This window comes from Pseudescherichia sp., from assembly GCF_031987975.1.
In the GTDB taxonomy this organism is placed as follows: Bacteria; Pseudomonadota; Gammaproteobacteria; order Enterobacterales; family Enterobacteriaceae; genus Pseudescherichia.
On record NZ_DALZYX010000006.1, the window covers coordinates 1 to 57671 of the forward strand.

A 57671-nucleotide genomic window follows, 5' to 3' on the forward strand; every position below is an offset into this window, starting at 1 on the left:
TACTACCCCTTCGGCGGCACGGCGGTGTGGACCGCACGCAACGAGGTGGAGGCCGGCTACAAGACCGTGCGCTACTCGGGCAAGGAGCGGGACGGCTCCGGGCTGTACTACTACGGCCACCGCTACTACGCCCCGTGGCTCTGCCGCTGGGTGAGCGCCGACCCGGCGGGCGAGGTGGACGGGCTGAACCTGTTCCGGATGGTACGGAATAACCCGGTAACCTTTTTCGATGCTAAAGGCAATGAGACGACAAGCCATGCCTTGTTTCATGATGCTACGAAATTATCGAGTATTTCTATGCTTGGAAGCCATGATGCCGGGACATATGCCTTTAGTAGGCGAAGAAATGGCATATTGAGTAGCTTAGGTAGTCTCCTCCCTTGGGCATTCAAAACCCAGAATAAGACTCTGCTTGAGCAAGCTAAGGCGGGAGCCAGATATTTTGATATCAGAATTGCGTTACGAAAAGATGGCTCTTATGGCTTTTTCCATGGCCCAAGCGTAGCCGCTGGCGACGCCATTGCCGATATTCGAGCGCTGCTGGAGTATGCAAAAAATGATAAAGACAACTTTTATTTATTGAAAATAAGATTTCAGAGTGACAAACGTCCCGACAATATAAATAACACACCAGCGGATAACTTTTTACTTAGTGAGTTAGCGCCCTGCAGAGAAAATCTTATCCGTCCTGAAGATATTGCGCAAGATCCCTCTGATAATCCAGGACTAGGGGATGCTACTGTAAGCTTATTAAGCGAAGGTAAAAACATTGCGATCATGACAGATCACTATACAGGTGAGCATTCATCATGGAATTATAAAGAGCAAGTGCACACCAAATGGGCCAATAGGGCTGACGTAAAAAAAACGGGAGCATTTCTTGAAGGGTTTCATAACCAACCGGGACCGCAAAATAAAATAACAATAATACAGACCAACATGCCTGTGGCATCAATTAATAAAGGGTTAGTAACACGCGGCGTAGGCAATTACCTTTCAAGAGTTAAAGATCGTTTAGCGACATTTGTTGATAGAATCAATAGTCCTGGCGTCATTAGCGCAGACTATATTGGCAGTAAAAAAGGCGCAACAGCAGCATTTAACCGAAAAATTGAAAGAAATAATGAGCATCTCATCCAGATGCATACAAGATTGTAAGCTTTAAAATGCGTTAAGGCTTTCGAACATGCCTATAGACATATATATGACGTTATAAAAATAATAAAACAGCGAGTTATAAAACTCGCTGTTTTTCGTAGAGGTATAGATTTGGTCGGCACAAGTTACACTACAAATCCCATCATCATCCCGGTATCCTCATGCTCCAGCAGATGACAGTGCGCCATATAGGCGTGCTCCTTCGGCGCATCGTGATCGAACTTCACCAGCACTTCGCTGCGTGCTCCATGGACGTTTACCGTATCCTTCCAGCCTGCGCGATGCGCCGCCGGTGGCTTACCGTTCTCTGACAGAATGCGGAACTGCGTGCCGTGAATATGGAACGGGTGCTGCATCATGTCTCCTTCCCCTGAAATGACCCACCGCTCATACTGTCCTTTCCCGGCGGCAAACAGCGGGGTGTTCATATCAAAGGCTTTACCATTGATACGGTTAGCGCTGTGGAAGTCGAAATCGCCACCGTGGCTGCCGTGATCCCCATTCATGCCCATGTGTTTCATCATGCCGCCGTGATGCATCCCGGTCATCGCCTTGTCGCCGTACTTATCCTTCAGCGCCTGCATGCCCATCATGTCGAGCATCGGATCCATCGACAGGTGGAAGGTTCGCTGGGTTAAGCCCGTGAGGTCCGGCAGTGCCGGAACGTTAACCAGGGTATCGGGCAGCGTGCCGGAAGCGGTAACCCGCAGCGGCAGGATACGCAATACCGGGTGCGGCTGGTCAAACGGCGGCAGCGCCATCCCCATCTGGTTGACGGGCAGCGTAACCAGATCGACAGGCTTGCCGTCGCTTATATCGACCAGCACCTCAAAGCGCTCCCCGGTCAGCACCGGCAGCGCTGTTACCGCAACCGGCTCGGCGAGATGACCGCCATCGCTGGCGATAACGTACATTCGACGCCCGTCGCTGAGGGCAAAGTTAAGGGTACGCGCATTGCAGCCGTTAAGCAGGCGCAGGCGCAGCCAACCGCGGGGAGCCGCGTGCTGAGGGTAGATGACACCATTTGCCAGCAGCGTCTCACCAAACCAGCCTACTGCCGCGCTCATCACGTCCAGCTGATAATCGATCTGGCCATCGGCAGCCAGCCTTTTGTCCTGCACGATAACTGGAATGTCATCAATGCCCCACTGCTTGGGCAGACGCAGCATGCGGCTCTCGTTGTCCTCAATCAGCACCAGCCCCGCCAGCCCCATCGCCACCTGCCGGCCGGTTTTGCCATGCTGGTGCGGGTGGAACCAACAGGTCGCCGCTCGCTGAACGGGGGTAAAAGTCACCTCGCGCGCGCCACCTGCCGGGATGATCCCCTGCGGCCCGCCGTCCACCTCACCAGGCACCTCCAGCCCGTGCCAGTGGACGGTAGTCTCCTCCCGCAGTTGGTTGCGGATCTCCACCGTTACCGTTTTGTTCTGGCGCAGCTGAAGCGCAGGTCCCAACAGATTGCCGTTGTAGCCCCAGGTGGCGGCGGCTTTCTCGCCAAAGGTGGAGGAGCCAGCCTGTACGGTTAGCCTGATGCGATTCTGGGCGTCGGGGACGAGCAAATCGGGAACGGGCAGCGTCGCCTGCTGCCCCGACGCGGCCGCCCGTGCCCATGTCGGCAGCGCGCCGATAACCCCGAGCGCAGCGGAATATTTTAGAAAATCACGGCGTTGCATAGTCGAATCCTTATCGTCGGCAAACGGTATGCTGAGCTTAAACCCTGCCCCTGCGGCAAGGTCAAGCGAAAGGCGAATAATAAAGATCGTCGCCTTACCCACAAGTATGCTAACGTTTAATTTCCGTGATGTTTTGGTAGAAAGAATGAAGACGTTTTTCAGAACCGTTGTGTTCACCAGCCTGCTGGCGATGTCAGCAAATAGTTACGCGCTCAGCGAGTCTGAAGCGGAGGACATGGCCGATCTTACGGCAGTTTTCGTGTTTCTGAAAAATGACTGTGGTTACCAGAATTTACCGAATGGCCAGATCCGCCGGGCGCTGGTCTTCTTTGCCCAGCAGAACCAGTGGGATCTGAGCAACTACGACACCTTTGATATGAAATCCCTCGGCGAAGATAGCTATCGCGATCTTAGCGGCATCGGCATTCCGGTTGCTAAAAAATGCAAAGCGCTGGCCCGGGACTCCCTCAGCCTGCTGGCCTACGTCAAGTAAAGTAAACCCTCCTCCCCTGCTGAAGTTATAGCCGTGCATCAGCGGCTATAGTTAGCTATGATGTTGCGCCCATTTTGTGTGGATGTTAACGAAGGAGGATGCATGGCTGATACCCGCCCGTGGCATGAAACGCTGCATGACCAGTTTGGTCAGTACTTTACCGTTGATAACGTGCTCTACCACGAGAAGACCGATCACCAGGATCTGATCATCTTTGAGAACGCCGCCTTTGGCCGCGTAATGGCGCTGGACGGCGTTGTCCAAACCACCGAGCGTGACGAATTTATCTATCACGAAATGATGACCCACGTCCCGCTGCTGGCCCACGGCCAGGCGAAGCATGTTCTGATCATTGGCGGCGGCGATGGCGCAATGCTGCGCGAAGTGAGCCGACATAAAAATGTTGAAACCATCACCATGGTGGAGATCGACGAAGGGGTGGTTTCATTCTGTCGCCAGTATCTGCCGAATCATAATGCGGGCAGCTACGACGATCCGCGCTTTACGCTGGTAATTGACGACGGCGTCAACTTCGTCAACCAGACCGCGCAAACCTTTGACGTGATTATCTCCGACTGCACCGATCCGGTGGGACCGGGCGAGAGCCTGTTTACTTCGGACTTCTACGCCGGTTGCAAACGCTGTCTGAACCCGGGCGGGATCTTTGTCGCCCAGAACGGCGTCAGCTTCCTGCAGCAGGATGAAGCGGTAGGCAGCCACAAAAAGCTGAGCCACTACTTTAGCGACGTTAGCTTCTACCAGGCGGCAGTGCCTACCTACTACGGCGGCATCATGACCTTCGCCTGGGCGACGGACAACGAGATCCTGCGCAATCTCTCTACCGAGATTATTCAGGCCCGCTTCCACAACGCCGCCCTGACCTGCCGCTACTACAATCCGGCTATTCACACGGCGTCCTTCGCCCTGCCCCAATATCTGTTAGACGCGCTCTCCTCAGGAGGTGATGAAAATTGAAAAAGCTGAAACTGCATGGCTTTAACAACCTGACAAAAAGCCTGAGTTTTTGTATCTACGATATCTGTTATGCCAAAACCGCCGAAGAGCGTGACGGCTATATTGCCTATATCGACGAACTCTATAACGCCAACCGCCTGACGGAGATCCTGACGGAGACCTGCTCAATCATTGGCGCGAATATTCTCAACGTTGCCCGCCAGGACTACGAGCCACAGGGGGCCAGCGTGACCATTCTGGTGAGCGAAGAGCCGGTCGATCCAACGCTGATTGATAAAACCGCCCACCCCGGCCCGCTGCCGGAGACGGTGGTGGCCCACCTCGATAAGAGTCATATCTGCGTGCACACCTATCCGGAGAGCCACCCTGAAGGCGGCCTGTGCACCTTCCGCGCCGACATTGAGGTCTCTACCTGCGGCGTCATCTCCCCGCTCAAGGCGCTGAACTACCTGATCCACCAGCTTGAGTCGGATATCGTCACCGTTGACTACCGCGTGCGCGGCTTTACCCGCGACATCAATGGCATGAAGCATTTCATCGACCATGAGATCAACTCGATTCAGAACTTCCTCTCTGAGGATATGAAGGCGCTGTATGACATGGTGGACGTGAACGTTTATCAGGAGAACATCTTCCATACCAAGATGATGCTGAAAGAGTTCGACCTGAAGCACTATATGTTCCACACCCGCCCGGAAGATCTCACCGCCGAAGAGCGGGAAGCCATTACCGAATCGCTGTGGAAAGAGATGCGTGAGATCTACTACGCGCGCAATATTCCCGCCGTGTAATCGCTGCTGAAGTCGGAGCAGGGACGCTCCGACCGATCACTTTTGCTGAATAAATTTACGGTACGCCGTGACGACCTGGAGAAAATCCTCGACGCCGCACAGCGACAAGCTCTCTTCATCGTAGTAGCTCATTCCCTCTTCGATCTCATCCCCGGAAAACTCCAGCTGGTTGGCGCGGACGATAACCTCTTCTCCATCCATCCAGAGCGTATACTCATGGCCAATCCGCTGCCACTGGCGCTCGCTGCCCTTGACGGTTTTTGCCGCCTGCTCCACCTCATCCAGCAGGGCCAGGTTCTCTTTTACCTCTTCATTAAACCAGTGTCCGACCACCTCGTGGCCCATCGACATGCGCACTTTCACCTGGCCCGTGATGTCGCGTAAAAATTCGTAATCCATGTTTTTTTCCTCACATCCGCAATAGTGTAATTATCGCAGTCGCGAAGAAGAAAAACAGCGTAACGGGGAGCAGGATGAGAAATAAAAACATTGTGTATTGATACGGGAATGCGCTACGCAAATAAGTCAATCCTGCGTTCACTTATCAAGCAAAGGACGCTATCCTACAAGCATAACGAGTGCATACTATAAGTATGCGCTTTAGGTATGCGACAAAGAGGGCTTTACGATGAAACATCGCGTCAGCGTTACCGTAGACAAAGAGAGCTACCAGATCCTGAGCGCTGCTGGCGTTAATATCTCTGGCCTGGTTAACGAGGCACTAGGTCAGGAAGCTCGACGGATTAAAGCTGAAGAGTGGAAGAAAGATAACCGTGAAGGGATGGAAGAGGTCGCCAGGTTTATCGCGCAGCATGGTTCGTTCGCGGATGAAAACAGGAACTGGTGATCATGCAATTCGTGGTTTATCAGTATAAGCGCAAAAGCACTTACAAAATGTTTGTTGATGTACAGAGCGATATTGTCGAGACGCCGGGACGGCGAATGGTGATCCCGCTTATCGAAGCGCACTACTTTTCTGAGAAGGTTAATAAAAAGCTTTTCCCTCAAATGATTATTGATGAAAAGAGCTTTAGGCTGGTCACAACTGAACTATCAAGCGTCTCTACAGAGGTGATTGGCGAAGCTATTGCCGATACGAGCCACTACGCTAATGAGATAAAAAACGCCATCAATCTGATGTTCTGGGGAATTTAAAGGCCGGGTAAACTCGCCCGGCCTTTTTTACTTACACGGCGGTCTGGAAGATCACGCCGTCGGCTTTTTCGGTGTACTGACCGAGCTGGTCAAAGTTCAGATAGCGATAGGTATCTACCGCTGTCTTATCGACCTGCGCCATAAAGATCTGGTACTCGTCCGGGGTCGGCAGTTTACCCAGCAGCGAGGAGACCGCTGCCAGCTCCGCTGATGCCAGGAAGACATTCGCCCCGGTGCCCAGACGGTTCGGGAAGTTACGCGTCGAGGTTGACACTACCGTTGAACCATCGGCCACACGTGCCTGGTTACCCATGCACAGCGAGCAGCCTGGGATCTCAATACGCGCTCCGCTCTTACCGAAGACGCTATAGTATCCCTCTTCCGTCAGCTGGGCGGCATCCATACGGGTTGGCGGCGCGACCCACAGGCGGGTCGGCAGCTGGCCTTTATGGCTGTCCAGCAGCTTACCGGCGGCGCGGAAGTGACCGATGTTGGTCATGCACGAACCGATAAACACTTCGTCAATCTTCTCACCAGCCACATCAGAGAGCAGACGAGCATCATCCGGATCGTTCGGTGCGCAGAGGATTGGCTCTTTGATATCCGCCAGATCGATCTCGATCACCGCCGCGTACTCGGCGTCGGCATCGGCTTCCAGCAGCTGCGGATCCGCCAGCCACTTCTCCATGCCCTGGATACGGCGCTCAATGGTACGGCGATCGCCGTAACCTTCCGCAATCATCCACTTCAGCAGCACGATGTTAGAGGTCAGGTATTCGGTAATCGGTGCTTTATCCAGCTTGATGGTACAGCCAGCAGCAGAACGCTCAGCAGAGGCATCGGCCAGTTCAAAGGCCTGCTCTACTTTCAGCTCCGGCAGACCTTCGATCTCGAGGATACGGCCAGAGAAGATGTTTTTCTTACCTTTCTTCTCAACGGTCAGCAGGCCCTGGCGAATAGCGTACAGCGGGATAGCATGCACCAGGTCGCGCAGGGTTATGCCCGGCTGCATCGTGCCTTTGAAGCGCACCAGCACCGATTCCGGCATATCCAGCGGCATCACACCGGTCGCAGCGGCAAATGCCACCAGACCAGAGCCTGCCGGGAAGGAGATCCCTACCGGGAAGCGGGTGTGGGAGTCGCCGCCGGTGCCGACGGTGTCCGGCAGCAGCATACGGTTCAGCCACGAGTGAATGATGCCATCGCCCGGGCGCAGCGACACGCCGCCACGGTTCATAATGAAGTCTGGCAGCGTATGGTGCGTCGTCACGTCAACCGGCTTCGGATAGGCCGCCGTGTGGCAGAAGGACTGCATCACGAGGTCAGCAGAGAAGCCCAGGCAGGCCAGATCTTTCAGTTCGTCACGGGTCATTGGACCGGTGGTGTCCTGAGAGCCAACCGAAGTCATTTTCGGTTCGCAGTATTCGCCAGGACGAATACCGGTCACGCCACAGGCGCGGCCCACCATTTTTTGCGCCAGCGAGAAGCCCTTGTTGCTGGCCTCGACCGGTTTTGCGCTGCGGAAGACGTCGCTATGCGGCAGGCCGAGCGCTTCACGCGCCTTGGTGGTCAGGCCACGGCCGATAATCAGCGGAATACGGCCCCCGGCGCGCACTTCGTCGATCAGCACGTCGGTTTTCAGTTCAAAGGTAGCCAGCAGCTCGCCGGTTTCGTGGTTGCGCACTTCACCTTTGAATGGATAGACGTCAATCACGTCGCCCATGTTCAGGTTGTTCACGTCCACTTCAATCGGCAGCGCACCTGCGTCTTCCATGGTGTTGAAGAAGATTGGTGCAATCTTACCGCCCAGCACCAGACCACCGCCGCGCTTGTTCGGCACAAACGGAATGTCGTCACCCATAAACCACAGCACCGAGTTGGTGGCGGATTTACGTGAGGAGCCGGTACCGACCACGTCACCGACGTAGGCCAGCGGGAAGCCTTTTTTGTTCAGCTCTTCGATCTGTTTGATCGGGCCGACGGCTCCCGCAACGTCCGGCTCAATGCCTTCGCGGGCGTTTTTCAGCATCGCCAGAGCGTGCAGCGGGATATCCGGGCGTGACCAGGCATCCGGCGCCGGAGAGAGGTCATCGGTGTTGGTTTCACCGGTCACTTTGAAGACGGTAACGGTAATCTTTTCAGCCAGCGGCGGACGGCTCAGGAACCACTCCGCGTTGGCCCAGGAGAGCATCACCTGCTGGGCGTGCGCGTTGCCCGCTTTCGCTTTCTCTTCCACATCGTAGAAGTTATCGAACATCAGCAGCGTGTGGGAGAGCGCTTTCGCGGCAATCGGGGCCAGCGCGTCGTTGTCCAGAGCTTCAATGAGCGGATGGATGTTGTAACCACCCTGCATGGTACCAAGCAGCTCGACGGCTTTTTCCGCAGAGATCAGCGGCGAGGTGGTTTCACCTTTTACGATAGCAGCCAGGAAGCCCGCTTTAACATACGCGGCTTCATCAACGCCCGGCGGGACACGGTTGGACAGCAGATCTAACAGGAACTCTTCTTCACCCGCTGGCGGGGTTTTCAGCAGCTCGACCAGTGCGGCCATTTGGGTAGCATCTACAGGCTTGGGTACAATTCCCTGGGCGGCACGTTCGGCTACGTGCTTACGGTATTCTTCTAGCACGACGGTATTTCTCCTCGCTCTCATTGTCATAGTGCGGCAGGCGATCTCTTCGCGCTCCTGTGAAACAGTCGTTTGTAGGGTAATGCCCGATACCGCTTGGGCAGCATATCAGGATTTCAGAGGGGTGTTAATCTGTTTACAAAAAAGCAACATTAAATATTGGCTGAATCGTTAAGGTTCAACTAATGCCCTTTATCCATTCGCGATAAAGGGATTTTTAGCTGCCCTTTTAACCACTGTCTCTCCCCGCAACATTAATCAAAAAAGAAAACGGCTTCTCTCTCATACTCAAGTTATACCTGACCCTGCGATTTCTATGGAAATCGGGAGAGAGAAAATGACCCTGCCCTTTAAATATGCTGCGCTGGCCCTCGTGTGCAGTGCCGGGCTATTTGCTGCCTCGGGCGTACTGTATGTCAAAAGCCGCGTCCCTGAAGCGCCTGTCCAGACAGCGCCTGCCACACCTCCGCCCCAGACGGCTCCTGTAACCACACCGGCTGTGAAGCCCGCTTTTACTGCGGCGCAGATCGATCAGTGGGTGGCACCGGTGGCGCTCTACCCCGATCCGCTGCTCTCGCAGGTGCTGATGGCTGCTACCTATCCTGCTAACGTGGTGCAGGCCGTGCAGTGGTCGCGGGATAACCCCACCCTGCAGGGCGATGCGGCTATCCAGGCAGTCTCAGGTCAACCCTGGGATCCGAGCGTGAAATCGCTGGTCGCCTTTCCGCAGCTGATGGCGCTGATGGGTGAGAACCCGGAGTGGGTGCAGAACCTTGGCGATGCGTTCCTCGCCCAGCCGCAGGACGTGATGGACGCCGTACAGCGGCTGCGGCAGCTAGCCCAGCAGACCGGGGCGCTAAAATCGACGCCGCAGCAGACGGTGAGCAGCGCGCCGAAAAAAGCCGAAGCGCCCGCCGCCGTTCAGAGTAACGGCAGCGCATCTGCGCCTGCGCCGACGGTGATTAAAATTGAGCCTGCCGATCCGCAGGTGATTTACGTCCCCAATTACAACCCCGCTACGGTATACGGTAGCTGGCCGAACACGGCTTATCCACCTGTCTATCTGCCTCCACCTCCCGGCCAGCAGTTTGCCGAGAGCTTCGTTAAAGGCTTCGGCTATAGCCTGGGCGTCGCCACCACCTACGCTCTGTTTAGCAACATTGACTGGGATGATGACGATCATCACCACCACGATGACGATCATCATGACGGCGGCTATCACGGCAACGGCTATCAACACAACGGCGACAATATCAATATCAACGTCGATAACTTCAATCGCATCTCAGGACAGAATCTGAAAGAGCAGAGCATGACCTGGCAGCATAACCCAGCGTATCGCGACGGCGTCCCCTACCAGAACGGCGCGGTTGCCCAACGTTTTCATCCGACCAACGTCAGCGGCGGACTCAGCGCCACGCAGCAGCCGGCCGCCTCGCGGGACAGTCAGCGTCAGGCGGCAATGGTGCAGTTTGAGCAGCGCAGCCACGCACCTGCCAGCAGCGTGGCAGGTGTTTCCTCCCGTGACGCCCAACGTAAGGCCGCTTCGCAGCAGCTAAACCAGATTGCCCAGCGTAATAATTATCGCGGCTACGATAGCGACACGCCGCGTCCTGCCCAGAAAGCGAAACAGAGATCGACTAAAGAGAACATCCAGCCGAAGCAGAGGGTGACCAGAGAGATGCACCAGCGGACCGTTCCTGCCTCTCCACAGCGCGAGCAGCGTCTGGCGAGCAACCGCGCCAATGCCTTTAGCGGCAACGATAGCCGAGCGCCGTCCTGGCAGTCGCAGCAGCTGCGCGGCCAGCAGAGCCGTCACATCAACAGGGGTAACCTGGAGCAACGTGGTGCCGGGCGTGAAGGCCTGTCTGAACACCGCGAGTTTCGTCGTCGTTAACCGGAGCTGAAAATGAAAAAAATCCTGTTAAGCACCCTGCTTCTCTCGCTGCCGATGATGAGCTATGCCCAGCAGCTGTACTCCTCCCCGGACGAGGCGGCTAAAGCCTTTGCGGCGGCAGTGGCCGATCAAAACGAGGCTCAGCTTGCCGCCGTGCTGGGTGATGACTGGCGGCAGTTTCTCCCACAGAAGGAGGTCGATCCCGAGGCTATTGCCCGCTTTAACCGCGACTGGGCGGTAAAGCATGAGATCGTCGAGCAGGCTGATGTCGCCCATCTCAACGTTGGAGACAATGTCTGGCAGCTGCCGATCCCGATGGTCAAAATCGCCGGAGGCTGGCACTTTGATATGCCCGCCGCGCAGGAGGAGATCCTCACTCGCGCCATTGGCCGTAACGAGCTGTCAGCGATTGAAGCCATGCATGCCTACGTCAATGCCCAGTATGACTATCGCCTGCGCAAGCAGGTCTATGCTACGAAGCTAATCAGCAGCGAAGGTCAGCAGGACGGTCTCTACTGGCCGGTACAGCCCGGAGAAGCACCCAGCCCGTTAGGCCCGGCATTTAGCCCTGGCGAGCCGGGCATTGGCTATCACGGCTACCATTTTCGCATTATCCAGAGCGACAGCGCACAGGGTTTTGCTCTGCTGGCATGGCCGGTGGAGTGGGAGAAAACCGGGGTGATGAGCTTTATGGTGAGCCAGGACGATCGGGTTTATCAGGCTGATTTAGGCAAGGCGACGAGTGAGAAAGCGCAGGCGATCGATAAGTTTGCCGCCGAGGGTCAGTGGCAGCCCGTAGAGCCATAAAAAAGACCCGGCGCTGTCATGGCCGGGTTTGCTATTCTCAGCCCTGATGGGGCATGAGACCAGGATCGCCTTTCACCAGTGGCTTGCCGCTGTTCAGCACCGCCTCATCGGCCTGAATACTGCCGGAGTTCTTCGCCCACTCCCCTTCCCCCGTCTGGGTCACCTGCTGATGCTGAGCATTCAGGTTTTCGCCTGCCGCCGCAATGTGCGTGCTCTGCGTGCCTCCGCTGTTATCGGCCCAGGGAACAGAGGCATCGTCAGCCACTGCCACACCGGAAACCAGCGCCGTCGCTAAGGCGGCAGTTGTCCAAAATAATTTCATCATGTACTCCTTGTATTCGTTGCGAGGAGCCAGCGTAGAACAAATTAAATTTCCGGCGGGTGTCAAAATACGAAAGGATATTTCTTACAAAACAAGAGGTTTTCCTGCATTCACGCGGCTTATGCGATGCAGAAGAGGGATTGGACTAAATAAAATCTGGCTTTTCGTGCGCCCGATACACGCTTTGCAATTTTCAGACATAAAAAAAGCGGCTACCTGAGCCGCTTTAATCATACTGCTTCGAAGATTACTTCTTCTTCGCTTTCGCGTTCGGCAGGTCGGTGATGCTACCTTCGAACACTTCTGCCGCCAGACCCACGGATTCGTGCAGGGTCGGGTGCGCATGGATGGTGAGCGCGATATCTTCCGCGTCACAGCCCATTTCGATAGCCAGACCGATCTCACCCAGCAGCTCGCCGCCGTTAGTACCGACAATCGCGCCACCAATAACACGGTGCGTCTCTTTGTCGAAGATCAGCTTGGTCATACCGTCTGCGCAGTCGGAAGCGATAGCACGGCCAGAAGCAGCCCACGGGAAGGTGGCGGTTTCGTAGCTGATGCCTTTCTCTTTCGCTTCTTTCTCGGTCAGGCCAACCCAGGCAACTTCTGGCTCGGTGTAGGCGATAGACGGGATCACTTTCGGATCGAAGTAGTGTTTCATGCCAGCGATAACTTCAGCGGCAACGTGACCTTCGTGAACACCTTTGTGCGCCAGCATCGGCTGACCGACGATATCGCCGATAGCAAAGATGTGCGGTACGTTGGTGCGCAGCTGTTTGTCAACGCGGATGAAACCACGGTCGTCCACTTCCACGCCAGCTTTGCCTGCGTCGAGGTTTTTACCGTTCGGCACGCGGCCGATAGCCACCAGCACCGCGTCGTAACGCTGCGCTTCAGCCGGGGCTTTTTTGCCTTCCATGGAAACGTAGATGCCGTCTTCTTTCGCTTCAACGGCAGTCACTTTGGTTTCCAGCATCAGGTTGAACTTCTTGCTGATGCGCTTGGTGAAGACTTTAACGATATCTTTGTCAGCGGCCGGGATAACCTGGTCGAACATCTCAACCACGTCGATCTCTGAACCCAGCGCATGGTACACGGTACCCATTTCCAGACCGATGATGCCGCCGCCCATAACCAGCAGACGCTTCGGCACTTCTTTCAGCTCCAGCGCATCGGTGGAGTCCCATACGCGCGGATCTTCATGCGGAATGAACGGCAGTTCGATCGGACGGGAACCTGCTGCGATGATCGCGTTGTCGAAGTTGATCACGGTTTTACCGTTTTCGCCTTCTACTTCCAGGGTGTTCGCGCCGGTGAATTTGCCCAGGCCGTTAACAACTTTAACTTTACGGCCTTTTGCCATGCCAGCCAGACCGCCGGTCAGCTGGTTGATGACTTTCTCTTTCCAGGTACGGATCTTATCGATGTCGGTTTTCGGCTCGCCGAAAACGATGCCGTGCTCGGCCAGCGCTTTCGCTTCTTCGATCACTTTTGCAACGTGCAGCAGTGCCTTAGAAGGGATACAGCCGACGTTCAGGCAAACACCGCCGAGGGTGTTGTAACGCTCAACAATGACGGTTTCCAGACCTAAATCAGCGCAACGGAAGGCCGCAGAGTAACCTGCGGGGCCTGCCCCAAGTACCACGACCTGAGTTTTGATTTCAGTACTCATCATGACCTCTTAATTATTTCCGGCCGTACAAAGTGCTTTTGCTTTGCATCCGCCGGGACGTTCTATCCGTCCGCAGTTTACAAAATTGTTAACATTTTTGAAACAACAAACGGCAAACGAAGTGTCCTTTGTCCCAGCAACCTCAACAACATAATGAGATTACCAGAAAAAAGCCGACCGTCAGGCCGGCTTTTACGATTACATCACCAGACGGCGGATGTCAGACAGCATATTGTTGATGATGGTAATGAAACGCGCACCATCAGCACCGTCGATCACGCGGTGGTCGAAGGAGAGAGAGATCGGCATCATCAGACGCGGTACAAACTCTTTCCCGTTCCAGACCGGCTCCATCGCGGACTTGGAGACGCCCAGGATGGCCACTTCCGGCGCGTTAACGATCGGCGCGAAGTGGGTAGTACCCAGGCCGCCGATGCTGGAGATGGTGAAGCAGCCGCCCTGCATTTCGCCAGCGGTCAGCTTGCCATCACGCGCTTTCTTGGAGATCACGGTCAGCTCGCGAGACAGCTCGGTAACGCTCTTCTTGTTCACGTCTTTGAAGACCGGAACAACCAGACCGTTCGGGGTATCAACCGCAACGCCGATGTTGATGTATTTCTTCAGCGTCAGACGCTGTGCATCTTCGGACAGGGAGCTGTTGAAGCGTGGCATCTGCTCCAGGGCAGCGGCAACGGCCTTCATGATGAAGACAACCGGGGTGAATTTCACGTCCAGTTTACGCTTCTCAGCTTCGGCGTTCTGCTGTTTACGGAACGCTTCCAGGTCGGTGATGTCGGTTTTGTCGAAGTGGGTAACGTGCGGGATCATCACCCAGTTACGGCTCAGGTTCGCACCAGAGATCTTCTGGATACGGCCCAGCTCCACTTCTTCAACTTCACCAAACTTGCTGAAGTCCACTTTCGGCCACGGCAGCATGCCTGGCAGACCACCACCGGTAGCGGCAGCAGGTGCAGACTCAGCACGCTTAACGGCGTCTTTCACGTAAGCCTGAACGTCTTCGCGCAGGATACGGCCTTTACGACCGGTGCCTTTCACTTTCGCCAGGTTCACACCGAACTCGCGCGCCAGACGGCGGATCAGCGGGGTCGCGTGCACGTAAGCGTCGTTCTCAGCGAACTCAGACTTGCCTTCCGCTTTAGCAGTCGGAGCAGCAGCCGGTTTAGCAGCCTGAGCCGGTGCAGCAGCAGGTGCCGGAGCGGCAGCGGCCGGAGCAGCAGCAGGCGCAGCGCCTTCTACTTCGAAGACCATAATCAGGGAGCCGGTAGAGACTTTGTCGCCGGTGTTGATTTTGATCTCTTTGACGGTACCGGCGAACGGTGCCGGGACTTCCATAGAGGCCTTGTCGCCTTCTACGGTGATCAGTGACTGCTCAGCGGTAACTTTATCGCCGACTTTCACCATCACTTCAGTGACTTCAACTTCGTCACCGCCGATGTCCGGCACGTGAACTTCTTTCGCGCCAGCGGCAGCGGCTGGCGCAACGGCAGCCTGCTCTTTCACTTCCGGTTTAGCAGCGGCGGCAGCCGGGGCAGCGCCCGCGACGTCGAAGATCATGATCAGGGAGCCGGTAGAGACTTTGTCACCGGTGTTGATCTTGATCTCTTTAACGGTACCTTCGAACGGTGCCGGGACTTCCATAGAGGCTTTATCACCCTCTACGACAATCAGGGACTGCTCAGCGGTAACGGTATCGCCCACTTTCACCAGGATCTCGGTCACTTCAACTTCGTCACCGCCGATGTCCGGCACGTTCACTTCTTTCGCAGCGGCGGCGGCTGCTGGTGCAGCGGCGGCCGGAGCGGCTTCTTTCTTCTCTTCCTGCGCAGGTGCAGCAGCTGCTGCACCGTCGGCGGAATCGAAAATCATGATCAGTTTACCGGTCTCGGTTTTGTCGCCGACAGAGACTTTAATCTCTTTCACGACGCCAGCCTGCGGAGACGGAACTTCCATAGAGGCTTTATCGCCTTCTACCACGATCAGCGACTGTTCAGCTTCAACCTTGTCGCCCACGTTGACCAGAATCTCGGTGATCTCTACTTCGTCCGATCCGATGTCCGGTACATTGATTTCGATAGCCATTCTCTCTTTACCTCTTATGCCAGACGCGGGTTAACTTTATCTGCATCGATGTTGAATTTGGTGATGGCTTCCGCTACCACTTTCTTATCGATGTCGCCACGTTTAGCCAGTTCGCCCAGCGCTGCTACAACCACGTAAGATGCATCCACTTCGAAGTGGTGACGCAGGTTTTCACGGCTGTCAGAGCGACCGAAACCGTCGGTACCCAGTACGCGGTAATCATCAGCCGGTACATAAGTACGAACCTGCTCGGCGAACAGTTTCATATAGTCAGTGGACGCCACTGCCGGTGCATCGTTCATCACCTGAGCGATGTACGGCACGCGCGGGGTTTCCATCGGGTGCAGCATGTTCCAACGCTCACAGTCCTGACCGTCACGAGCAAGCTCGGTGAAGGAGGTTACGCTGTAAACATCAGAGCCGATGCCGTAGTCGTTGGCCAGGATCTGCGCTGCTTCACGAACGTGACGCAGGATAGAGCCGGAGCCCAGCAGCTGAACTTTACCTTTCGCGCCTTCAACGGTTTCGAGTTTATAGATACCTTTACGGATACCTTCCTCTGCACCCTGCGGCATAGCCGGCATGTGGTAGTTTTCGTTCAGCGTGGTGATGTAGTAGTAGATGTTCTCTTGCGCTTCGCCGTACATACGCTGCAGACCGTCATGCATGATGACAGCCACTTCGTAAGCGTAGGACGGATCGTAGGAGATACAGTTCGGGATAGTCAGCGACTGAATGTGGCTGTGGCCATCTTCGTGCTGCAGACCTTCGCCGTTCAGCGTCGTACGACCGGAAGTACCACCGATCAGGAAGCCGCGTGCCTGCTGGTCACCTGCTGCCCAGCACAGGTCGCCGATACGCTGGAAACCGAACATGGAGTAGTAGATGTAGAACGGGATCATCGGCAGATTGTTGGTGCTGTAGGAGGTCGCCGCAGCCAGCCAGGAGGAACCTGCGCCCAGCTCGTTGATGCCTTCCTGCAGGATCTGGCCTTTCTCGTCTTCTTTGTAGTACGCAACCTGCTCACGGTCCTGCGGGGTGTACTGCTGGCCGTTCGGGCTGTAGATACCGATCTGGCGGAACAGGCCTTCCATACCGAAGGTACGCGCTTCGTCAGCGATGATCGGAACCAGACGATCTTTGATCGACTTGTTCTTCAGCATCACGTTCAGGGCACGAACGAAAGCGATAGTGGTGGAGATCTCTTTGTTCTGCTCTTCCAGCAGCGATTTGAAGTCTTCCAGCGCAGGCAGCTCCAGCTTCTCGCTGAAGTTAGGCTGGCGGGACGGCAGGTAGCCGTTCAGCTTCTGACGCTGGGCGTGCAGGTAGGTGTGCTCTTCAGAACCTTCCGGGAAGGTGATGTAAGAGAGGTTTTCAACCTGCTCGTCGGTCACAGGAACGTTGAAACGGTCGCGGATATAACGCACGCCGTCCATGTTCATTTTCTTAACCTGGTGAGCGATGTTTTTACCTTCAGCGGTATCACCCATGCCGTAACCTTTAACGGTGTGGGCGAGGATAACAGTCGCTTTACCTTTGGTTTCGCGTGCTTTTTTCAGTGCAGCGTAAACTTTCTTCGGATCGTGACCACCGCGGTTCAGGGCCCAGATCTGCTCGTCAGTCCAGTCGGCAACCAGCGCTGCGGTCTCCGGGTATTTACCGAAGAAGTGCTCGCGAACGTAAGCGCCATCGCGGGATTTGAAGGTCTGGTAGTCGCCGTCAACGGTTTCGTTCATCAGCTGGATCAGTTTACCGCTGGTGTCTTTACGCAGCAGCTCATCCCAACGACCGCCCCACATGACCTTGATTACGTTCCAGCCAGCACCTGCGAAGATGCCTTCCAGTTCGTTGATGATCTTGCCGTTACCGGTTACCGGACCATCCAGACGCTGCAGGTTACAGTTGATGATGAAGCACAGGTTGTCCAGCTTCTCACGGGTCGCGATGGTGATCGCACCTTTGGATTCTGGCTCATCCATTTCGCCGTCGCCCAGGAAGGCGTAAACGGTCTGCTCAGAGGTATCTTTCAGGCCACGGTGTTCCAGATATTTCAGGAATTTAGCCTGGTAGATCGCACCGATCGGACCCAGACCCATAGATACGGTCGGGAACTGCCAGAATTCCGGCATCAGTTTCGGGTGCGGGTAGGAGGAGAGACCATTGCCATGCACTTCCTGACGGAAGTTGTTCATCTGCTCTTCAGTCAGACGACCTTCCAGGAAGGCACGTGCGTACACGCCCGGAGAGATGTGGCCCTGGAAGTATACCAGGTCGCCGCCGTCTTTCTCGGTGCGCGCGCGGAAGAAGTGGTTGAAGCATACTTCATAAACGGTCGCAGAAGACTGGAAGGACGCCATGTGGCCGCCCAGCTCCAGATCTTTTTTGGACGCGCGCAGAACGGTCATGATGGCGTTCCAGCGGATTGCAGAACGAATGCGGCGTTCCAGATCCAGATTGCCCGGGTATTCCGGTTCGTCTTCAACGGCAATCGTGTTTACGTAGTTGTTAGCCCCTGCACCTGCAGCTACTTTCACGCCGCCTTTGCGGGCTTCAGAAAGCATCTGTTCAATTAGATACTGAGCGCGCTCAACACCTTCTTCACGGATGACCGATTCGATCGCCTGTTGCCAGTCGCGAGTTTCGATCGGATCCACGTCATTTTGGAGACGTTCTGACATGGGGGTATTCCTTATCTATCTGAGTACGTTGATTTGTCTGGAACCTGTCCCATTGTATTTTCGCCAGAAAACACAATAAGACAGGTTCTGCGTGAGTTGCCGCGCGTTAAATAACCACGCTTAGTCCTTTCGTTGCTGAAGCCTGCGCATTGAGCGTTCCCGACGGCTCTGCTCACGGCTGCGATCCAGCAATATCTCCTCAATAAATGCCAGGTGACGGTGCGACGCTTCACGCGCCTGCTCCGGCTCCCTGGCAATAATCGCCTCAAAAACACTGGTGCGATGTTTGCTTACCAGCGGGAGCATCTCCCTGCGGGCATAGAGCAATTCAAAATTCTGGCGAACGTTCTGGGCTAGCATCGGCTCCATGCAGCGTAGCAGATGCAGCAGCACCACATTGTGTGCCGCTTCGGTGACAGCAATTTGATACTGGACCACCGCGCTGGATTCGGCATCGAGATCCCCTGACTCCTGCGCCAGCTCGATGGCGTGATGCAGCTCGCGGATACGCACCCGGTCTTCATCGGTGCCGCGTAGCGCCGCGTAATAGGCGGCAATACCTTCCAGCGCGTGGCGCGTCTCAAGCAGGTCAAATTGGGATTCAGGATGATCGGAGAGCAGTTCGACCAGCGGGTCGCTAAAGCTCTGCCACAGGCTGTTCTGGACAAAGGTTCCGCCGCCCTGGCGACGAAGCAGCAGGCCCTTGGCTTCGAGACGTTGAATCGCCTCACGGAGCGAAGGACGGGAAACGTCGAACTGCTTAGCCAGCTCGCGTTCAGGGGGGAGTTTTTCACCGGGGCGTAGTGTCCCCTCAAGGATCAAGAACTCCAGCTGCTGCTCAATCACATCGGATAGTTTTGGTTGGCGGATTTTGCTGTAGGCCATTATTCCCTGTCTCTGCCATTAGCCCGGAGTAAATTGGTCTTACCAATTTCATGTTCTTAGCGCTAAAGTAACAAAGTATTCACCTTCTGTCCATACAGGTTTTGATTGAAATCAGGGAACCCTGCACATTTTAACAACATTACAGAAATGACGTTTCAGGAATGTAACTTTGCACAAAAGATACCGTTACCCCTTAAGGAGCAGATTTAACCTCCTTGAAACCTGAACATCAGTGATTGAAGCGATTCAGTGGGCAATATTTTGCTTATTTACGCAGATATAGTGCTTATTTATTTGAAAGGGCTATTTTGGGGGTAGCTGGGGGTATGCGGCGACTCTTTACAAATGTTTTCTTTTCATCCAACTCGCTGCCGCCCCTGCATAAAGCAGGTGCATTCCCTCGCGCTTATCACTATTCTGAGCCTTACGAAAGGTATGGGCTGATATTTCGGATCCAACCTACGTAAACCTATAAATACAAAAATGGAATTTTATCCGTACACGCACACAACAGCGTACACAAAATAACCACATATGAGGTTTCATGATGGAAGGTCAACAGCACGGTGAAACGCTGAAGCGCGGCCTTAAAAACCGCCACATTCAGCTGATTGCGCTGGGTGGTGCTATCGGGACTGGCCTGTTTCTGGGCAGCGCGTCAGTCATTCAGTCCGCAGGACCGGGGATTATCCTCGGCTATGCCATTGCCGGTTTTATCGCGTTCTTAATTATGCGCCAGCTGGGTGAAATGGTGGTTGAGGAGCCGGTCGCCGGATCGTTCAGCCACTTCGCCTATAAATACTGGGGTGGATTTGCCGGCTTTGCCTCCGGCTGGAACTACTGGGTGCTTTACGTGCTGGTCGCAATGGCTGAGCTGACCGCCGTTGGGAAATATATCCAGTTCTGGTGGCCGGAGATCCCGACATGGGTATCGGCGGCGGCCTTCTTCGTCATCATTAATGCCATCAACCTCACCAACGTCAAAGTGTTTGGGGAGATGGAGTTCTGGTTCGCTATCATCAAAGTCATTGCGGTGGTTGCCATGATCCTCTTCGGCGGCTGGCTGCTGTTTAGCGATAGCGCTGGCCCACAGGCGACCGTGCGTAACCTCTGGGAACAGGGCGGCTTCCTGCCCCACGGCTTTACCGGGTTGGTGATGATGATGGCGATCATCATGTTCTCCTTCGGTGGCCTGGAGCTGGTGGGGATCACCGCTGCCGAGGCCGATAACCCGGAAGTGAGCATCCCTAAAGCCACCAACCAGGTTATCTACCGGATCCTGATCTTCTATATCGGCTCGCTGGCGGTGCTGCTCTCCCTGCTGCCGTGGACGCGTGTAACCGCCGACACCAGCCCGTTTGTACTGATCTTCCACGAGCTGGGGGATACCTTTGTTGCTAACGCCCTCAACGTGGTGGTCTTAACCGCCGCGCTGTCGGTCTATAACAGCTGCGTCTACTGCAATAGCCGAATGCTGTTTGGCCTGGCAAAACAGGGCAACGCCCCGAAAGCGCTGACCAAAGTTGATAAGCGCGGCGTCCCGGTAGCAACCATTCTTACCTCTGCTTTCTTCACAGCCCTGTGCGTGCTGATTAACTACCTGGCCCCGGGCGAAGCCTTTGGCCTGCTGATGGCGCTGGTGGTCTCCGCGCTGGTGATCAACTGGGCGATGATCAGCCTGGCGCACATGAAGTTCCGTCGGGCGAAGGACAAGCAGGGAGTGAAAACGCGCTTCCCGGCCCTCTTCTACCCGCTGGGTAACTGGGTCTGCCTGCTGTTTATGGCGGCGGTGCTGGTGATTATGGCTATTACCCCTGGCATGGCGATCTCCGTCTGGCTGATCCCGGTCTGGGTGGCGATCCTTGCCGTAGGTTACTTCATTAAGCAGCAAAAAGCGGGAAAGCCGGTTAAGGCTCATTAACCGCGCGCCCTGCCTCCCAAATCCAGGGAGGCAGGGCAAACAGGAAACTGTAAGGCGCTTCACAAATTCACTTTCGTAGCCGTTTTGTCCATCTCTGCGCCCCTATCCTGTAACGCATAAATTCCGTAGCGAGCGAATAATCCTTTGTAATATCAACGAGGGATTTCGCGATGGACAATAACAAACTGTCAGTGAAAGAGAAGATCGGCTACGGCATGGGCGACGCTGGATGCAATATCATCTTCGGCGCCATCATGCTGTTCGTTAACTACTTCTATACCGACATATTTGGCCTGGCTCCGGCGCTGGTAGGGGTGCTTCTGCTCTCTATCCGTGTTATCGATGCCGTAACCGATCCGATTATGGGGGCGCTGGCCGACCGTACCAAAAGTAAATATGGCCGTTTCCGCCCCTGGCTACTGTGGATCGCCCTGCCCTACGCCGTCTTTAGCGTGCTGATGTTTACCACGCCGGACTGGAGCTACCATAGCAAGGTTATCTATGCCTTCATCACCTACTTCCTGCTGTCGATTACCTATACCGCTATCAACATTCCTTACTGCTCTCTGGGCAGCGTGATCACCAACGATCCTAAAGAGCGCGTCGCCTGTCAGTCATATCGCTTCGTGCTGGTGGGCATCGCCACCCTGCTGCTTTCATTAACCCTGCTGCCGATGGCGGAGTGGTTCGGTGGCGAAGACAAAGCCAAAGGCTATCAGATGGCGATGATGGTGCTGGCCTTTATTGGCATGTGCATGTTCCTCTACTGTTTTGCTACCGTGCGTGAGCGTGTTCGTCCGGCAGTGCCGACCAATGACGATCTGAAAAAAGATTTCCGGGACGTGTGGAAAAACGATCAGTGGGTGCGCATTCTGCTGCTTACCCTCTGCAACGTCTGCCCTGGTTTTATCCGCATGGCCGCCACTATGTACTACGTCACCTGGGTTATGGGTCAGAGTACCCATTTTGCCACGCTGTTTATCAGCCTGGGCGTAGTGGGTATGATGATTGGCAGCATGCTTGCCAAAGTGCTGACCGATCGCTGGTGCAAGCTGAAAGTGTTTTTCTGGACCAATATTGCGCTAGCGATCTTCTCCGGCGCGTTCTACTTCTTCGACCCTCACGCAACGGTGATGATCGTGGTGCTCTACTTCCTGCTCAATATTCTGCATCAGATCCCCTCTCCGCTGCACTGGTCACTCATGGCGGACGTAGACGACTACGGCGAGTGGAAGACCGGCAAACGCATCACCGGGATCAGCTTCTCCGGTAATCTCTTCTTCTTAAAGGTCGGGCTGGCGGTGGCCGGGGCGATGGTAGGCTTCCTGCTCTCCTGGTACGGCTACGACGCGGGCGCGAAACAGCAGAGCGCCACGGCGATCAACGGTATCATGCTTCTCTTCACCGTTATTCCGGGCGTGGGTTATCTGATTACCGCTGGGGTTGTCCGTATGCTGAAGGTTGACCGCACGTTTATGCAGCAGATCCAGGCCGACCTGGAGAAACGCCGTATCAACTACCGTGAACTGAGTGAAAGCAGTGAACTCCCGACAGGCGACAACGTGAGGAAAGCATAATGCGCCAGTGGCCAAATCCCTTTATTGAACAACGCGCCGATCCCTTCATTCTACGTCACGGCGATAGGTACTACTTTATCGCCTCCGTGCCGGAGTACGATCGGCTGGAGATCCGCCGCGCCGCTACCCTTGAGGGACTACGCGACGCCGAGCCGGTGGTGGTATGGCGCAAACCGCAAACCGGCCCGATGAGCCAGCTGATCTGGGCACCCGAGCTGCACCAGATTGATGGGAAGTGGTACATCTATTTTGCCGCGACCCATACGCACGATCTCGACGCGCTGAATATGTTCCAGCACCGCATGTTTGTGCTGGAGTGTGCCGATGCCGATCCCTTAACCGGGCGCTGGACGGAGAAGGGGCAGGTACAGACGCCGTTTGATACCTTTGCACTGGATGCTACAACCTTCCGGCATCAGGGTAAGCAGTGGTATCTCTGGGCGCAGAAAGCGCCCGATATTCCCGGCAACTCAAACATCTACCTGGCGGAGCTGGAGAACCCGTGGACGCTGAAAGGCACCCCGGTGATGCTGAGCAAGCCGGAGTTTGAGTGGGAGTGTCGGGGTTTTCTGGTCAACGAGGGGCCAGCGGTGATAACCCACGGCGACCGGTTGTTTATCACCTACTCCGCCAGCGCCACCGATGAGAACTACTGCCTGGGGCTGCTGTGGATCGATATGCATGCCGATCCACTCCAGCCGGAGAACTGGCATAAATCACCGCAGCCGGTATTTACCACCAGCTATGACAACCGGCAGTTTGGTCCGGGCCATAACAGCTTTACCCGTACATCGGATGGTGAAGATGTGCTGGTTTATCATGCGCGTAACTACACCGAGATTGAGGGTGACCCGCTCTATGATCCGAACCGTCATACCCGCCTGAAGCTAATCCAGTGGGATAAAGAGGGGATGCCAATTTTTGGCGTTCCGCCTGCGGATACTCAGTGAGAGCCGCCCGGCAAGCGCAGCGCCGCCGGGCATTAAATCTACACCAACGTCCCGTAAATCGTCAGCAGCGCCACGACAACGACCACAGCAAACGAGGTCTTCTTCGCCATCGACACGGCGGCTTTGGGCGTTTCGACCTTATCGAGATGCGGCTCGCGGGCCAGCGAGAACTGGGCCAGCCGGGTGAGGACCTGATACTGTGAAGTACGCCAGTCGGTAAGCGAGGCAAACCAGGCGGGCAGCGCCTTTTCACCGTGCCCAATGAGCGCGTAAACAACCCCTACCAGCCGCACCGGGATCCAGTCCAGCAGGTGCAGAATCGCGTCAATGCCGGACTGTAGCCGCGCATGCGGCGTCAGGTAGCGCGCCAGCCACGACTGCCAGGCGCGCAGGAAGGCGTAGCCCACCAGCAGCACCGGTCCCCATGCGCCGCCAACGACAAACCAGAACAGCGGAGCCAGGTAAAAGCGGAAGTTAATCCACAGCAATGCGTTTTGCAGCTCGCGCAGGTATTCACGCTCGTCGCAGTCCGGCGGCACACCGTGGATCAGCGTCAGCTCGCTGGCCATGGTGTCCCGCGCGTGGCTGTCATTACGCGAGGCCGCCTTCAGGTAGGCATGATAGTGCAGGCGAACCTTACCCGCGCCGATGCAGAGCAGGCCGAGCATAATCCATACCACCAGCAGCGGCACGTTAAAAAACAGCCCGTAGAGCGCACGCAGCAGCAGAAAGGTCACCAGCATCGCCAGGGCGGTCATCAGCAGCGTGCGCAGCATTGAGAAGTGCTTAATCCGGCGGAACAGCACCTCAAGGCGGTGATCCAGATGCCAGTGCTCGCCTAGCTTAAACAGCCGTTCGGCGATCAGTACCAGCAGCATCGTGAATAGCGTCATGTCATCTCCTTATCTGACGAGAGGGCAACCAGAGCGCGGAACTTCGCCCAGTCAAAGGCCGGGCCGGGATCTGTTTTACGCTCGGGGGCAACGTTGCTGTGTCCGGTCATATTGTCAGCAATGGCGGGATAAAGCGCAACCAGCGCCCGGGTAATCGCCGCCAGCTGTTGATACTGCGTTTCGTTATAGGGCAGCGTGTCCGTCCCTTCAAGCTCGATACCGATGGAGAAATCGTTGCAGCGTTCACGTCCACAGTAGCTGGAAACACCCGCGTGCCAGGCGCGCTTATCAAAAGGTACATACTGAACAATTTCGCCGTCGCGGCGGATCAGGCAGTGCGCAGAGACGCGCAGGTGGGCAATCTCGGCAAAGAAGGGATGCGCGGTAGCATCCAGCGTGCCCGTAAACAGGGCGTCAATCCATGGCCCGCCAAACTCACCGGGAGGCAGGCTAATATTATGCACCACCAGCAGGGAGGGACACTCATCATCCGGGCGACAGTCATAGTGCGGGGAGCGGACCTGCCGCGCACCGACCAGCCAGCCCTCGTTTAACTGCATACGGGATCTCCTCAAGTATGGCTCTAATACTCGCTTCAGAGTAGCATGTTTCAATCTTCTGATTCGTTACCCTTTTTGGAGTTTTATCATGCCGCCTCGCCGTTACAACCCCGATAGCCGTCGTGATGCGCTGCTGGAACGTATAAATCTGGATATCCCCGCCGCCGTGGCGCAGGCCCTGCGCGAAGACCTGGGCGGCGAGGTGGACGCGAACAACGATATTACCGCTCAGCTGCTGGCGGAGGATACGCGCTCTCATGCGGTGGTGATCACCCGTGAGGATGGCGTCTTCTGCGGCAAACGCTGGGTGGAAGAGGTCTTTATTCAGCTCGCAGGTGACGATGTGCAGATCCAGTGGCACGTTGCCGATGGGGAGAGCGTCACCGCCAATCAGCCGCTGTTTGAGCTGGACGGAGCCTCACGCGTACTGCTCACCGGTGAGCGCACGGCGCTGAACTTTGTGCAGACCCTCTCCGGCGTAGCGAGCGAAGTTCGCCGCTACGTAGATCTGCTCGCGGGCACCAAAACCCAGCTGCTGGACACGCGTAAAACCCTGCCCGGCCTGCGTACCGCCCTGAAGTATGCGGTGCTGTGCGGCGGCGGGGCCAACCACCGCCTCGGTCTCTCCGACGCGTTTCTGATCAAAGAGAACCACATTATCGCCTCCGGCTCGGTGCGTCAGGCGGTAGAGAAAGCCTTCTGGCTGCACCCTGACGTGCCGGTGGAGGTGGAAGTCGAGACGCTCACAGAGCTGGAAGAGGCGCTGAAGGCCGGGGCCGATATCATCATGTTGGATAACTTTACCACCGAGCAGATGCGCGAGGCGGTACGGATCACCAACGGTCAGGCGCGGCTGGAGGTCTCCGGCAACGTCACCTTTGAGACGATTCGCGAGTTTGCTGAAACCGGGGTGGACTATATTTCGGTAGGCGCGCTGACCAAGCACGTGCGCGCGCTCGATCTCTCGATGCGTTTCCGTTAGTCCCGGTGATGCCCCGGTAGCGATGTGCTAACCGGGGCGACACGTTTCGCTCTCGCTCGCAAAATTCCTGCTTACCGCTGCAACACTATTAAAAACTTAGGAAGCTGCCTTCCCGAACGCCATTTTGCCCCCTCGCCGTGTCTCTCTTCTACTGACACACTCCCCGGCATTAACCAGGGAGGAAGTAATGAAACAGTCATTGGAAAAACAGCGGGGCTTTACCTTAATTGAGCTAATGGTGGTTATTGGCATTATTGCCATCCTCAGCGCCATCGGCATTCCCGCCTATCAGAACTATCTGCGCAAAGCGGCCCTTACCGACATGCTGCAAACCTTTATCCCTTACCGTACCGCCATTGAGCTGTGCGCCCTCGATCGCGGCGGCACGGAGAGCTGCGATGGCGGCAGCAGCGGTATTCCCGCTCCCACCACCACACGCTATGTTGCGGAAATGAGCGTCGAGAACGGCACGGTCACGTTGACCGGACAGGAGAGCCTGACCGGGCTGAGCGTGACGCTGGTGCCGCAGTGGGACAACAGCAGCGGGATGAGCGGCTGGCAGCGTACCTGCGACGTGCAAAACGACGCGGCATTTCAGCAGGCCTGCGAAGACGTTTTCCGCTTCGATTATCAATAAGGGGGGAATATGGACATACCCGCATCGTTCGTCGCGCAAAGCCATCTGCCTGCCATCAGCGAGGGGACTCCCTCCGTGGTGGAACTGCTTAACCAGACGCTCCAGCAGGCGCTGGCACAGCGGGCTTCCGACATCCACGTTGAGCCGGGAGAGAACCACTACCGTATCCGGCTGCGCATTGACGGCGTGCTGCACGCCCTCCCTCCGCTAACCCGGGAGAGCGCAAAGACGCTGACAGCACGCCTGAAGGTGCTGGGCAGCCTGGACATCGCCGAGCGGCGTCTGCCCCAGGACGGGCAGTTCACGGTTACGCTCTCCGGCAGGGCAATCTCGTTTCGCATCGCCACGCTGCCCTGCCGCCATGGGGAGAAGATCGTCCTGCGTCTGCTGCACCAGGTGAACCAGCCGCTGGATCTCTGCGCGCTGGGCATGGGCACACGGCAGCTGGCCCAGTTTCAGGCGGCGCTCGCCAGGCCGCAGGGGCTGCTGCTGGTTACCGGGCCAACGGGCAGCGGCAAGACCGTGACGCTGTATAGCGCGCTGGCGGCGCGTAATCTTCCCGAGGTGAATATTTGCAGCGTAGAGGATCCTATTGAGATCCCGCTGGATGGGCTAAACCAGACGCAGATCAATCCCCGGGCCGGGCTGGACTTTCACAGCGTGCTGCGGGCGCTGCTGCGCCAGGATCCGGACATCATTATGGTCGGCGAAATCCGCGATGGTGAAACGGCCGAGATCGCCATCAAGGCCTCCCAGACTGGGCACCTGGTACTCTCTACCCTGCACACTAGCTCCACCAGCGAGGCGCTGGTCAGGATCGCGCAGATGGGGGTTGCACGCTGGATGATCGCCTCTGCCCTCTCGCTGGTGGTCGCACAACGGCTGGTGCGTAAGCTCTGCCCGCACTGTCGCCGCCGACTGCCGGAGGAGCTTATCCTGCCGCAGGGTCTGTGGCCCCGCACTCTGCCCCACTGGCAGGCAGGCGGCTGCGAAGCGTGCTATCACGGCTTCTGCGGCAGAGTCGCGCTCTTTGAGGTACTCAGCATCAACCCTGCCCTGCGTCAGGCCATCGCCAGCGGTGAGCCTGCGGAGAGCATTGAGCGGCAGGCTCGGCAGACGGGTATGACCACCCTGTTTGAACGCGGCTGTCTCGCCGTTGAGCGGGGGCTAACCACCCTGGAGGAGCTGCTGCGAGTGCTGGGAATGCCCAATGCAGGCTAAACGGCTCTGGCTCTGGCGCGGACTTGATGACGCAGGCCAGCGCTGCCATGGCGCACGCTGGGCTACTGACCGGCTGGCCGTCGCCGAAGCGCTGCAAACCGAGCAGATCTTTATCCTGACGCTCAGGCGCAGCACGGTCCGAACGGCGGCCTGGTGCGGGACGCACCGCTGCGAGGTGATGCGCCAGCTGGCAACGCTGCTCAAGGCAGGCCTGACCCTGCCCGATGCGCTGCTGATGCTCTCACGTCAGCATCCGGTACGGCAGTGGCAGGCGCTGCTGCAAAGCCTGGCGGAAGATTTGGCCCAGGGCACCGCGCTCTCAGCAGCCATGCGCCGCTGGCCTGCGGTGTTTCCGCCGATCTATATCGCCATGATCCACACCGGGGAGCTGACCGGCGCATTAGATGAGTGCTGTTTCCAGCTTGCCGCCCAGCAAAAAGCTGAGCTGCAGCTGGCGGGTAAGGTAAAAAAGGCGTTGCGCTACCCGCTGATTGTTCTCACGCTGGCCGTGGCAGTAACGCTGGCGATGATCCTGCTGGTGCTGCCCGAGTTCGCCGCCATCTACAGGACCTTCAATACGCCGCTGCCAGCACTCACGCGCGGGGTGATGGCGCTCGCGGGGATTGTCACTCACACTGGTCCCTGGGCGCTCGCGGCCGTTCTCCTGCTTGCCGCAGGCGGATATACGCTGCGCAACTCCCTGCCATGGCTCCGCTACCGGCAGCGGCTGCTACTGAGCATCCCGGTCGTCGGTGGTCTGGTGCGTGGGCAGAAGCTCAGCCAGATATTTACCGTGCTGGCCCTCACCCAGCGGGCAGGCATTCCTTTCCTGCAGGGGCTGGAGAGCGTCGAATCAACCTTAACCTGCCCGTACTGGCGTGAAGCGATCCATTACATACATCAGGAGATAACCCAGGGAATGCCCGTCTGGGCGGCGCTGAAAAACAGCGGCGAGTTTAGCGCACTGTGCATCCAGCTGGTGCAGACCGGTGAGGCCTCCGGGGCGCTCGATACCATGCTCGACAACCTTGCCCGTCACCATAGCGAACTGACGCAGCAGCAGGCAGATAGCCTGGCGACGCTGCTGGAGCCGCTGATGCTGGTGGTAACCGGGATAATTATCGGAACGCTGATCGTGGCGATGTATCTGCCGATTTTTCATCTGGGGGATGCGATGAGCGGAATGGGATAACGACAGGAGAGAAGCTGGCGCAGCGAACCGCGCCAGCAGAGGCATCAGAGGCTATTGAAAACGCGGTTTTCCTGCTCGGCGACGCGAATAAAGGTGGTGCGCTTGGTCAGCTCCTTCAGGCGGGAAGCCCCCACGTAGGTGCAGGCTGAACGCAGGCCGCCAAGGATATCGCGGGCGGTGTTTTCAACCGGGCCACGCAGAGCCAGCTTAACGGTTTTACCTTCCGCAGCGCGGTAGCCCGCAACGCCGCCAACGTGGCGATTCATCGCTGACTCGGAACTCATGCCGTAGAAGAGCATGAATTTTTCACCGTTCTCATCGACTACGGTGCCGCCGCTCTCTTCGTGACCGGCCAGCATACCGCCCAGCATCACGAAGTCTGCGCCGCCGCCGAAGGCTTTAGCTACGTCACCCGGTACGGTGCAGCCGCCGTCGCTAACGATCTGGCCGCCGAGACCGTGGGCCGCATCGGCACACTCGATCACCGCAGAGAGCTGCGGATAGCCGACGCCGGTTTTCACGCGGGTGGTGCAGACGGAGCCTGGGCCGATGCCGACCTTAACGATATCCGCCCCGGCGAGGATTAGCTCTTCGCACATTTCGCCCGTCACTACGTTACCGGCGCAGATGGTTTTCGTCGGCCAGGCCGCGCGCGCTTTGGCCACGAACTGCACGAAGTGCTCGGAGTAACCATTGGCAACGTCAATACAGATAAAGCTCAGCGCCGGGCTGGCGTCGAGGATCTGTTTAGTCTTTTCAAAGTCGGCGTCGGAGGTGCCGGTGGAAACCATTACGTGTTTCAGCACGTCTGCGGACTCTGCGGCAACAAAGGCTTTCCACTCTTCGACGGAGTAGTGCTTATGCACGGCGGTCAGGATGTCGAACGACGCCAGCGCTTTCGCCATCGCGAAGGTGCCTACGGTATCCATGTTCGCTGCGATAACAGGAACGCCAGACCAGGTCATGCCAGAGTGCTTAAAGGTATATTCGCGTTCCAGCTGGACATCAGAACGACTTTTGAGGGTAGAGCGCTTAGGGCGGATAAGAACGTCTTTAAAGCCTAATTTCAGATCTTCTTCAATACGCATGAACGGATTCCTGGGGTTAATGGCGACTAACGCATACGAGCTAACACACAACTCCAGTGACGCTATCATACGCACTAAATAGGACTCCGCAAGACTGCGAAATTCTCTTTTTTTACGCTACAATCCTATAAATTTACCTGCCGAATGGGCAGAGTCCGGATTATTGAGCATTTCGTTTTCCGTACAAATTATAACCTTTTGATTTTTGAAATAAATAGATCAAAAGATCGTGAGCTGGCAGAGCAGTCTGGGATTTTGCGTTATGGGGTATACGGTCGCCTTAACCGGGGGAATCGGCAGCGGAAAGAGTACGGTTGCCAATCAATTCCTGAAAAATGGGGTTAGCGTCGTTGATGCTGATGTCATCGCCCGCCAGGTGGTTGAGCCTGGCGCTCCTGCCCTACGCGCAATTGCGGCCCATTTTGGACCTGAGATTCTCCAGCCGGACGGCACGCTCAACCGCCGCCTGCTGCGGGAACGCATTTTTGCCTCACCAGACGATAAGCGCTGGCTTAATGCACTACTCCACCCCCTGATCCACGAAGAGACCCAGCGGCAAATTGCTGAAGCCACATCGCCTTATGTGCTGTGGGTGGTGCCCTTGCTGGTGGAGAACCAGCTGCACACCAAAGCCGATCGGGTACTGGTGGTTGACGTCTCCCCGGAGACACAGATTTCCCGCACGATGGAGCGAGATGGCGTCACGCGTGAGCACGCCGAGCATATTCTTGCTGCTCAGGCCACGCGAGAAGCACGCCTTGCCGTCGCGGATGATGTTATTAACAATAATGGCGCACCAGATGCCGTTGCATCGGATGTTGCCCGCCTGCATGAGGCGTACCTACGCTACGCTTCCCAGGTCGTATCACAGGAAAAACCGTAATGCAGACCCACGTCCTTTTTGAACACCCGCTCAATGAAAAGATGCGCACCTGGTTGCGCATTGAATTTCTGCTCCAGCAGCTCTCGGCTCGCCTCCCTATCTGCGATCACGCTGACGCCTTACATTTTTTTCGTAACGCCGGAGACCTGCTTGACGTGTTCGAACGCGGCGATATCCGCACCGAGCTGTTGAAAGAGCTGGAGCGCCAGCAGCGTAAGCTGAAAGCGTGGGTAGAAGTGCCCGGAGTAGACCAGAGCCGCATTGATGCGGTGCGCGACCAGCTTAAGCAGAGCAGCAGTACCCTGATGGCTGCCCCGCGCGTTGGGCAGCTCTTACGTGAAGAGCGGCTGATTGGCCTCGTGCGCCAGCGTCTCTCCATTCCCGGCGGCTGCTGCAGCTTCGATCTGCCAACCCTGCACCTGTGGCTCTATGCCCCGCAGTCCCAGCGCGATGAGCAGGTCGCCGTCTGGCTGAACAGCCTTCAGCCGCTGACCCAAACCCTGACGCTGATCCTCGACCTGATCCGCAACTCTGCGCCCTTCCGCAAGCAGACCAGCCTGAACGGCTTTTACCAGGATAACGGTGACGATGCCGATCTGCTGCGTCTGGAGCTGACGCTCGCCGACCAGCTCTATCCGCAAATCTCTGGGCATAAGAGCCGCTTTGCCATCCGCTTTATGCCGCTGGACAGCGAAAACGGCCACGTGCCGGAGCGTCTCGATTTTGGCCTGGCCTGCTGTTAAGGAGCAATGATGTCTGAAGAAACCGTTGTAAACTGCCCAACCTGTGGCCGGAAAGTAATCTGGAACGAGACCAGTCCGTTTCGTCCGTTCTGCTCTAAACGCTGCCAGCTTATTGATTTAGGTGAGTGGGCCGCCGAAGAGAAGCGCATCCCCAGCGAGGGCGATCTCTCCGACAGCGATGGCTGGAGCGAAGAGAAACAGCCTTAAGCCGTGAATTGCCCGGTGGCGCGACGCTTACCGGGCCTACAGAACTACACTACGCTAAAATCCTACTCGCCCCGCAGCCGGGCAACAATCGGCTGGTTGGCGGGCGGGAAATCGTCTGCGTTCAGCGCCTGCGGCGTCAGCCACTCCCCCGGCTGGCCCTCTTTGCCCCACGGCTCCCCTTCCCAGCTTTCGACCAGATAGAACCACAGGGTAATGTGCAGCTCCGGATACTGGTAATCCAGCTTCTCAAACAGCTGCGCCGAGGTAACGGTAATTCCTACTTCTTCGTCCAGTTCGCGCGCCAGCGCCTGCTCCGGAGTTTCGCCAGCCTCAATCTTGCCGCCGGGAAACTCTTTTTTATTGGCCATGTGCGCATCGGCGGCGCGCTGGGTAATAAAGATCTCGCCCTGCGGATTGCGAATGATCCCGGCAGCGATGTTCAATACTTTCATCAGGTAGGCTCCATAAAAAAGGCGCAGAATCTGCGCCTTTGTTTTTAGTGTGTCACGCTTAGCTCAGACGGCCATGGCACTGTTTGTACTTTTTGCCAGAGCCGCACGGGCACGGATCGTTACGGCCCACTTTACGCTCGCCGGTCTGATCCGCCAGATCGGCCGCGGCCTGCGCGTCGTCGGACTGGTGGCTAAGCTGCTGCATCTGGGCCAGGCGCTCTGACTCCTCACGACGCTGCTGCTCCATCTCCTCCACCTCTTCCGGCATCCGCACCTGCACTTTCGACAGGGTGCTGATCACTTCATACTTCAGCGACTCAAGCATAGCGGCGAACATGGCGAAGGATTCACGCTTGTACTCCTGCTTCGGATCCTTCTGCGCGTAGCCACGCAGGTGGATGCCCTGACGCAGGTAGTCCATCGCCGCCAGGTGCTCTTTCCACAGGGAGTCGAGGGTTTGCAGCATGACGCCTTTTTCGAAGTGGCGCATCATCTCAGCACCGACCACCTCTTCTTTACGCTGATACACCTCTACGGCGCTCTGCATAATACGTTCGCGCAGCGTCTCTTCATGCAGATCCGGCTCTTTGTCCAGCCACTCGGCAATCGGCAGGTCGAGATCGAAGTCGTTTTTCAGGCGCTCTTGCAGGCCTGGGATATCCCACATCTCTTCCAGCGACTGCGGCGGAATATGCCCGTCGATAGTCGCCTTGAAGACATCTTCGCGGATGCTGGTGATGGTTTCGCTGACGTCGCTTACGTCCAGCAGTTCGTTACGCTGGGTATAGATCGCGCGGCGCTGGTCGTTGGCGACGTCATCATATTCCAGCAGCTGCTTACGAATATCGAAGTTGCGGCTCTCTACCTTACGCTGAGCGTTGGCGATAGCTTTGGTCACCCACGGGTGCTCGATCGCTTCGCCCGGTTTCATCCCCAGCTTGCGCATCATATTGGAAACGCGGTCGGAGGCGAAGATACGCATCAGGGCATCTTCCATCGACAGGTAGAAGCGAGAGGAACCCGCATCGCCCTGACGACCGGAACGGCCACGCAGCTGGTTATCGATACGGCGGGATTCATGGCGCTCGGTACCGATGATGTGCAGACCGCCAGAGGCCAGCACCGCATCATGACGCACCTGCCAGTCTGCTTTGATCTTCGCAATCTGCTCTTCGGTCGGCTCAGGCAGCGCGGCAACCTCTGCCTGCCAGCTACCACCAAGCATAATATCAGTACCACGACCTGCCATGTTGGTGGCGATGGTCACCGCCGCCGGGTAGCCCGCCTGGGCAACAATTGCCGCTTCGTTGGCGTGGAATTTGGCGTTCAGAACGTTGTGCTTGATACCCGCTTTGGTCAGCTCGTTTGACACCACCTCGGATTTTTCAATGGAGATCGTACCTACCAGCACCGGCTGGCCGTTAGCAGTACGCTCTTTGATATCTTCGATGATGGCCTGAATTTTTTCCGCTTCGGTCATGTAGACCAGGTCCGGCAGATCCTTACGGATCATCGGACGGTTGGTTGGCACCACCACGGTGTCCAGCTTGTAGATAGAGCTGAACTCAAACGCTTCGGTATCGGCGGTACCGGTCATCCCCGCCAGCTTCTCATACAGACGGAAATAGTTCTGGAAGGTGATGGAGGCCAGGGTCTGGTTCTCGTTCTGGATCTCCACGCCCTCTTTGGCTTCAACGGCCTGGTGCAGGCCATCGGACCAGCGGCGGCCCTGCATGGTACGGCCGGTATGTTCATCAACGATGATCACTTCGCCGTCTTTCACGATGTAGTCTACGTCGCGGGTGAAGAGCACGTGGGCACGCAGCGCAGCGGTGACGTGGTGCATCAGCATGATGTTGCCCGGGGAGTAGAGCGACTCGCCCTCGTCCATGATGCCCTCTTTCACCAGCAGCTCTTCAATCAGCACCAGTCCGCGCTCGGTCAGGTTTACCTGACGCGCTTTCTCATCCACGGAGAAGTGGCCTTCACCCTGGAAGGTGTCAGAGTCCTCTTTCTCCTGACGGATCAGGTTAGGAATGATTTTGTTGACGCGCTTGTACATGTCGGAGCTGTCTTCCGCCGGACCGGAGATGATCAGCGGCGTACGGGCTTCGTCGATCAGGATGGAGTCCACCTCATCCACCAGCGCATAGTGCAGCTTACGCTGAACGCGCTCTTCCGGGCTGAACGCCATGTTGTCGCGCAGGTAGTCAAAGCCGTATTCGTTGTTGGTGCCGTAGGTGATGTCTGCGGCATAGGCTTCACGCTTGGCCGGTGCAGGCAGACCGGACATGTTGACGCCCACGCTCATGCCCAGGAACTCAAACAGCGGACGGTTGTTTTCGGCGTCACGCTGGGCGAGGTAGTCGTTGACGGTAACCACGTGCACGCCTTTGCCGCTCAGGGCGTTCAGGTAGGCCGGCAGGGTTGCGGTCAGGGTTTTACCTTCACCGGTACGCATCTCGGCGATGCAGCGATCGTTAAGCACCATCCCGCCCAGCAGCTGGACGTCAAAGTGGCGCATACCAAACACGCGCTTGCTCGCTTCACGAACCACGGCGAAGGCTTCTGGGATCAGGCTCTCTACGGTCTCGCCTTTTTCAAGACGGGCGCGGAACTCGGCGGTTTTGGCTTTCAGCTCATCATCGCTGAGCTTCTCCATGGCCGGTTCCATACCGTTGATGACGGTGACGGCTTTGCGCATCCGGCGCAGGGTACGATCGTTACGGCTACCAAATACTTTTGTTAACAGTTTAATAAGCATAATAAATTCTCAAACGCCCCAAAATGGGCAGATAAATTAAGGTGTTGAAACGGTTAATTTAGCTGAGGCGTTGAGGTCCGGCGCGGATCCCCTGCACCTGCGCGAGCCAGTCGGCAACGGCAAACGCAGCGTGCGGTTCAGAAGTGACGAGGATGCTATGGCGAACAATAACCGGCGGCTTGCCCTCCTGGGTCAGCAGGGCATTAAGCGTATCCAGCAGCGCCAGATGGTGCGCCTGGACAGGCAGCGGCTCTTCGGCAACCGACAGCGCCTGAGGCGCCATCGCAAAGGAGAGGTGGCGAATAACGGTGCGAATAGCATGCTGATGCCAGTAGTCGACGGTAAAGGTCGGACGGCGGCTGGCTTCAAGCAGCGCGAGGCTGGTGAAGTTGACCGGACTGGTTCGGTTGTGATTGCTGGCGGTCGCCTTCTCAGGCTGGGCGGAGTGGTTCTGCGTACCAGGCGCGGGCAAGCCAAGACTCGCCGCGACCATCCCTAAAAAGAGATGCGGCCAGAAGTAGCGTCTGCCAAATTGTCGCCAGCGCGTCAGTAATCCGCTCACTTGCTCCACCATTAATGGGTTAAACCTACCCGGTTTACATCAACATCCGTTATTTTGCGACCAAATATTACCATTAAAGGCGCTACACGGCAGTAACAATGAGGGGCATAGCCGGGTGAAAACGCTTAAGAAAACAGCGAACGCACCGCTTTTAGCAGTAAATTATCTCTGGATTTGTGCATCAGGGCGAGAAGAGAACCGGTAAAACCTGGAAACAAAAACGACTGGCGCCCCTGACCGGAGAGAGTGCCAGGTTAACCAGTCGAATTTTTACAAAACGGTCTGGGGGATTAAGCCAGTACCGTTGAGGGTGCTTTGAATGCCAGAGGCAGTTCAGCATCGTCCTGGAACGTCACATACTCCCAGGCTTCCTGTTTAGCCAGGACCGCCTGCAGCAGTTTATTATTCAGCGCATGACCGGATTTGTAAGCGGTAAATGCACCGATAATATTGTGACCGCACATGAACAGGTCACCGATCGCATCCAGCATTTTGTGACGCACAAACTCGTCTTCAAAACGCAGGCCGTCTTCGTTCAGTACGCGATAGTCATCAACTACGATGGCACAATCAAAACTGCCGCCCAGGCACAGGCCACGAGACTGCAGGTATTCGATATCACGCATGAAGCCGAAGGTGCGCGCGCGGCTAATCTGGCGCATAAATGCGTCGGCAGAGAAGTTCATCGCGTAGCGCTGGCTGCTGGCATCAATCGCCGGATGGTTAAAGTCGATGGTGAAATCGAGCGTAAAACCATTGTACGGCTTGAATTCAGCCCATTTGTCGCCGTCTTCGACGCGAACGGTCTCTTTGATGCGAACAAATTTCTTCGCACAGTTCAGCTCTTCGATACCGGCATCAAGCAGCAGGTAAACGAACGGGGCTGCACTACCGTCCATGATCGGGATCTCAGGGGCGTCAACTTCAATCATGATGTTGTCGATACCCAGACCCGCCAGCGCGGCGTTGAGGTGCTCTACGGTAGAGATCCGCACGTCATGCTCATTCACCAGACAGGTGCAGAGCATGGTATCACGCACAGATTTGGCATCGGCCGGAAAATCTACCGGTGGATTCAAGTCAGTGCGACGATAGATGACCCCGGTGTTGGCCGACGCAGGTCGCAACGTCAGGGTGACTTTCTTGCCGGTATGCAAACCGACGCCAGTCGCCTGAACGATACGTTTAAGTGTCCTTTGTTTGATCATCGTATAATCTCGCCTAGTTACTAATCCAACCGAATTGTACTATACAACCGGCGGGCCAGTTTAGCACAAAGAGCGACAATGCCCAACTTCCAGCTAATTCTTAGTCAGCCTGCTTACGTAAAAACGCCGGAATATCGAGATAATCTGGCTCTTTTGCGGTCTGCGGCGTCGGGTCATTGACCACTTTCGCGGCCGGTTTCTGCTCCTGGCTCAGAGGAGCCATACCGTGCTGCTGGTAGCGATCCATTACCGGCTGCTGCTGCTGTTTGTTGGTTACCAGGGTAATTTCAGGACGCTTGTCCATGCCAATACCGGTGGCTACCACGGTTACGCGCAGCTCGTCGTTCATCTCTGGATCCAGAGAGGTACCGATAACCACGGTCGCGTTATCCGACGCAAAGGCACGGATGGTGTTACCCACGGTTTCAAACTCGTCCAGACGCAGGTCGAAGCCCGCCGTAATGTTGACGAGAACGCCACGCGCGCCGGAGAGGTCGATATCTTCCAGCAGCGGGCTGGAGATGGCCATCTCGGCGGCTTCTTCCGCACGATCTTCCCCTTTCGCCACGCCGGAACCCATCATCGCGTAGCCCATTTCGGACATCACGGTGCGCACGTCAGCGAAGTCGACGTTCATCAGGCCCGGACGGGTGATCAGCTCGGCGATACCCTGAACCGCGCCTTTCAGCACGTCGTTGGCCGCGCCAAAGGCGTCCAGCAGAGAGATACCACGACCCAGCACCTTCAGCAGCTTGTCGTTCGGGATGGTGATCAGGGAGTCAACGTGCTTAGACAGCTCGGTGATCCCCTGCTCCGCAAAGGCCATACGCTTCTTGCCTTCGAAGTTGAAAGGCTTAGTCACGACGGCAACGGTCAGAATACCTAAATCTTTGGCTACTTCGGCAACCACCGGAGCGGCACCTGTACCTGTACCACCGCCCATACCGGCGGCGATAAATACCATGTCTGCGCCATCAAGGGCCGCGCGCAGTGCCTCACGGTCCTCTTCGGCTGCGTTGCGGCCGACTTCTGGGTTAGCGCCCGCTCCCAGACCTTTGGTGATGCCGCCGCCGATCTGGATGGTCTGCCCCACTGCGGTCTTACGCAACGCCTGGGCGTCGGTATTTACTGCAAAAAATTCAACGCCTTCGATGCGCTCGCGCACCATGTGCTCAACGGCGTTACCGCCGCCGCCACCGACGCCGATGACTTTAATCACCGCGTCGTTGGTCAGTTCCATAGGTTCAAACATAATTTTCTCTCCGATTTTACACATCATCCTTCAGCTGCCTTAAGGCTGCAAGAGGGATTCAATGTAAGTACCTGTCGCCTGAGACCGCTAATTTTGTGCGGTCTCTGAAAATATTAAAACTCTTTTCGCAGCCAGCTGTTCAGACGTTTGATCCACGAGCCGACTGACGCACGTTTTTCCACCTCTGCTTCACCACTCAAATGGGACTCCTTCCCGTAGTGCAGCAGACCTACCGCCGTTGAATAGTACGGCTCCTGGGCATAGTCCGTCAGGCCCGTGATATTCAGCGGCGCACCTATGCGCACCTGTGTATGAAACACGCGTTGCGCACAGGCTGCAAGCCCTTCGATTTGCGCTGCGCCGCCGGTTAATACAATCCCAGCTGCAAGATGGTGTTTAACTCCTTGTTGCCGGAGCTGTTCCTGCAGCTGCAAAATTTCTTCGTTCACCAGATTGAGCAGCTCGGTGTAGCGCGGCTCAATCACCTCTGCCAGCGTCTGGCGCTGCAGGCTGCGCGGCGGACGACCGCCCACGCTCGGCACCTCTACGCTTTCGTCTTTACCAACGATAGCGCCCAGGGCACAACCGTGGCGAACCTTAATGGCTTCGGCATCGCTTGGCGGCGTACCGAAGGCATAGGCGATATCGCTGGTTACCACGTTCCCCGCATAGGGGATCACTTTGGTATGGCGCAGCGCACCGCCGGTATACACGGCGATATCCATTGTACCACCACCGATATCCACTACGCAGACACCCAGCTCACGTTCGTCTTCCGTCAATACGGAATAGCTGGACGCCAGTCCGGCAAAAATTAGTTGGTCAACTTTCAGGCCACATCGTTCAACCGCTTTAACAATGTTTTTTGCCATATCGTTGTGACATGTGATCAGGTGCACTTTTGCCTGCATCCGCACGCCGGAGAGACCCACCGGATTTTTGATCCCCTCCTGGTAGTCAATGGCGTACTCCTGCGGAATAACATGCAGGACCCGGTGCTCATCGCGCACCCGCACCGACTTAGCGGTATGCACAACGTTTTCAACGTCTTCCTGGGTCACTTCCTCTTCGGAAATGGGCACCATCCCGATCTCATTCTGACAGCTAATATGCTTGCCAGATAGCGCCAGGTAAACCGACGAAATCTGGCAGTCCGCCATCAGCTCGGCCTGGTCGATGGCGCGCTGCACGCACTTCACCACCGACTCCAGATCGTTGACCCCGCCTTTATCCATACCCCGCGACGGGCAACTGCCCACGCCAATGATATTGATCATACCGTCGGGCAGAACTTCCCCTACCAAAGCGGCGACCTTCGCGGTGCCAATCTCCAGTCCAACTACCAGTTTTCTGTCCGTCGCCTTGATCATTATTGCTCTGCCTGTGCCTGATTCTGTTGCTGATTAGGATCCACAATGGGTGCCGGTTTCCAACCGACCGCCGCGCCCGAGTCATAGCGCAGATCGACATAGCTGATCTCTTTGCCGTCGGTTTGCGCCTGCTGCTGCAGAACGGGATAGAGTTCTACAAAGCGTGACAGACGTTTCATCGTATCCCCCCGGCCCAGGTTGAGCTTGATTCCATTGTTAAGCGTCAACTGCCAGGAGCGACGGGCGGTCATCGCCGCCTCTTTCAACGTAAATTTATCCTTCGCCAGTACCTGCCCCATGTCGCGGAAACCCTGCAACACTTCGCTTTCGCTCCCTTCCGGGCCAAAAAGCAGCGGGAGACCCGGTTCTTTAGCCCGATCGGTGGGCACGCTGAACGAATTTCCATCAGCATCCATCATGTGCTGATCATTCCACCGCGCAATCGGGACATATTCAACCAGATGAATCTTCAATTCGTCCGGCCACTGCTTTCTTACGCTGGCCTGCTTGATCCACGGCAGACGTTCAATCTGGCTCTGAATGATGTTCACATCCTGGGTCATAAAGGTCCCAGGAGCGCCCAGCGCCAGAATCGACTGGCGAATATCATCGTTGCGCGTGTAGTGGCGCTCGCCGGTGACCACAAGCTTCGACAGCGGCAGGCGCTGCGCGTCATCCATCCAGCCCAGAATCATCCAGCCGCTCACCAACACGGTGCACAGCACCGCCAGCAGAAAAACAATTCCTGCAAGACGCGTTCCATTATTCCGCCGGGAGGCAACAACTTCCTCCTCTTCGCGGTTTCGCGTGTTTAGCGCAGCCTGCGACATATCAGTCCGCCAACTCCAGAATTTGTACAACCAATTGCGAGAAACTTAATCCAGCCTGGCGAGCCGCCATCGGGACCAGACTGTGGCTGGTCATCCCCGGCGAGGTGTTCGCTTCCAGCAGATAGAAGTGACCATCGCGATCCTGCATGGCATCGATTCGACCCCATCCACGGCAGCCTAATACGTTCCAGGCCTTTAGTACCAGATCGCGTAACAGCGCCTCGCGCTCCGCTTCTAATCCGCTGGGGCAGAAATACTGAGTCTCATCAGAGAGATACTTTGCCTCATAATCATAGAAGGTTCCTGCGGGTTGGATGCGAATTGAGGGTAAAATTTCTTCCCCTAATACTGCAACGGTAAATTCTGGCCCGCTCAGCCACTTCTCAACTAAGACTTCTTCGTCATGCTGAAACGCTAAAGCTAACGCCGCATGCAGCGCGTCAGCTTCGTCAACTTTTGACATGCCGACGCTGGAACCTTCCCGGCTGGGCTTAACGATCAGCGGCAGACCCAGGCTGGCGATGTGCTGAAGCACGCTCTCGTCCAGACCCTGCTCAAAGGCTTTACGCGTCACAGCCGCCCACGGCGCGACAGGCAAACCCGCGCCCTGCCACAGCAGCTTGCTGCGCAGCTTATCCATCGAGATAGCCGAGGCCATTACGCCGCTGCCGGTATAAGGCATACCGGTCAGTTCAAGCAAACCTTGCAGCGTACCATCTTCACCGCCACGACCATGCAGGGCGATAAAGACCTTGTCAAAGCCCATGCTCTTAAGCTGGGTGACGTCGGTGTCACGCGGATCCACCGGATGGGCATCTACCCCACCCTCACGCAGGCCAGCCAGCACCGCTGCGCCAGAGTTCAGCGACACCTCACGCTCGGCGGAGGTTCCGCCCAGCAGGACTGCAACTTTATTAGCCATGACGCTCTTCCTCCTGCGACTGCTGCGGCTTCAGTTTATTCTCGGCCAGGCTGCGGGCAATTTTACCGATGTTACCTGCGCCCTGAACCAGAATGAGATCGTTACCGGTTAATACCGGGGCCAGCATCGCCGCGACCTGGGCGGAGTCGGGAACCAGAATCGGGTCGATTTTTCCCCGGCCACGAATGGTGCGGCACAGGGAGCGGCTGTCCGCGCCTGGGATCGGCGTCTCGCCTGCGGCGTAAACGTCCAGCATTAGCAGGGCGTCGACCTGGGTCAGCACGTTGGCAAAATCATCGTACAGGTCACGGGTACGGGTGAAACGGTGCGGCTGGAAAATCATGACCAGATTTTTATCCGGCCAGCCTGCACGTGCAGCTTTAATGGTGGCGTCCACCTCGGTCGGGTGATGACCGTAGTCGTCAACCAGCATGGCGCTGCCTGCTTTACCGTTCACCCGCTCCAGCGGGAACTCGCCGAGGAAGTCGAAGCGGCGTCCGGTACCCTCGAAGCTCTCCAGCGCACGCAGGATCGCCTCGTCGTCAATCCCCTCTTCCGTAGCCACTGCAACCGCAGCCGCCGCGTTCAGGGCGTTGTGACGGCCCGGCGCGTTCAGCGTGACCTGCAAATCAGGTTTATCCTGGCGCACCAGCACAAAGTGACCCTGCGGTCCGGTCTGCTGGTAGCTCTCTACCCGCACGTCCGCGTCGTCGCTAAAGCCGTAGGTGGTGGTCTGACGGCCAACGCGCGGCAGCAGCTCGCGGCATACCGGATCGTCCACGCACATCACAGCCCGGCCATAGAATGGCAGATTGTGCAGGAAGTTAATAAAGGTCTGCTTCAGGTTCTCGAAGTCGCCCTGGTAAGTATCCATATGGTCGGCTTCGATATTGGTGACGATCGCCACCATCGGCTGCAGATGCAGGAACGATGCGTCGCTTTCATCCGCCTCGGCAATCAGGTAGCGGCTGTGGCCCAGACGCGCATGCACGCCTGCGGCTTTTACCAGGCCGCCGTTAACAAAGGTCGGATCCAATCCGGCCTCGGCATAGATACTGGAGACCATCGCGGTGGTGGTGGTTTTGCCATGCGTTCCGGCGATGGCGATGCCGTGACGAAAACGCATCAGCTCCGCCAGCATCTCTGCGCGGCGGATCACCGGAATACGTGCTTCATTCGCAGCGACGATCTCCGGGTTATCGGCAGAGATGGCGCTGGAGACCACCACGACGCTGGCATCACGCACGTTCTCCGGGCGATGGTTGAAGTAGATGGTCGCGCCGAGGGCGGCCAGCTGCTGCGTAACTGGGTTTGGCGCAAGGTCGGAACCGCTGATCTGATAGCCTTCGTTCGCCAGCACTTCTGCGATGCCGCCCATGCCGGCCCCGCCAATGCCCACGAAGTGAATGTGCCGGACGCGACGCATCTCGGGCACGATTGAACGCAGTTTCGCCAGTTGTTGTGTATTCATTCTCTAAACGCCATAAACTTCTAAAATTCGTGCGACGCAAACGGCGTCGCGATGGTTAAGCCTGTGCAGCAAGGCTTACGGCTTTTGCTACCCGGTCGGTAGCATCGGGAATGGCTGCGGCGCGCGCTCGCTCGGCCATCCCCAGTAACGTAACGCGATCCCAGCTCGCCAGCGTCTCGACGACGGAATCAACGGTAAACTGCGGCTGCTCAAGGATCTTCGCCGCGTGCGCCTGCTCAAGCGGCAGCGCATTCCAGTACTGCTGCCGATCCTTATGCTGGAACGGCACAAACAGCGCGGGCAGCCCGGCGGCAGCAATCTCGCTTACCGTCAGCGCGCCGGAGCGGCAAACCACCACGTCGGCCCAGGCATAAGCCGCCGCCATGTCATCAATAAACTCGGTCACTCTGTGCTGCGGCTGGCCCGCGTCGGCATAAGCCTGCTCAACCGTCTGCTGCGCGCCTTTCCCGCTCTGGTGCCAAATCGTCACCGTATCGCCCAGCCGGGCGGCGACCTGGGGCAGCGTCTGGTTCAGCACCCGTGCGCCCTGCGAGCCGCCCACGACCAGCACCCGCACCGGTCCTTCACGGCCGGAGAGACGATCCGCCGGCAGGGGCAGCGCCAGCACGTCGGTACGTACCGGGTTACCCACCACGTCGGCCTGCGGAAACGCGCCGGGGAAGGCCTGCATCACCTTGGTGGCGATCTTCGCCAGCCATTTGTTGGTCAGTCCGGCAATGCCGTTCTGCTCGTGCAGCACGACTGGAATGCCCAGCGACCAGGCGGCGAGGCCGCCCGGACCCGAAACGTAGCCGCCCATCCCCAGCACCACGTCCGGTTTGAAGCGCTGCATGATCGTCCGCGCCTGACGCCAGGCGTTAAAGATACGCAGCGGCGCAAGCAGCATGGCCTTCAGCCCCTTCCCACGCAGGCCGGAGATGCGAATAAAGTCGATCTCGATACCGTGCTTTGGCACCAAATCCGCTTCCATACGATCGGCGGTGCCCAGCCAGCGAACCTGCCAGCCCTGGGCCATTAAATGGTGCGCAACCGCCAGGCCGGGAAAAACGTGCCCGCCCGTACCGCCTGCCATCACCATTAACCGCTTCGGTTGCCCACTCATCGAACACCTCGTGTAAACGCCTGGGCTTTTTCCAGACGCGTTTCATAATCTATACGCAACAGCATCATGATCGCCGTCGACATAATCAGTAAGCTGGAGCCGCCGTAACTGATCAGCGGCAGCGTCAGACCCTTGGTTGGCAGCATCCCGGCGGCCGCGCCAACGTTGACGAGTGCCTGAAAACTAAACCAAATACCGATTGAGCAGGCCAGAAAACCCGAGAAACGGTGGTCAATATCCAGCGCTTTACGCCCGATAGACATCGCGCGGAAAGCGACGAAGAATACCATCAAAAGCGCCAGTACCACACCGATATAACCCAGTTCTTCGCCGATAATGGAGAAAATGAAGTCGGTATGTGCCTCCGGCAGGTACTCCAGTTTTTGTACCGAGTTGCCCAAGCCCTGCCCCCAGAACTCGCCCCGGCCAAAGGCCATCAGGGACTGAGTCAACTGATAGCCGCTGCCGAAGGGATCTTCCCACGGGTTCCAGAACGAGGTAACACGGCGGATACGGTAGGGTTCGGCGAGGATCAGCAGCACTACGGCAGAGATGCCCATCCCGATGATGGCGATAAACTGCCACAGCTTGGCACCTGCAAGGAACAGCATCGCCAGGGTGGTAACAAACAGCACGACCACGGTACCCAAGTCAGGCTGCGCCAGCAGCAGCACCGCCAGCACCAGGATCACGCCCATCGGCTTTAAGAAGCCGCGCAGGTTATTACGCACCTCGTCCACCTTACGCACCAGGTAGTTGGCGAGGTAGCAGAAGAGGGAAAGCTTGGTGAACTCGGCGGGCTGGAAGCGCATTACGCCCAGGTCGATCCAGCGCGACGCCCCGTTAATCGAGCTGCCTACCAGCAGTACCAGCAGCAGCATGACAATAGAGGCGATCAGCATCGCCGAGCTCCAGCGCTGCCAGAACTCCATCGGCAGGCGCAGGGTGATCATCGCCATACAAAACGCGAGGAAGATATAGAGCGCATCGCGCTTGGCAAAGAAGAAGGGATCGTTGGTCAGGCGCTGCCCTACCGGCATCGAGGCGGAGGTCACCATGATAAAGCCGACGGCCGCGAGGCCAAAGGTCAGCCACAGCAGCATCCGGTCGTACATGACCAGGCTGTCGTCATCCTTCGGGCGCGACCCCATGACCCAGCCCTTGAGCGCCGCAAACAGCCACTCCAGGATACCCAGTCCCGGTAGACGCGGCATGCGTGGCAGTTTCAGACGCGGGAGTGACAAGCGCATTAGCCTAACTCCTTCGCCAGACGGGTAAACTCATCGCCCCGTTGTTCAAAGTTCTTAAACTGATCGAGGCTGGCACAGGCGGGTGACAGCAGCACCATGTCGCCCGGCTTAATCTGCGGTGCGATAAGACGCATCGCCTGCTCCATCGTCTCGGTCTGTTGGGCAATCTCAGGGCGTAACGCCGCCAGCTCTGCGCCGTCACGGCCAAAGCAGTAGAGGCGCACGCTATTGCCGTTCAGGTAGCGGCTCAGCGGTGAGAAGTCTGCCGACTTGCCGTCGCCGCCCAGCAGCAGATGCAGGGTACCGTCTACGTGCAGGCCGTTAAGCGCCGCCTCGGTACTGCCGACGTTGGTCGCCTTGGAGTCGTTGATCCAGCGCACGCCGTTGTGCTCCAGCGCCAGCTGGAAACGGTGCGCGAGACCGGTAAAGGTGGTCAACGCCTTCAGGCTGGTGGCGCGCGGCAGGCCTGCGGCATCCGCCAGCGCCAGCGCCGCCAGGGCGTTGGTATAGTTGTGCTGGCCGCTGAGCTTCATCTCTTTTACGTTGAGCACTTTCTCACCCTTCACCCGCAGCCAGGTTTCGCCCTGCTGGCGGTTGAGGTGATAGTCACCCACGTCAACGCCAAAGCTGATGCAGCGCGCGTCTGCGCCACGGACCGGCATGGTCAGGGCGTCGTCGGCATTGACCACGCAAACTTTGGCATTCTCAAAAATACGCAGCTTGGCGGCGCGGTACTGCTGCAGGCCAAACGGATAGCGATCCATATGGTCTTCAGTGACGTTCAGGATTGTCGCCGCCACGGCGCGCAGGCTGGAGGTGGTTTCGAGCTGGAAGCTGGAAAGCTCCAGCACGTACAGCTCGCGGTTGCTGTCGAGCAGCATCAGCGCCGGCAGGCCGATGTTGCCGCCAACGCCGACGTTAACGCCCGCCGCTTCCGCCATCTCACCCACCAGCTTAGTGACGGTGCTTTTGCCGTTAGAGCCGGTAATAGCAATCACCGGTGCCTGGGCTTCGCGCACGAACAGCTCGATATCGCCGACGATCTCCACGCCAGCCTCGGCGGCTGCGCTCAGCGAAGGGTGCGCCAGGGCGAGACCAGGGCTGGCAACGATCAGATCCGCCCCCAGCAGCCAGTCGTCATTCAGACTACCAAGGTGGCGCTCCACCGACTCCGGCAGCTTCTCCAGCCCCGGCGGCGCGGTACGCGTATCCATCACCCGCGGCGTTACGCCACGCGCGAGGAAAAAGTCCACGCAGGATAGCCCGGTTAACCCTAACCCAATGATGACGACCTGTTTACCCTGGTAATCTGCCATGATTAACGCACCTTCAGCGTAGCCAGGCCAATCAGCACCAGCATCAGCGAAATAACCCAGAAGCGCACGATAACGCGCGGCTCCGGCCAGCCTTTCAGTTCATAGTGGTGGTGAATCGGGGCCATACGGAAGATACGCTGTCCGCGCAGCTTGAAGGAACCTACCTGCAGGATCACTGACAGGGTCTCTACCACGAATACGCCACCCATGATCACCAGCAGGAACTCCTGACGCAGCAGCACGGCAATAATGCCCAGCGCGCCGCCCAGCGCCAGCGATCCGACGTCGCCCATAAAGACCTGCGCCGGATAGGTGTTAAACCACAGGAAACCCAGCCCTGCCCCGACGATAGCCGTACAGACGATCACCAGCTCACCGGCGTGACGCAGGTAGGGAATATGCAGATAGCTGGCAAAGTTCATGTTGCCGGTTGCCCAGGCCACCAGCGCAAAGCCTGACGCCACCAGTACGGTAGGCATGATAGCTAAGCCGTCGAGGCCATCGGTAAGGTTCACGGCGTTACCGGTACCGACGATGACGAAGTAGGCCAGCAGAATATAGAGGATGCCCAGCTGCGGCATAACATCTTTAAAGAACGGCACCACCAGCTGCGTAGCCGGGGTATCGTTCCCCACCAGATAGAGGGCAAACGAAACGCCCAGGGCGATGACCGACATCCAGAAATATTTCCAGCGGGCGATGAGGCCCTTGGTGTCTTTGCGCACGACCTTACGGTAGTCATCGACGAAGCCGATGATGCCATAGCCCACCAGCACCACCAGCACGCACCAGACGTAGGGGTTAGAGGGGTAAGCCCACAGGAGTACCGACACCACAATCGCGGTAAGGATCATGATCCCGCCCATTGTCGGCGTGCCGCGCTTGCTGAAGTGCGATTCCGGACCGTCGTTACGAACAACCTGGCCAAACGAGAGCTTTTGCAGGCGGGCGATCATGCGCGGCCCCATCCATAAGGAGATGAAGAGCGCGGTCAGCAGGCTGACAATGGCGCGAAACGTCAGATAGGAAAAGACGTTAAAGCCCGAATAATATTTGACCAAATGCTCGGCCAGCCAAACTAACATGTCCCATTCTCCTGTAATGCGCGTACTACCTCTTCCATGGCAGCACTACGTGAACCTTTCACCAAAATGGTAATAATCTGCTGCTCTGCAATCAGCGTCTTGAGACGCGCGATCAGCGCAGCTTTATCGTTAAAATGTTCGCCAACGCCGCTGGCGTCGGAGATATCTTTGCTCTGGACGCCCACGCTCAGCACGCGATCGAGGCCGGAGGCTTTCGCCGCCTCACCCACCTGCTGATGGCACATTTCGCTCTCATCGCCCAGCTCGGCCATATCGCCCACCACCATCACCCGGTAGCCCGGCATCTCGGAGAGCACCTGCGCCGCGGCGGTCATCGAGCCGACGTTAGCGTTGTAGGAGTCGTCAAGCAGCAGCTGGTTTTCTGCGAGCTGGATGGGGAACAGACGTCCCGGCACGGCCTTCAGCTTCGCCAGCCCGGCTTTCACCGCGTCCAGCGTTGCCCCCACCGCCATCGCCAGCGCCGTTGCGGCCAGCGCGTTAGCAATGTTGTGACGCCCCGGCAGCGGCAGCAGCACCTCAACGTTGCCGGTTGGGGTTTGCAGCGTGAAGGTGGTCCCGTGCGAGGTCACATGCACGTTATTGGCAGTGAAGTCGCTGTTGGCCGCGTTCGGTGAGAAGCGCCAGATTTTGCGTTCGCCGATAACGCTCTGCCAGTTCAGCCAGTCGTTGTTGTCCGCATTCATGATCGCCACGCCGTCGAGCGGCAGGCCGGTAAAGATCTCACCCTTGGCTTTCGCCACGCCCGCCAACGAGCCGAAGCCCTCCAGGTGCGCGGCGGCCAGGTTGTTGACCAGCGCTGCTTCCGGACGGGTCAGGCTAACGGTCCAGGCGATTTCGCCCTGGTGGTTAGCCCCCAGCTCGATCACCGCATACTGGTGTTCTTTCGTCAGGCGTAGCAGTGTCATCGGCACGCCGATGTCATTATTTAGGTTGCCTGCGGTATAAAGCGTATTGCCGCACTCGCCGAGGATGGCAGCGGTCATCTCTTTCACCGAGGTTTTACCGGAGGAGCCGGTGAGCGCGACCACGCGGGTTGGCACCTGCTGGCGCACCCAAGCTGCGATTTCGCCAAAGGCGAGACGGGTATCCTTCACCACCAGCTGGGGCAGATCGCAATCAAGCTTACGGCTGACCAGCAGCGCACCCGCGCCGCCCGCCTTCGCCTTATCGGCAAAGTCATGGGCATCGAAGCGTTCACCTTTCAGGGCGACAAACAGGCAGCCCGGCGTCAGCTGACGCGTATCGGTGGTAACGGCATCAATGGTCAGGCTCTGACCGTGCAGCTCGCCGTTAAGGATCTGGGCCAGCTCGTTTAGGGTTACGCTAATCATGCCACCACTCCCAGCAGACGCGCGGCGGTGACGCGGTCGGAATAGTCGAGACGCCGGGTGCCGACGATCTGATAATCTTCATGGCCCTTACCGGCCAGCAGCACGACGTCGTTCTCTTTCGCCTGCATAATGGCGCTGGTTACCGCTTCGGCGCGGCCTTCCACCACCCGGGCGCGACCTGCGTCGAGCATGCCGGCCAGAATATCGTTAATAATGGCGCGCGGCTCTTCGGTACGCGGATTGTCATCGGTGACAACCGGAACGTCGGCAAACTCTTCGGCAATTGCCCCCATCAGCGGACGCTTGCCCTTGTCGCGATCGCCGCCGCAGCCAAAGACGCACCACAGCTTGCCGGTGCAGTGCAGGCGCGCGGCCTGCAGCGCTTTCTCCAGCGCATCCGGGGTATGGGCATAATCCACCACCACCGTGGGTTTCCCCGGTGCAGTGAAGACCTCCATGCGGCCGCATACCGGCTGCAGGCGCGACGCCGTTTTCAGCAGATCGCTCAGCGGGAAGTCCAGCGCCAGCAGCGTTGCCAGCGCCAGCAGCAGATTGCTGACGTTAAACGCCCCCATCAGGCGGCTTTCGATCTCGCCTTCGCCCCATGAGGAGGTGAAGCGCACCGTGGCACCGCTGTCGTGATAGCTTACTGCCTCGGCTTTCAGCCAGCGGCCATGACAGTTCGGGTTGATATGCCCTTCCATTGAGACCGCAACGGCGTCCGGCAGATTGGCCAGCCAGCGGCGACCCACTTCATCATCGGCGTTAACGATCGCCTCACCATAGTGGTGCGCGGAGAAGAGCTGCCATTTTGCCGATTCGTAGCCCGCCATATCCCCGTGATAATCGAGGTGATCGCGGCTCAGGTTAGTAAATACCGAAGCACGGAACTTCAGCGCGGCGACGCGGTGCTGCACCAGGCCATGGGAGGAGACCTCCATCGCGGCAAAGGTTGCCCCCTGCCCTGCCAGATCGGCAAGCACGTGCTGAACGTCAATGGCGGAACCGGTAGTGTTTTCGGTTGGGATCACCTTGCCCAGCAGGCCGTTGCCCACCGTACCCATCACCGCGCTGGTTTCACCCAGCAGCTGTGCCCACTGCGCCAGCAGCTGGGTGGTAGTGGTTTTGCCGTTGGTACCGGTGACGCCCACCAGGCTTAAACGCTCGGCAGGCTCATTATAAAATCGTCCGGCCAGCGCGGAGAGGCGCTCGTTGAGCTGGCTGAGGTAGATAACCGGCACGCCGTGAACTTCACGGATCTCGCCGTCGGCGGCCTCGCCTTTTGCTTCCGCAATAATGGCCGCCACGCCTTGCGCTATCGCCTGCGGGATATACCGACGCCCGTCCGCCTGATGGCCCATTACTGCCACAAAGAGATCGCCCGCTGCCGCCACGCGACTATCGAGTGTCATTTCCCGCAAAGCTCGCGCAGGCAAATTCGATACCCACGGAGCGAGAAGGTCGCGCAAATTACGATCTGCCACCTGTTCCCTCGCCTTCATTAATCACAAATTCACTTTTTTCGCCCGTTGCTAACGCGTCCGGCTCGATGTTCATGGTGCGCAGCACGCCGCCCATAATGGCCCCGAAGACCGGTGCAGAAACGGCACCACCGTAGTATTTACCCGCCTGCGGATCGTTAATGACCACCACCAGCGCAAAACGCGGCTGGCTGGCAGGCGCGACGCCCGCGGTGTAGGCAATGTATTTATTGATATAGCGTCCGTCCGGCCCGACCTTTTTCGCCGTACCGGTTTTAATGGCGATGCGATAGCCTTTGATCGCCGCCTTCACGCCGCCGCCGCCGGGCAGCGCCACGCTCTCCATCATGTGCACCACGGTACGAACGATGGATTCCGGGAAGATACGCTCGCCCGGAACGGGCGGATCAACTTTGGTGATCGACAGCGGACGGTAGATGCCGTAGCTGCCGATCGTTGCGTAGACTCGCGCTAACTGTAACGGGGTTACCATTAGCCCATAGCCGAAAGAGAAGGTGGCCCTCTCTATGTCAGACCACCGTTGTTTTTGAGGATATAAGCCACTGCGTTCTCCGACCAACCCCAAATTGGTCGCTTTTCCCAGGCCAAAACGCGAGTAAGTTTCTACCAGCGCTGAGGAGGGCATCGCTAACGCCAGCTTTGATACACCGACGTTACTCGACTTCTGTAGTACCCCGGTCAGGGTCAATTCACTGTAGCGCGCCACGTCTTTGATCTCGTGGCCGTTAATACGGTAAGGCACGGTATTCAGAACGGTGTTCTCTCTGACCACGCCGCGCTGCAGGGCAGTCATCACCACCATCGGCTTCACGGTGGAGCCAGGCTCGAATACGTCGGTAATGGTACGGTTACGCATCACGTCTTTCTGCGTACCGCTGAGGTTGTTCGGGTTATAGGAGGGGCTGTTTGCCATCGCCAGCACTTCGCCAGTGTTGACGTCTACCAGCACGGCGCTGCCGGATTCGGCCTTGTTAAAGGCCACGGCGTTGTTCAACTCGCGGTAGACCAGCGCTTGCAGCCGCTCGTCAATGCTCAGGGCAAGGTTGTGCGCAGCCTGGCTATCGGTGGAGGAGATATCTTCAATCACGCGGCCATAGCGGTCTTTACGCACGATACGCTCGCCGGGCTGGCCGGTAAGCCACTTATCAAAGCTTTTTTCGACCCCTTCAATACCCTGGCTGTCAACGTTGGTAAAGCCAATGAGGTGAGCGGTTACTTCGCCGGAGGGATAGTAACGCCGCGACTCTTCACGCAGGTGAATGCCAGGCAGCTTCAGCTTTTTGATGTAGTCACCGAGATCCGGGTTTACCTGGCGCGCCAGGTAGATAAAGCGGCCTTTCGGATTGGCATTTACGCGAGCGGCAAGCTGATCGAGCGGAAGATGCAGGGCATCTGCCAACGCTTTCCAGCGGTTGTCGAGCGTAATCCCCCCCGCGTCATGCAGCTCTTTCGGATCTGCCCAGATAGCCTTCACCGGCACGCTTACCGCCAGCGGGCGGCCGGAGCGGTCGGTGATCAGACCACGAGAGGTAGAGACCTCCTGCACGCGCAGCGAACGCAGATCGCCCTGCCGCACCAGCATATCCGGGTTGATAACCTGTAACCATGCAACGCGCCCCAGCAGAAACGCCAGCGCCAGCAAAATACAGCCGCAAAGCAACGCAAAACGCCAACTCACAAAGTTGGCCTGCTCTTCCTGACGTTTTGGTTTAAGCGTCTTCACCGCTGCTTTCATGCGTCGCGTAAGTCCTTATTTCTGTACTACGATGTTTTCTTGTGAAGGATCAACATGCTGCAGCTGCAGCTTTTCGGTTGCGATCCGTTCAACGCGGCTGTGATCGCCGAGGGCATTCTCTTCAAGGATCAGGTTGCGCCACTCGATATCCAGCGCGTCACGCTCCAGTACCAGCTGCTCACGCTGCGCCGTCAGCAGTCGGGTATGGTGCGCGGTCGTCACTACCGTCACCGCCGTCACGATGATGCAGATGAACAGGCAGAGCGGCAGTTTCCCAAAGCGCAAAAGATCGTCTGCGATCACGCCAGGTAAGGCATGGCGCTCGGTGTTGCCTAACGACCCTTTTACTTTGCTAAAGGTCTCTGCCACCCTGCCGATCATGCGTTCGTCCTCTCTGCGATACGCAGCACTGAACTACGGGCGCGTGGATTCTCTGCCACCTCTTCTTCGCCCGGCATCAACTTGCCTAACGCTCGCAGATAGCGGCCGCCCAGTTTACTGAGTTGCGCTTCGGTCATTGGTAACCCGGCTGGAACCTGTGGACCCCGGCTCTGCTCACGCATAAAGCGTTTCACAATGCGATCCTCCAGCGAGTGGAAGCTGATGATCGACAGCCTGCCTCCCGGGGCCAGCACGTCGAGTGAGTTTTTTAGCGCCTGCTCTATCTCCTCCAGTTCACTGTTCACCCAGATGCGCACCGCCTGGAAGGTACGGGTCGCGGGATGTTTATGCTTATCCTTCACCGGCGTTGCGGCGGCAATCACTTCCGCCAGCTCTTTGGTGCGGGTCATCGGCTCAATGCGGTTACGCTCCACGATGGCGCGGGCAATACGTTTGCCGAAGCGCTCTTCGCCAAAGGTTTTAATCACCCAGGCGATATCGGCTTCGTCAGCGGTTTGTAACCATTCGGCGGCGGACTGGCCGCGGGTGGGATCCATACGCATGTCCAGCGGGCCGTCGCGCATAAAGGAGAAGCCACGTTCAGGATCGTCAAGCTGCGGTGAGGAGACGCCAAGATCGAGAAGAATACCGTCGATTTTGCCGGCGAGATCGCGCTCGCGAACATAGTCCGCCAGCCCGGAAAAAGGTCCGTGCACAATTGAGAAGCGTGGGTCGTCAATGGTTTTGGCGATAGCGATCGCTTCAGGATCGCGATCGATTGCCAGCAGCCGTCCTTCCGCCCCCAGCTGGGAGAGGATCAGGCGCGAGTGGCCACCGCGACCAAAAGTTCCATCTATGTAGATGCCGTCAGGACGAATGTTCAGGCCGTTTACAGCCTCGTCGAGCAGTACCGTTGTGTGTTTAAAATTTTCCATCATCGTTATAGAGACAAATCCTGCAATCGCTCTGAAAGTGGTTCAGAGCCTGACTGCTCAGCGTCGATATCTTCCTTGACCCGTTGATACCAGGTCGTTTCATCCCACAGCTCAAACTTGTTAAACTGCCCGACCAGCATCACTTCTTTGTTCAGTCCGGCATGGTGCCGTAAAACGGGAGCAATCAATAAGCGCCCCGCGCTATCCATCTGACATTCACTGGCATGTCCCAGCAGTAAACGCTGCACGCGTCGCTCTGCGGGATTCATGCTCGACAGACGCGATAATTTTTGCTCAATAATTTCCCATTCCGGGAGGGGGTAAAGCAGCAGGCAGGCGTGATGGATGTCAATGGTACAGACCATCTGACCGGCAGCATGCTCGACAAGTTGTTCCCGGTAGCGAACAGGCACGGACAACCGACCTTTACTGTCGAGATTAACTAACGTTGCCCCACGGAACATGCCAGTTTCACCTCAAAATCAACCTTTCACCACTTTATCCCACAAATCCCCACCGAGGGAGTTTACGGAGCGGAGGAAAAGCTTGTCAAGCCAGCACTGAGGCTAACGAGTCCGAAACAACCACGATTAATTGTGGAGAACAGGCCCGCACAAAATGTGCTCAACGCGCGCTGCAAATTAACGTCATGAATATTTGCAAAAAAAATAATGAGTCCGCATGAGACGGCGAAAAGCCTAAGTCACGATACGGGCTAAATATAAAGTGTCAGTTTGCGACGCGGGCAGCATTTTAAGCCATATTGTCAATGGTTAACAGCGTCAGTTGCAGGCGGAGCGACGGCAGAAGGGTTGTTGAGAGCAAAAGTGAATTGTCATACTAAAAAAAAGGTCATTAATTCAGCGGCCATGCTGTAGATGTAACAAAACAATACAAAATTAACGCGTCGTTACCTCCTTTTCCCCTAAAAAAATGCGTTTTAAGAATGAAGGGAAATTTAAAAAATAGCGGCCTATAGATTTTAAGGATTAATCCGAGCGTTAATTTACGTTAATACGCCAATGGCTGTCATTTAAAAGGGGGCGCGGACAGGGAAAGGCAGCTTTCGCTGCCTTTAGGTAAAATCAGATGCGGTTTAGCACGCCGCGGCGGTAGAGGTTGCGCCGGATGCGGCTCAGGCCCGGCTTCGGCTTACGCGGCTCGTCGAGGCTGGCCAGTACGATCTCCAGCACGCGCTCCGCCACGTCGCGATGGCGCTGGGCCACGGCCAGCACCGGACACTGCAGGAAGTCCAGCAGCTCATGATCGCCAAAGGTAGCGATGGCTAAATTGGCTGGCAGATGGCCGTCGCGGCGCAGCGTCACATCCATCACCCCCTGTAACAGAGCAAACGAGGTAGTGAACAGCGCCTGCGGCATCGGATTGGTCTCCAGCCACTTGTCGAACAGCTGCGCAGCTGCTTCACGCTCGTAGCTGTTGGCGTAGAGGAAGCTCACCTCGCGCGGATCGTCTTTCCAGGCGGTGCGGAAACCCTGTTCGCGCAGGAAGCTGACGGAAAGCTCCGGCAGCGCCCCCAGATAGAGGACGTTCTCCGCCGGGAAGGTGCGCAGCTCCGCCGCCAGCATCTCGGCATCATCCTGATCGGCACCGACCACGCTGGTAAAGTGTTCCCGGTCTAACGCCCGGTCGAGAGCAACGATAGGGAACGCATCGTTGGCCCAGCGTTGGTAAAAGGGGTGCTCCGGCGGAAGCGACGTCGACACGATAATGGCATCGACCTGACGCTGCAGCAGATGCTCAATACAGCGCATTTCGTTATCCGGCTGGTCTTCCGAACAGGCAATGAGGAGCTGGTAGCCGCGCTGGCGCGCCTGTCGCTCAAGGTAGTTAGCAATGCGGGTATAGCTGGTATTCTCCAGATCGGGAATAACCAGGCCAATCGACCGCGTGCGTCCTGCCCGCAGCCCGGCGGCCACCGCATTCGGATGGTAGTTATGCTCGCGCACAACGGCCATGACTTTTTCAACGGTTTTGTCGCTAACGCGATACTGCTTCGCTTTGCCGTTGATCACATAGCTTGCTGTGGTGCGTGAGACGCCGGCAAGCCGGGCGATTTCATCCAGTTTCACAATTGCCTCTCAAAAAAAAAGGATACTCCATAACCTTTTTAGGAATATAGGTTTAGTTCCATAACATCTAAACGCAGAATAGTCACTGCGGCAACCGCTTTTGCTCAGCCTTCCGGCTGTTTTCGCAAAAAAAAGCCCGACGGGATCCGCCGGGCTGCTCATTTTGCCGTTGCCTTCAACCTAACGCATGATTTTATCGCCGCGCGACAGGCCAACCACCCCAGAGCGGGCAACCTCGACAATTTTCGCCACGTCGCGGATAGAGGCCAGAAACGCATCCAGCTTATCGCTGGTGCCGGCAAGCTGAACCGTGTAGATAGAGGGAGTCACGTCAATGATCTGCCCACGGAAGATCTCCGCGTTACGCTTCACCTCCTCCCGACCATAGCCGCTGGCCTGGATCTTCACTAGCATGATCTCGCGCTCAACGTGTGCCCCCTGCCCCAGCTCGCTGACGCGCAGCACGTCCACTAGCTTATGCAGCTGCTTCTCGATCTGCTCCAGCACCTTGGCATCGCCCACCGTCTGAATGGTCATGCGGGAGAGGGTCGGATCGTCCGTCGGCGCCACGGTCAGGCTCTCAATGTTGTAGCCACGCTGGGAGAAGAGACCAATCACGCGCGACAGCGCACCCGATTCGTTCTCCAGTAATACAGATAATATCCGGCGCATAATCAGGTTCTCTCCGTTTTGCTTAACCACATCTCATCCATGCCGCCGCCACGGATCTGCATGGGGTACACATGCTCACTGCCGTCAACGGTCACGTCAACAAATACCAGACGGCCATTTTTTACCTGCGCTAAAGCCTCGCTCAGCTGCGCCTCCAGCTCATCAGGGCGGGTGATACGGATACCAACGTGACCGTAGGCTTCGGCCAGACGGGCAAAATCAGGGAGGGATTGCATATAGGACTGTGAGTGGCGGCCGGAGTAGATCATATCCTGCCACTGCTTCACCATCCCCAGATAGCGGTTGTTCAGATTCAGTACCAGCACCGGCAGCTCATACTGTAGCGCCGTTGATAGCTCCTGAATGTTCATCTGGATACTGCCGTCGCCGGTCACGCAGACCACCGTCTCTTCCGGCAGGGCCATTTTCACCCCCAGCGCAGCGGGCAGGCCAAAGCCCATCGTGCCGAGGCCGCCGGAGTTGATCCAGCGCCGTGGCTTATCGAAAGGATAATAGAGGGCGGCAAACATCTGGTGCTGGCCGACGTCAGAGGTCACGTAGGCATCGCCATGAGTCAGACGCCAGATAGCTTCGATCACCGCCTGCGGTTTGATGCTCTCGCTCTGGGTGTCGTACTTCAGGCACTGGCGGGCGCGCCAGCTATCAATTGTCAGCCACCAGTCGCGGATGTCGTCGTGGGGCTGAACGCTCTCTTCCTGGGCCAGCAGCTCCAGCATCAGCTCCAGCACCAGACGGGCATCGCCCACGATAGGCACGTCCGCTGCCACCGTTTTCGAGATGGAGGTGGGGTCGATATCGATGTGCAGCACCGTGGCGTTCGGGCAGTACTTCATCAGATTGTTGGTGGTGCGATCGTCGAAGCGTACACCGACGGCAAAAATCACATCTGAGTGGTGCATCGTCATGTTGGCTTCGTAGGTGCCGTGCATCCCCAGCATCCCGAGCGCCTGACGATGGGTAGCCGGAAACGCGCCTAGCCCCATGAGTGAAGAGACGACCGGCAGGTTTAGCTTCTCGGCCAGCTCGCGCAGCTGCTTATCACAGGCAGCGTTGATCGCCCCGCCCCCCACGTAGACCACCGGCTTCTTCGCGGCGATCAGGGTCTGCAATGCGCGCTTGATCTGTCCCTTATGCCCCTGGGTGGTCGGGTTATAGGAGCGCATGCTCACCGACTCCGGCCAGACGTAGGGCAGCTTATTCGCCGGGTTCATGATGTCTTTGGGTAGATCAACTACCACGGGGCCGGGACGGCCGGTAGAGGCCAGCCAGAAGGCTTTCTTCAGCACGCC

General features: G+C 57.3%; 51 protein-coding genes (1 of these 51 running past the window's edge). 18 read left to right on the forward strand and 33 right to left on the reverse strand.

Annotation, left to right across the window (positions count from 1 at the left end; genetic code table 11):
- Positions 1 to 1158: RHS repeat-associated core domain-containing protein (locus tag RTN40_RS11690; RefSeq protein WP_312228617.1), on the forward strand; the 1158-nt coding region annotated here is incomplete at its 5' end.
- Between the two features lie 125 nt (positions 1159 to 1283).
- Here the strand turns inward: RTN40_RS11690 and cueO are convergent.
- Positions 1284 to 2831 carry a multicopper oxidase CueO gene (gene cueO / locus RTN40_RS11695; protein WP_312228618.1) on the reverse strand — a complete coding sequence of 516 codons (1548 nt, stop codon included), beginning with the start codon at positions 2829 to 2831 and terminating at the stop codon, positions 1284 to 1286.
- Between the two features lie 145 nt (positions 2832 to 2976).
- Between cueO and RTN40_RS11700 the strand changes: the two genes are divergently transcribed.
- The 3 genes from RTN40_RS11700 to speD all read left to right on the forward strand — a co-directional run bounded on the left by RTN40_RS11700 (position 2977) and on the right by speD (position 5090).
- Complete coding sequence (locus RTN40_RS11700; RefSeq protein ID WP_042390551.1) at positions 2977 to 3324, forward strand: YacC family pilotin-like protein; 348 nt, start codon at positions 2977 to 2979, stop codon at positions 3322 to 3324.
- A 102-nt stretch (positions 3325 to 3426) separates the two neighbouring features.
- A complete protein-coding gene (gene speE / locus RTN40_RS11705; RefSeq protein ID WP_312228619.1) occupies positions 3427 to 4299 on the forward strand; it encodes a polyamine aminopropyltransferase in 873 nt (290 codons plus the stop codon).
- A complete protein-coding gene (gene speD / locus RTN40_RS11710) occupies positions 4296 to 5090 on the forward strand; it encodes an adenosylmethionine decarboxylase (RefSeq protein WP_042390548.1) in 795 nt (264 codons plus the stop codon). The genes speE and speD overlap by 4 nt, the downstream gene beginning before the upstream one ends.
- Positions 5091 to 5126: 36 nt before the next feature.
- On the opposite strand, the gene yacL is transcribed toward speD, so the two are convergent.
- Entirely contained in the window at positions 5127 to 5489 is a 363-nt protein-coding gene (gene yacL / locus RTN40_RS11715; RefSeq protein ID WP_103820683.1) for a protein YacL, read from the reverse strand.
- A gap of 229 nt (positions 5490 to 5718) precedes the next feature.
- Between yacL and ccdA the strand changes: the two genes are divergently transcribed.
- Together ccdA and ccdB are read left to right on the forward strand one after the other, a co-directional pair.
- Positions 5719 to 5937 carry a type II toxin-antitoxin system antitoxin CcdA gene (ccdA, locus tag RTN40_RS11720; protein ID WP_312228620.1) on the forward strand — a complete coding sequence of 73 codons (219 nt, stop codon included), beginning with the start codon at positions 5719 to 5721 and terminating at the stop codon, positions 5935 to 5937.
- Positions 5938 to 5939: 2 nt separating this feature from the next.
- Positions 5940 to 6245, forward strand: coding sequence for a type II toxin-antitoxin system toxin CcdB (ccdB, locus tag RTN40_RS11725; protein ID WP_312228621.1), 306 nt, complete (start codon positions 5940 to 5942; stop codon positions 6243 to 6245).
- A 31-nt stretch (positions 6246 to 6276) separates the two neighbouring features.
- Here the strand turns inward: ccdB and acnB are convergent, their stop codons facing one another.
- A complete protein-coding gene (gene acnB / locus RTN40_RS11730) occupies positions 6277 to 8874 on the reverse strand; it encodes a bifunctional aconitate hydratase 2/2-methylisocitrate dehydratase (RefSeq protein WP_312228622.1) in 2598 nt (865 codons plus the stop codon).
- A gap of 337 nt (positions 8875 to 9211) precedes the next feature.
- Between acnB and RTN40_RS11735 the strand changes: the two genes are divergently transcribed.
- Together RTN40_RS11735 and RTN40_RS11740 are read left to right on the forward strand one after the other, a co-directional pair.
- Positions 9212 to 10771, forward strand: coding sequence for a DUF3300 domain-containing protein (locus RTN40_RS11735; RefSeq protein WP_312228623.1), 1560 nt, complete (start codon positions 9212 to 9214; stop codon positions 10769 to 10771).
- A gap of 12 nt (positions 10772 to 10783) precedes the next feature.
- Positions 10784 to 11578 carry a DUF2950 family protein gene (locus RTN40_RS11740; protein ID WP_312228624.1) on the forward strand — a complete coding sequence of 265 codons (795 nt, stop codon included), beginning with the start codon at positions 10784 to 10786 and terminating at the stop codon, positions 11576 to 11578.
- Positions 11579 to 11615: 37 nt separating this feature from the next.
- Here RTN40_RS11740 and RTN40_RS11745 read toward each other — a convergent pair whose 3' ends face one another.
- The 5 genes from RTN40_RS11745 to pdhR form a co-directional block, all read right to left on the reverse strand.
- Positions 11616 to 11900, reverse strand: a complete 285-nt coding sequence (locus RTN40_RS11745) for a hypothetical protein (protein ID WP_312228882.1) — start codon at positions 11898 to 11900, stop codon at positions 11616 to 11618.
- Positions 11901 to 12147: 247 nt separating this feature from the next.
- Positions 12148 to 13572: a dihydrolipoyl dehydrogenase gene (gene lpdA, locus RTN40_RS11750; RefSeq protein WP_312228625.1), complete on the reverse strand. Its 1425-nt coding sequence runs from the start codon at positions 13570 to 13572 to the stop codon at positions 12148 to 12150.
- Between the two features lie 198 nt (positions 13573 to 13770).
- Positions 13771 to 15672, reverse strand: a complete 1902-nt coding sequence (gene aceF, locus RTN40_RS11755) for a pyruvate dehydrogenase complex dihydrolipoyllysine-residue acetyltransferase (protein ID WP_312228626.1) — start codon at positions 15670 to 15672, stop codon at positions 13771 to 13773.
- 14 nt (positions 15673 to 15686) lie between these two features.
- Positions 15687 to 18350 (reverse strand): pyruvate dehydrogenase (acetyl-transferring), homodimeric type, encoded by a 2664-nt coding sequence (aceE, locus tag RTN40_RS11760; RefSeq protein ID WP_312212172.1) that lies wholly within the window; start codon positions 18348 to 18350, stop codon positions 15687 to 15689.
- A 120-nt stretch (positions 18351 to 18470) separates the two neighbouring features.
- Positions 18471 to 19235, reverse strand: coding sequence for a pyruvate dehydrogenase complex transcriptional repressor PdhR (gene pdhR, locus RTN40_RS11765; protein WP_103820692.1), 765 nt, complete (start codon positions 19233 to 19235; stop codon positions 18471 to 18473).
- Positions 19236 to 19779: 544 nt separating this feature from the next.
- Here pdhR and aroP point away from each other — a divergent pair.
- From aroP to RTN40_RS11780, 3 genes are all read left to right on the forward strand, one after another.
- Positions 19780 to 21156, forward strand: a complete 1377-nt coding sequence (gene aroP / locus RTN40_RS11770) for an aromatic amino acid transporter AroP (RefSeq protein WP_312228627.1) — start codon at positions 19780 to 19782, stop codon at positions 21154 to 21156.
- A gap of 170 nt (positions 21157 to 21326) precedes the next feature.
- Positions 21327 to 22733: an MFS transporter gene (locus RTN40_RS11775; protein WP_312228628.1), complete on the forward strand. Its 1407-nt coding sequence runs from the start codon at positions 21327 to 21329 to the stop codon at positions 22731 to 22733.
- Entirely contained in the window at positions 22733 to 23683 is a 951-nt protein-coding gene (locus RTN40_RS11780; RefSeq protein WP_312228629.1) for a family 43 glycosylhydrolase, read from the forward strand. Before RTN40_RS11775 ends, RTN40_RS11780 begins: the two co-directional genes overlap by 1 nt.
- A gap of 38 nt (positions 23684 to 23721) precedes the next feature.
- Here the strand turns inward: RTN40_RS11780 and ampE are convergent, their stop codons facing one another.
- The gene (ampE, locus tag RTN40_RS11785) at positions 23722 to 24576 is read right to left on the reverse strand and encodes a beta-lactamase regulator AmpE (protein ID WP_312228630.1); all 855 of its coding nucleotides are present in this window, start codon (positions 24574 to 24576) and stop codon (positions 23722 to 23724) included.
- Positions 24573 to 25136: a 1,6-anhydro-N-acetylmuramyl-L-alanine amidase AmpD gene (gene ampD, locus RTN40_RS11790; RefSeq protein ID WP_312228631.1), complete on the reverse strand. Its 564-nt coding sequence runs from the start codon at positions 25134 to 25136 to the stop codon at positions 24573 to 24575. Before ampD ends, ampE begins: the two co-directional genes overlap by 4 nt.
- An 88-nt stretch (positions 25137 to 25224) precedes the next feature.
- Here ampD and nadC point away from each other — a divergent pair, with 88 nt between their 5' ends.
- The 4 genes from nadC (at position 25225) to hofC (ending at position 29168) form a co-directional block, all read left to right on the forward strand.
- Positions 25225 to 26118 (forward strand): carboxylating nicotinate-nucleotide diphosphorylase, encoded by an 894-nt coding sequence (gene nadC, locus RTN40_RS11795; RefSeq protein ID WP_312212166.1) that lies wholly within the window; start codon positions 25225 to 25227, stop codon positions 26116 to 26118.
- A 199-nt stretch (positions 26119 to 26317) separates the two neighbouring features.
- Complete coding sequence (gene ppdD, locus RTN40_RS11800; RefSeq protein WP_312228883.1) at positions 26318 to 26755, forward strand: prepilin peptidase-dependent pilin; 438 nt, start codon at positions 26318 to 26320, stop codon at positions 26753 to 26755.
- Positions 26756 to 26764: 9 nt separating this feature from the next.
- Positions 26765 to 27976 carry a type II secretion system protein GspE gene (gspE, locus tag RTN40_RS11805; RefSeq protein WP_312228632.1) on the forward strand — a complete coding sequence of 404 codons (1212 nt, stop codon included), beginning with the start codon at positions 26765 to 26767 and terminating at the stop codon, positions 27974 to 27976.
- Positions 27966 to 29168 carry a protein transport protein HofC gene (gene hofC, locus RTN40_RS11810; protein WP_312228633.1) on the forward strand — a complete coding sequence of 401 codons (1203 nt, stop codon included), beginning with the start codon at positions 27966 to 27968 and terminating at the stop codon, positions 29166 to 29168. The genes gspE and hofC overlap by 11 nt, the downstream gene beginning before the upstream one ends.
- 44 nt (positions 29169 to 29212) lie before the next feature.
- Here hofC and RTN40_RS11815 read toward each other — a convergent pair whose 3' ends face one another.
- Complete coding sequence (locus RTN40_RS11815) at positions 29213 to 30256, reverse strand: GMP reductase (RefSeq protein ID WP_312212163.1); 1044 nt, start codon at positions 30254 to 30256, stop codon at positions 29213 to 29215.
- 262 nt (positions 30257 to 30518) lie between these two features.
- Between RTN40_RS11815 and coaE the strand changes: the two genes are divergently transcribed.
- Genes coaE through yacG form a run of 3 tightly spaced genes read left to right on the forward strand, consistent with a single transcriptional unit; the run spans position 30519 to position 32089 of the window.
- Complete coding sequence (coaE, locus tag RTN40_RS11820) at positions 30519 to 31139, forward strand: dephospho-CoA kinase (protein WP_312228634.1); 621 nt, start codon at positions 30519 to 30521, stop codon at positions 31137 to 31139.
- Positions 31139 to 31882 carry a cell division protein ZapD gene (gene zapD, locus RTN40_RS11825; RefSeq protein ID WP_312228635.1) on the forward strand — a complete coding sequence of 248 codons (744 nt, stop codon included), beginning with the start codon at positions 31139 to 31141 and terminating at the stop codon, positions 31880 to 31882. Before coaE ends, zapD begins: the two co-directional genes overlap by 1 nt.
- A 9-nt stretch (positions 31883 to 31891) precedes the next feature.
- Positions 31892 to 32089, forward strand: a complete 198-nt coding sequence (gene yacG, locus RTN40_RS11830; protein WP_238083103.1) for a DNA gyrase inhibitor YacG — start codon at positions 31892 to 31894, stop codon at positions 32087 to 32089.
- Between the two features lie 62 nt (positions 32090 to 32151).
- On the opposite strand, the gene mutT is transcribed toward yacG, so the two are convergent.
- The 22 genes from mutT to ilvI all read right to left on the reverse strand — a co-directional run.
- A complete protein-coding gene (mutT, locus tag RTN40_RS11835) occupies positions 32152 to 32541 on the reverse strand; it encodes an 8-oxo-dGTP diphosphatase MutT (RefSeq protein ID WP_154057924.1) in 390 nt (129 codons plus the stop codon).
- A 58-nt stretch (positions 32542 to 32599) separates the two neighbouring features.
- A complete protein-coding gene (gene secA / locus RTN40_RS11840; protein WP_312228636.1) occupies positions 32600 to 35305 on the reverse strand; it encodes a preprotein translocase subunit SecA in 2706 nt (901 codons plus the stop codon).
- A 58-nt stretch (positions 35306 to 35363) separates the two neighbouring features.
- Positions 35364 to 35867 (reverse strand): secA translation cis-regulator SecM, encoded by a 504-nt coding sequence (gene secM / locus RTN40_RS11845; protein WP_312228637.1) that lies wholly within the window; start codon positions 35865 to 35867, stop codon positions 35364 to 35366.
- 290 nt (positions 35868 to 36157) lie between these two features.
- The gene (gene lpxC, locus RTN40_RS11850; RefSeq protein WP_312228638.1) at positions 36158 to 37075 is read right to left on the reverse strand and encodes a UDP-3-O-acyl-N-acetylglucosamine deacetylase; all 918 of its coding nucleotides are present in this window, start codon (positions 37073 to 37075) and stop codon (positions 36158 to 36160) included.
- Positions 37076 to 37175: 100 nt separating this feature from the next.
- A complete protein-coding gene (gene ftsZ, locus RTN40_RS11855) occupies positions 37176 to 38327 on the reverse strand; it encodes a cell division protein FtsZ (RefSeq protein WP_042390697.1) in 1152 nt (383 codons plus the stop codon).
- Positions 38328 to 38440: 113 nt separating this feature from the next.
- The gene (gene ftsA, locus RTN40_RS11860; protein ID WP_103820708.1) at positions 38441 to 39697 is read right to left on the reverse strand and encodes a cell division protein FtsA; all 1257 of its coding nucleotides are present in this window, start codon (positions 39695 to 39697) and stop codon (positions 38441 to 38443) included.
- A complete protein-coding gene (gene ftsQ / locus RTN40_RS11865; protein ID WP_312228639.1) occupies positions 39697 to 40527 on the reverse strand; it encodes a cell division protein FtsQ in 831 nt (276 codons plus the stop codon). The genes ftsA and ftsQ overlap by 1 nt, the downstream gene beginning before the upstream one ends.
- 1 nt (position 40528) lies before the next feature.
- A complete protein-coding gene (locus tag RTN40_RS11870; RefSeq protein WP_312228640.1) occupies positions 40529 to 41449 on the reverse strand; it encodes a D-alanine--D-alanine ligase in 921 nt (306 codons plus the stop codon).
- Positions 41442 to 42920: a UDP-N-acetylmuramate--L-alanine ligase gene (murC, locus tag RTN40_RS11875; RefSeq protein WP_312228641.1), complete on the reverse strand. Its 1479-nt coding sequence runs from the start codon at positions 42918 to 42920 to the stop codon at positions 41442 to 41444. Before murC ends, RTN40_RS11870 begins: the two co-directional genes overlap by 8 nt.
- 55 nt (positions 42921 to 42975) lie before the next feature.
- Entirely contained in the window at positions 42976 to 44043 is a 1068-nt protein-coding gene (gene murG, locus RTN40_RS11880; protein WP_312228642.1) for an undecaprenyldiphospho-muramoylpentapeptide beta-N-acetylglucosaminyltransferase, read from the reverse strand.
- On the reverse strand, positions 44040 to 45293 hold the full coding sequence (gene ftsW, locus RTN40_RS11885; protein WP_312228643.1) for a cell division protein FtsW: 1254 nt from the start codon (positions 45291 to 45293) through the stop codon (positions 44040 to 44042). Before ftsW ends, murG begins: the two co-directional genes overlap by 4 nt.
- Entirely contained in the window at positions 45293 to 46609 is a 1317-nt protein-coding gene (gene murD / locus RTN40_RS11890) for a UDP-N-acetylmuramoyl-L-alanine--D-glutamate ligase (RefSeq protein ID WP_312228644.1), read from the reverse strand. Before murD ends, ftsW begins: the two co-directional genes overlap by 1 nt.
- Positions 46610 to 46611: 2 nt before the next feature.
- Positions 46612 to 47694, reverse strand: a complete 1083-nt coding sequence (mraY, locus tag RTN40_RS11895) for a phospho-N-acetylmuramoyl-pentapeptide-transferase (RefSeq protein WP_042390449.1) — start codon at positions 47692 to 47694, stop codon at positions 46612 to 46614.
- Positions 47688 to 49046, reverse strand: a complete 1359-nt coding sequence (gene murF / locus RTN40_RS11900) for a UDP-N-acetylmuramoyl-tripeptide--D-alanyl-D-alanine ligase (RefSeq protein WP_312228645.1) — start codon at positions 49044 to 49046, stop codon at positions 47688 to 47690. Before murF ends, mraY begins: the two co-directional genes overlap by 7 nt.
- Complete coding sequence (gene murE / locus RTN40_RS11905; protein ID WP_312228646.1) at positions 49043 to 50530, reverse strand: UDP-N-acetylmuramoyl-L-alanyl-D-glutamate--2,6-diaminopimelate ligase; 1488 nt, start codon at positions 50528 to 50530, stop codon at positions 49043 to 49045. The genes murF and murE overlap by 4 nt, the downstream gene beginning before the upstream one ends.
- A complete protein-coding gene (ftsI, locus tag RTN40_RS11910) occupies positions 50517 to 52283 on the reverse strand; it encodes a peptidoglycan glycosyltransferase FtsI (RefSeq protein WP_312228647.1) in 1767 nt (588 codons plus the stop codon). Before ftsI ends, murE begins: the two co-directional genes overlap by 14 nt.
- Before the next feature lie 15 nt (positions 52284 to 52298).
- Positions 52299 to 52664 carry a cell division protein FtsL gene (ftsL, locus tag RTN40_RS11915; RefSeq protein WP_312228648.1) on the reverse strand — a complete coding sequence of 122 codons (366 nt, stop codon included), beginning with the start codon at positions 52662 to 52664 and terminating at the stop codon, positions 52299 to 52301.
- Complete coding sequence (gene rsmH, locus RTN40_RS11920) at positions 52661 to 53602, reverse strand: 16S rRNA (cytosine(1402)-N(4))-methyltransferase RsmH (protein WP_312228649.1); 942 nt, start codon at positions 53600 to 53602, stop codon at positions 52661 to 52663. Before rsmH ends, ftsL begins: the two co-directional genes overlap by 4 nt.
- 2 nt (positions 53603 to 53604) lie before the next feature.
- Positions 53605 to 54063 carry a division/cell wall cluster transcriptional repressor MraZ gene (gene mraZ / locus RTN40_RS11925; RefSeq protein ID WP_042390438.1) on the reverse strand — a complete coding sequence of 153 codons (459 nt, stop codon included), beginning with the start codon at positions 54061 to 54063 and terminating at the stop codon, positions 53605 to 53607.
- Between the two features lie 621 nt (positions 54064 to 54684).
- Positions 54685 to 55689, reverse strand: a complete 1005-nt coding sequence (cra, locus tag RTN40_RS11930; protein WP_103820720.1) for a catabolite repressor/activator — start codon at positions 55687 to 55689, stop codon at positions 54685 to 54687.
- Between the two features lie 180 nt (positions 55690 to 55869).
- Entirely contained in the window at positions 55870 to 56361 is a 492-nt protein-coding gene (ilvN, locus tag RTN40_RS11935; RefSeq protein ID WP_103820721.1) for an acetolactate synthase small subunit, read from the reverse strand.
- Between the two features lie 2 nt (positions 56362 to 56363).
- On the reverse strand, positions 56364 to 57671 hold the 3' portion of the coding sequence (gene ilvI, locus RTN40_RS11940; protein WP_312228650.1) for an acetolactate synthase 3 large subunit. The gene runs 417 nt beyond the window's last position; only the last 1308 of its 1725 coding nucleotides appear in the window; its start codon lies off the right edge, out of view — the gene reads right to left on this strand; it ends in the stop codon at positions 56364 to 56366.

Coding starts and splice junctions, on each gene's coding strand:
- yacG (WP_238083103.1), top strand. CDS start 31,892: ATGTCTGAAGAAACCGTTGTAAACTGCCCAACCTGTGGCCGGAAAGTA.
- pdhR (WP_103820692.1), bottom strand. CDS start 19,235: ATGGCCTACAGCAAAATCCGCCAACCAAAACTATCCGATGTGATTGAG.
- RTN40_RS11740 (WP_312228624.1), top strand. CDS start 10,784: ATGAAAAAAATCCTGTTAAGCACCCTGCTTCTCTCGCTGCCGATGATG.
- aroP (WP_312228627.1), top strand. CDS start 19,780: ATGATGGAAGGTCAACAGCACGGTGAAACGCTGAAGCGCGGCCTTAAA.
- RTN40_RS11735 (WP_312228623.1), top strand. CDS start 9,212: ATGACCCTGCCCTTTAAATATGCTGCGCTGGCCCTCGTGTGCAGTGCC.
- ilvN (WP_103820721.1), bottom strand. CDS start 56,361: ATGCGCCGGATATTATCTGTATTACTGGAGAACGAATCGGGTGCGCTG.
- ampD (WP_312228631.1), bottom strand. CDS start 25,136: ATGCAGTTAAACGAGGGCTGGCTGGTCGGTGCGCGGCAGGTCCGCTCC.
- gspE (WP_312228632.1), top strand. CDS start 26,765: ATGGACATACCCGCATCGTTCGTCGCGCAAAGCCATCTGCCTGCCATC.
- mraY (WP_042390449.1), bottom strand. CDS start 47,694: ATGTTAGTTTGGCTGGCCGAGCATTTGGTCAAATATTATTCGGGCTTT.
- murC (WP_312228641.1), bottom strand. CDS start 42,920: ATGAATACACAACAACTGGCGAAACTGCGTTCAATCGTGCCCGAGATG.
- murD (WP_312228644.1), bottom strand. CDS start 46,609: ATGGCAGATTACCAGGGTAAACAGGTCGTCATCATTGGGTTAGGGTTA.
- cueO (WP_312228618.1), bottom strand. CDS start 2,831: ATGCAACGCCGTGATTTTCTAAAATATTCCGCTGCGCTCGGGGTTATC.
- lpxC (WP_312228638.1), bottom strand. CDS start 37,075: ATGATCAAACAAAGGACACTTAAACGTATCGTTCAGGCGACTGGCGTC.
- ftsZ (WP_042390697.1), bottom strand. CDS start 38,327: ATGTTTGAACCTATGGAACTGACCAACGACGCGGTGATTAAAGTCATC.
- speE (WP_312228619.1), top strand. CDS start 3,427: ATGGCTGATACCCGCCCGTGGCATGAAACGCTGCATGACCAGTTTGGT.
- ccdA (WP_312228620.1), top strand. CDS start 5,719: ATGAAACATCGCGTCAGCGTTACCGTAGACAAAGAGAGCTACCAGATC.
- RTN40_RS11780 (WP_312228629.1), top strand. CDS start 22,733: ATGCGCCAGTGGCCAAATCCCTTTATTGAACAACGCGCCGATCCCTTC.
- aceF (WP_312228626.1), bottom strand. CDS start 15,672: ATGGCTATCGAAATCAATGTACCGGACATCGGATCGGACGAAGTAGAG.
- ccdB (WP_312228621.1), top strand. CDS start 5,940: ATGCAATTCGTGGTTTATCAGTATAAGCGCAAAAGCACTTACAAAATG.
- yacL (WP_103820683.1), bottom strand. CDS start 5,489: ATGGATTACGAATTTTTACGCGACATCACGGGCCAGGTGAAAGTGCGC.
- ampE (WP_312228630.1), bottom strand. CDS start 24,576: ATGACGCTATTCACGATGCTGCTGGTACTGATCGCCGAACGGCTGTTT.
- murF (WP_312228645.1), bottom strand. CDS start 49,046: ATGATTAGCGTAACCCTAAACGAGCTGGCCCAGATCCTTAACGGCGAG.
- coaE (WP_312228634.1), top strand. CDS start 30,519: ATGGGGTATACGGTCGCCTTAACCGGGGGAATCGGCAGCGGAAAGAGT.
- secA (WP_312228636.1), bottom strand. CDS start 35,305: ATGCTTATTAAACTGTTAACAAAAGTATTTGGTAGCCGTAACGATCGT.
- aceE (WP_312212172.1), bottom strand. CDS start 18,350: ATGTCAGAACGTCTCCAAAATGACGTGGATCCGATCGAAACTCGCGAC.
- ftsA (WP_103820708.1), bottom strand. CDS start 39,697: ATGATCAAGGCGACGGACAGAAAACTGGTAGTTGGACTGGAGATTGGC.
- ftsW (WP_312228643.1), bottom strand. CDS start 45,293: ATGCGCTTGTCACTCCCGCGTCTGAAACTGCCACGCATGCCGCGTCTA.
- RTN40_RS11815 (WP_312212163.1), bottom strand. CDS start 30,256: ATGCGTATTGAAGAAGATCTGAAATTAGGCTTTAAAGACGTTCTTATC.
- zapD (WP_312228635.1), top strand. CDS start 31,139: ATGCAGACCCACGTCCTTTTTGAACACCCGCTCAATGAAAAGATGCGC.
- mutT (WP_154057924.1), bottom strand. CDS start 32,541: ATGAAAGTATTGAACATCGCTGCCGGGATCATTCGCAATCCGCAGGGC.
- rsmH (WP_312228649.1), bottom strand. CDS start 53,602: ATGATGGAAAATTTTAAACACACAACGGTACTGCTCGACGAGGCTGTA.
- hofC (WP_312228633.1), top strand. CDS start 27,966: ATGCAGGCTAAACGGCTCTGGCTCTGGCGCGGACTTGATGACGCAGGC.
- ftsL (WP_312228648.1), bottom strand. CDS start 52,664: ATGATCGGCAGGGTGGCAGAGACCTTTAGCAAAGTAAAAGGGTCGTTA.
- RTN40_RS11775 (WP_312228628.1), top strand. CDS start 21,327: ATGGACAATAACAAACTGTCAGTGAAAGAGAAGATCGGCTACGGCATG.
- RTN40_RS11870 (WP_312228640.1), bottom strand. CDS start 41,449: ATGGCTAATAAAGTTGCAGTCCTGCTGGGCGGAACCTCCGCCGAGCGT.
- ftsQ (WP_312228639.1), bottom strand. CDS start 40,527: ATGTCGCAGGCTGCGCTAAACACGCGAAACCGCGAAGAGGAGGAAGTT.
- RTN40_RS11745 (WP_312228882.1), bottom strand. CDS start 11,900: ATGAAATTATTTTGGACAACTGCCGCCTTAGCGACGGCGCTGGTTTCC.
- murG (WP_312228642.1), bottom strand. CDS start 44,043: ATGAGTGGGCAACCGAAGCGGTTAATGGTGATGGCAGGCGGTACGGGC.
- lpdA (WP_312228625.1), bottom strand. CDS start 13,572: ATGAGTACTGAAATCAAAACTCAGGTCGTGGTACTTGGGGCAGGCCCC.
- RTN40_RS11700 (WP_042390551.1), top strand. CDS start 2,977: ATGAAGACGTTTTTCAGAACCGTTGTGTTCACCAGCCTGCTGGCGATG.
- nadC (WP_312212166.1), top strand. CDS start 25,225: ATGCCGCCTCGCCGTTACAACCCCGATAGCCGTCGTGATGCGCTGCTG.
- mraZ (WP_042390438.1), bottom strand. CDS start 54,063: ATGTTCCGTGGGGCAACGTTAGTTAATCTCGACAGTAAAGGTCGGTTG.
- ftsI (WP_312228647.1), bottom strand. CDS start 52,283: ATGAAAGCAGCGGTGAAGACGCTTAAACCAAAACGTCAGGAAGAGCAG.